This is a genomic window from Paenibacillus xinjiangensis, assembly GCF_059686975.1.
Window position 1 is genome coordinate 1 of the sequence record NZ_JCAALS010000030.1, and the last position, 57,671, is coordinate 57,671.

Consider the following 57,671-nt stretch of genomic DNA (forward strand, 5'->3'; position numbering starts at 1 on the left):
CCAGCCTATGAGGAGATCTTTAATCCCCTGTTCTCCGTAACGTCGCTTAAAGTGCTGAAGCGTTGTTTAGAGGGCGATGTTGAGGATTTTACTGAAACGATTCAGGCATGCGTTGGTAAATCCCATTCGAGACGTTGGGCTGACGAGAAAGCAAGGCGACTGCGTGAGATGTTGTTACAGTGGAGGGTGCAGTCTAGAAGCCAATCTCAGACCGTAGTCTTAAACGGCATGGTAACTTTGTTGCTTTCGTTCATGGAGCAATTAAGTGATCTTGAGAAACAGATGAATGAACTTGCATCTGATTTACCTGAGGTAGAATTGTTGAAAAGCATACCTGGCATCGGGGATAAACTAGCTGCTGCGATTGTCGCGGAGGTCGGAAACGTACGACAATTTGAAGGCGCTAAACAGCTTGTGGCCTATGCCGGATTAGACCCTGGGATCTTTAGCTCGGGGAAGTTTACTGCCACAAGTTCACGAATTACAAAGCGGGGTTCAAAGAGACTCCGCCGATCGTTGTATTTAGCTGTGCAATGTGGGATCCGTGGTAGTACAAACCAGAAAATGAGAGATTATTACGACAAGAAAAGAAAAGAGGGCAAGCCATATAAGGTGGTCGTGATCGCTTGCGCCAACAAGCTTCTCCATCACGTGTACGCCATCCTTAGTAAAGGCCAGCCCTACAAAAATTAACCATATATTCCCATAACCTTCACGCCAATGAAGGTTATTTGTCGTGCCTAGAAATTAGTATACCAATTTACCTGTTGCAGTCCAATACTAAAAGCTTGACAAGTATTAGCTGGTTTTTCTTTATTAGGTAATGAAGTTCTGCTCTTGCAGCTATTTGTTCCTTATCCTCTCGAGTGTATCCTATCTGTGGAGAAATAAAGCAATTATTACCTTACCGAAAGAACATTTGGCGTTAACGAGACTAAAGTAGCTATGTATAGCTGCCTAGGTACGAGTCTTGGACAGTCGTTATCGATTATTCGTGCAGTTCACAGTGAGCTTAGTAATTTTGGGCAGCGTCTTCGATATATTGGGAGGTAAAATGGATAAAGATACGTTGAGAAGAAAAATTAAGAACTATGCCGATAACAAATTCACAGAGAATCAAATTCTAACACAATTTCATAAGCTCCCCTCCACGCAATCCGCTGAATTAAGAGAGAAGTATGCTTTACGCTTCGTTAGGGATCATTCCTACTACCAGGTATATAAAATGGATACGGAGCCTAGTACTCAATTATGGAATGCCTGCCTAACACAGTCCCGCGTATTAAGTATTGCTGAACTACAGAACGATTTTCCGCTTTCAGATAAACTGTTCTTCTTTTGGGATTATCCGATCTTCAATCACCCGATGTTCAGATTAGGCCGTGAGCATTTATTCGAAATATCATCTGAGCAGTTATTAAAACATTATATGAGATTTCCAAGTGATACTTATTTTTTCGATGAGAGTATAGAGAAGTCGTTAATCCTTGCACATGAATACTTTAACTATAATAAACAAAAATTTATATGGATTTAAATAAATGAAAAGATGCCGTTCCTAGGGATTTAGGCATCGTTTCAAAAATGTGCCCAAATTATAGTTGCAATTAGGAAACCAATCGCATATACTCTGTTTATAAAGTAATTGGTCAATCAATAACAACACAACAATGAAGGAAAGGAGCTGGATAGAACCCTATGGCTAAAGAAACGACCGTCTCAGTTAATCGTCGTAGTGATATTATATCAGCCGCAATCGAAGTATTCGCAGAGATTGGTTATTACCGGGCTACAACCGCGCAAGTAGCGGAACGTGCCGCCATCTCGCAACCGTATGTGTATCGTTTCTTTACGAAGGAATCGCTGCTTGTTGCTTCATTGGAGCTATCATGGCAGCGCGTGGTGCAGGCTTTTCAACGTGTCATCGATGCTGTTGCACCAGAGGAGTTGGAGCTGGGATTGATTCGAGCTTACGAGGCGATAATTATTTCTCATCGCAGTGAAATTCTGCTTCAAATGCAGGCACAGACTATTCAAGAGGAATCGATTCGCGAAGCGATGCGTAGAGGGCTTGGCGAGGTCAAACAATTGGTGGAGAATGCCTTTATTCAGGCAGAGCTCGAGAATGCGTCGCAGCGAACATCGGACTTCCTGGCAAGAGGAATGCTGTGTAATGTATCTATGGCAATGGGTATGCCGGAACTGATGATAAAGAGATAGAATTTTTTTTAAGGATTAGTAATTGATTAATCAATAACAAAACCAAGGGAGATGGATAATATGAAAAAAGCAATCGTATTGGGAGCAACAGGTGGAGTAGGCAACCCTTTGACAGCGGAATTAGTGAGAAGAGGAATTGAGACGGTGGCATTCGGTCGATCCATGAAGAAGCTGGAGAGCCTTGCGCAAGAGATTAATAAGCCTAACCTGCTCAAGCTGGTGACGGGAGATGCGTTCAATCCAGAGGATGTGGCAAAGGCGGCCGAAGGAGCAGATGTCATCTTCCACAGTGCCAATATTCCATATCATGAGATGGAGTCACGTCTGCTGCCGCTCGGAGAATCTGTTATGCAGGCTGCCGAGCGTCTTGGAGCAAAGGTTGTCGTTGTAGACGGCATCTACCCCTATGGGAGAAGAACGATGGACAAAGCGACAGAGGAGCATCCGAAGCAGCCTCACACACGCAAGGGAAAAACAAGGCTTGCTTATGAACAGCTCCTGTTCAGCTCACGTTGGAGCCAAGCAGCCCCGCTCATCGTAAGGCTGCCGGATTATTATGGACCTTCCGCTCAGGCCTCCTATCTCTCCGTCACCATGGAAGCGATCGCTGCAGGCAAGCCGACTGCCTTCGTCGGCAATATGACTGTACCACGTGAATACGTCTATCTGCCTGATGCAGCTCGTATGATTGTGGACATCGCCGAACGAGATGATGCTTATAGACAGAATTGGCATATTCCAGGTCCTGGTCTTCTGTCAGGCCGTGAGCTGGTACACATCGCACAGCAAGCGAGCGGGAAGCGTAAGGCTGTCATGCCACTCGGACGTATCGGTCTGTCGCTTATTGGGCTGTTCAATCCGGTAATGAAAGAGGTAGTCGAGATGCTCTATCTTACGGAGGAGCCCTTCGTGCTGAGCGGAGAGAAGTACGAGCGCAAGATTGGCCCCATCTCATGGACACCTCAGGAAGAAGCAATTGCAGCGACGATTCAGAGCTTAATGGCACGCAACGGGAACGGAACGTCAAACTGACCCTTTTTTTGAGGGGAAGTAATTGATCAATCAATAATTATTATGAGGAGAGATTAAACCATGAATAGTAGAAGACCAAATAGCACTATCAATGGAAGGAATAGCAGCACGCGCTGGTGGGCGCTTATATTCCTAGCGCTTGCTCAGTTCTTAGTTGTGCTGGATGCATCCATTATTAACATCGCTCTGCCGACGCTTGGGGAAGAGCTGCAGCTGAATACGAGCACATTAAGCTGGATCATTACGGCTTATGTTCTACCTTTCGGGGGGCTGCTCCTATTAGGGGGGCGGTTGGCCGATCGGTATGGACATCGACGAATATTTCTTGTTGGTGTTGCGGGATTTGTCCTCACCTCTGCAGCAGCAGGCTTAGCCAGCTCAGGAGCGTGGCTGCTAACTGCACGCGCCATACAAGGATCCTCGGCTGCACTTCTGGCTCCCGCAGCGCTGTCATTGCTAACTAAGCTGTTCACGGATCCTCGGGATCGAGCCAAGGCGCTTGGCATCTGGGGAGCAGTAGCTGGCTTAGGCAGTGCAGCCGGTGTTCTGCTTGGAGGTATTCTGACTTCGACCTTGGGCTGGTCCTCTGTATTCTTCGTCAACCTTCCAGTAGGCATACTCGTAATCGCCGTTATACCGGCTCTAGTCGCTAAAGATTCACATATTGAGCGTTCCAGCATCGACTTGCCAGGAGCGCTGACGGTTACAAGTGGTATGACGATGCTGGTAGCAGTGTTCTCAGAAGGAGAACGACTCGGCTTGACACTAACCGTTATTCTCAGCCTTATTGCCCTTGGATTGCTTACTACATTCGTTATGATCGAGAGACGCACTTCTGCCCCTCTCGTATCGTTCAGCATTTTCCGCAATGCCTCCGTTCTTGGCGGGAATCTGGCTTTGTTGCTTATTGGTGGAGCTACAACGGGCTTATTCTTCGCCCTCTCGGTATATATGCAGCAGGTGCTGCAGTACGACGCCTTAACTGCTGGACTTACACAGCTGCCGCTTGCCGCAGCTCTAGTCCTTAGTGCAGGAGCAATTCCCTCTATAATCAGGAAGGTCAACAAGATGGTCACTAGCTTATTCTCTCATTCTCTTCGCGGTAGGACTTATCTGGCTTGCGTTAGCTCCTAGTGACGCTTCCTTTGTCATCCATCTACTAGGTCCATCTCTTGTCATTGGTGCAGGCCTTGGCGGGGCATTCGTCGCAGGAACAGAAATGGCAGTCCATGGCGTTGCTGACAGCGATGCGGGGCTAGCCAGCGGCTTAGTCAACACAAGCCAACAAATCGGGGGAGCCGTGGGACTATCCATTCTAGCAAGCATAGCGGCGACTAGAACGAGTGGATTGCAGTCAACCGGCAGCAGCCAATTACAGGCACTAACAGGTGGATTCGCTTGGGTATTCTTAGGGGCAGCAGTATTCGCACTCCTAGCCGCATTCCTTGTCATACGAGTAGGCCGCCAGCATGGTACTAGAGTAGAAGGGAGGATGGCACTGTGACAAAAACCAAGAAAGCAATAACAGGTGTCTGGCAGATGCGGCTTCAGAAGCCAGTGGACATTAATATGGCTGATCATATGCATATGAACCATTCGAATGCTGCGCATCCATCCAGCCATTCTTCTTCATCGAACTTGGTTTACTGCGAAGACCTCACAGCAGGGGATAGCCGTGCTCCAATTCGTTCCTTCGACCTGACGGCAGCGCGCACCACATTGAGCTTAGCTAATGGTGAGACTGTCGATGCGTGGACATTCAATGGTCTATCACCGGGTCCTGAGCTCCGTGTTGCAGAAGGTGACCAAGTTGTCGTCACTCTTCAAAATAAGGATATTGAAGAAGGGGTAACGCTCCATTGGCTTGGCGTTGTCGTTCCTTGTTCACAGGACGGAACAGCTGGCGTTACTCAGGATGCTGTCAAGCCAGGGGAAACGTATACGTATGCTTTTATCGCAACAGTGCCTGGGACGTATTGGTATCATTCCCATCAGATGAGCTCGATTCAAGCAGAGAAAGGGCTCCTAGGTCAGCTGATCATCGAGCCCCGTACATCCTTGTACCCTATTGATCAAGATGTAACGGGTCTTCTGCAAAAGCTGGTTTCAACATTCACAGTCAATGGCAAGAGCAATGGGCTGGCAGTTCCATCGAGCCCAGGAGAGTACGTACGATTAAGGCTTACGAATGCGGCTAACGATACGATGGAGATGCGGGTCGAGGGAGCGCCATTCCAGATTATCGCTATGGATGGGAACGATATACACGAACCAGGACTGCTTGATGATGGTGTAGGTTTCTATATCGGGGCTGGACAGCGGTATGACCTTCTCATTCAGCAGCCGGAACAAGGCAAGGTAATCGTTAGAAGCATAGACGAAGATAATCTCAAGATTATATTAGGAAGTGGAGCAGAACCGGTTCAAACAGCAACAGAGGAGATATTCTCTTTTGTCGAGTATGGCACTCCACTGCCTGATGATCACGTAGAGCAGATCGACCAATCATTCGAGGTGAAGCTTGGACAGAATATATTCGTCAAAACGATTAATGGTCAATCCTTCCACGAAATTCCCCCTATGAATGTGAAGGAGGGCGAGCATATCAAGATTACAGTCAGCAATGAAGGAGGAGGCGATCATCCTTTTCATATCCACGGGCATACGTTCCGGGTGCTAAGCAAGAATGGGGAGCTGCTAAGAGGGAGTCCGATCTATCTAGATACCGTTCTTGCGCAGGAGAATGAATCCTATGAGCTGTATCTAATAGCAGATAATCCGGGGCTGTGGATGGCACATTGTCACAACTTGATGCACGCATCGATGGGGATGAGCATGATGCTTAACTACGAAGGCGTAACAACCTCCTACCGAGTAGGGACGAAGTCCGGCAATCTTCCAGATTTGTAATAACGGCTAAGTGGAGTAGTATCCTATAACGAGTAGAAGATCAGAGCAGAGTGGAGTGGAGCGTAGCGTAGCAGCTATACCCTAGCTCCGAAAGCCTGCAATAAGCGGAAAAACAACGTTACCAGCACGATAAACGATCCCTTCTTCATCAATAAGCCGGAAAACAGCCGAAATGACATTTTTCCAATGCTATAATAGCTAGAGGTATCGTTATTCACTAGAAGGAGCTTTTTCATATGCTGAAATATAATATTTGCTTCATGAAGCGGGAGGATGACATTCTGCTCCTGAATCGGGAATACCCGAGCTGGATGGGCTGCTGGAACGGCATTGGCGGCAAGCTGGAGGAGCAGGAGTCTCCTAGGGCATCCATGCTAAGAGAAATAGAAGAGGAAACCGAGATAGCTGAATATAAGCTGACCTTCAAAGGAATGATCACTTGGACCTCAGATGGGGAATCGTATGGAGGCATGTATACCTATCTTGCACATACGACTAATCTAGCTTACACTACTCCAATAAAGACTAGGGAAGGCATTCTTGATTGGAAAAAAATCGACTGGGTGCTGGACAGCCGCAATCAAGGAATAGCGGCGAATATCCCTTTTACGCTGCCAATTCTATTGAATGATGACAGGTGCTATGAGCATCACTGCATGTATGTGGATGGGGCATTACAGCAAGTTATATCTCTACCTATAGATCCTATTCTCGAGGTGGATAGCCAGGCTAGAGAACTATATTTCGCCGAGAGGCTGAAGCAGGCTGTGGCAAACACTAAGTAATCTCATTGTCTCTAGAGCAACAAGAGTCTATGTAACATAATGAGGTGGAGAGTGAAGGTGCGATGAGTTATAACCATATAGAGATTCGTACGGAGCGGTTAATACTGAAATCCGTGGACGTAACGAAGGCCGAACAGGTACTGGACTATTTTACACGAAATCAAGCGTTTCTAGAGCCATGGGAGCCTGTAAGAACACCGGAATATTACACTCTGGATAAGCAAAAGGAAATGCTGGTCAATGATTTTGCCAGTATGGAGCAGGAGCAGCTGTTCAAAGTATGGCTCTATAAGGCTGATGAACCGGATACGATTATCGGATCGATTACGCTTAGTACGATATCAAGAGGAGTGTTCCAATCTTGTCATCTGGGCTACCGGAGCGATGAGCAGCTGGGCAAGAATGGCTATATGACAGAAGGCCTCAAGGCAGTCATTCGTTATGCTTTTCAGGAGCTGAAGCTCCATCGTATTGAAGCGAACATTATGCCGCATAATGCAGCCTCTCTGAGAGTTGTGGAGAAGCTGGGATTCAATAGAGAAGGCTATGCTCAGAAATATTTGAAAATAAACGGCAAATGGGAGGACCATGTCTATACGGCTCTCATTAATGATGAACTGGAATAAAGCAGTTCTTCTCTACAACTAAGGAGGAAGCGACAGTGACATTGAAATGGGATGGACATACCCATACGAAATTCTGTTATCACGGAAGCAGCGCAGAGGAGGAGCAATATATTGACCGGGCAATTGAGCTAGGCTTCAAGCGGTACACGATCAGCGAGCACCCGCCGGTACCGGCAGGCTGGATCGATGATGCACCTGTTCTGGACAGTCTGGCGATGCCTGAGGAGGAGCTGCCGCTCTATATCGCCTACGCGAAGCAGATGAAGGAGAAATATGAAGGCCGAATTGAAGTAACTGTCGGTCTTGAGCTGGACTATTTGCAGGGACGGCTGGACTTCACAGAGCGGCTTGTAGAGACTTGGCAGCATGATCTGGAGGATGTTGTCTATTCCGTTCACTATCTTCCGGGGATAGGCGGCATGCGCTGCATCGACTACTCGCCTGAGGATTTTCAGAAGCATTTGCTCGCCTATTACGGCACAATGGAGAAGGTCGTGGACGAGTATTATGATCATGTGGAAGCCGCTATCGCTTGGGCTTCGCGTCTGCCGATGCGCAAACGGCTAGGACATATTAATCTGATTGAGAAGTTTACAACAGCGCTGCCGCCCATTGATCAGAACCAGATTAAACGCCGTCTTGAAGCGATCATCCCGTTGCTAGTTAAATCGGGTGTCGGAATCGATGTAAATACGGCGGGGCTGCGGGTCGCAACCTGCGGCAAGCCCTATGTGCCGGAATGGTTCCTTGAGGAATGCCTGAAGCAGGGCGTCGAATGTGTCTATGGCTCGGATTCCCATAAGCCGGAGCAGGTAGGCTTCGGTTGGGAATGGTTCGAGAGCCAAGTGAAAAAGGGCTAGGTGTATCGGTAGTCGTGAAGAACTTTGTGTGGATGAAGCTGCTGCTGTTGCGGTAGGGGTAGTGTTTCTAATCTATAGGGGGATTGTCAGTTGGAAGAGCAAGCCTCAAGGCAGCGGGGGAGCCCGCTGCCTTGAGGCTTGGCTTCGGTAAGACGGTATGCTACACGCTTATGCTTTACGCTTATGCTACACTCTTATGCTGTCGCAGCCCAACCCCCATGCGATCTCGGGCACAATAGGCGTTATTGGAGCGGGTTCCATGAGCTATGTGTGTGGGTCAGCAGAACCTTGTGACAGCATTAGTAAGCGAGCTTGAGCAGCTCTCTGCTGCTGACGAAGGTTTCTGTGTTGAACAGCATCAGCACATCTTGGATGCCAGTCGCGGCCATATAATCGCTGATGCTTCCGTTGTAGTAACGGAGGTCGATGACGTGGATTTCCGGCACATGCAGCGCCAGGAATGGAAGCACGCTATGCGCATAGGAATCTTTAATCACTAGCAGCTTCGGCAGATCCACATCCTCCGGAGCGAGCTGGCTCGTAATGGTCATTAAGGCATGAACGCCGCCAAGGAAATACGAGTATTTATCTTTTTTCTCTAAAAAGCTTGAATCGTACAGACCCGGAAGGGTCTCATCACTATCCGCGATGTACATCTCCGACTCTACCGCTTCTTTAGGCACATACGCTTGTACAGAATCTGGCGTAATCCCGTAGAACTGGCTCTTCGTATGGTAGCTTCCTAGGAAGGACTTCGTAACCGTCTTCACATCGAATGCCGACTCTGGCTTCGGCTCCCAGCCCAGCTGCTCGGCATAAGCCTTGTATGCCAAGTAGGCGCCATAGGTCGTCCAATGGTGATCAGTACGATAGTATATCGGTTCAGCATCATAAGCGGCGGCAGGACGAAGGAAGTCGAACCCGTCCAGCACATTCATACTGCCCGTTGCCTTCAATTCATCCGTAATGCTGCCGTTAACCTTGGCTTGAGGGTAAGCTGTGGCTAACCATGGCAGCTTATTCGGGTACATGCCGATGGATGTTGGTGCCAGCATGAAGGTCATATTCGCTTCAGAATGATTGTCTGCGAATGTATGCACAGCATTCATTAGCTTATCTACCAGCTCGTAATCCGGCATTTTAAATTTTTCGAATAAATAGCCGTCTTTTCCTTTGTATATCCCGTTATTCTCCTGCTGCAGCCGCAATTGCTCTACGCTAGATTTCACAGAAACCCATTCGTTCCGAAAGGGAAAATGATCGGTTACGAAGCTCTCGGTATCCTCAGCGAATTCCTTGGAGAAGAGGCTGTCTAGTGTGAGATGCGGCGTACGCTGCAGAGAGCGGTTCTCCATATCGGAGAACGTCTGCTTAGGCAGAAGGAAGAACAGGAGGGACATGATGAACAGGATGGTGACGAAGCCAATGACATAGAGATGGTCGGCGCCTTTTCTCATCAATAGTATGCTCCTCATCGGTGTTAGAAACGAAAGTATAGGAATGGATTAAAGCTAGCATCAACCAAATACGCAACGGACAGCAGGAACAGAATCGCATGCCAGCCGAGCTTGAGATAAGGATTGACGCTGGATAGTTGTTCCCGCCTAGGCATAGACGCGATGACTAATATAACAAGCAGTATGGCATTGGTATAGATGTAATACATAGCGGCTGAATCCCATAGCGGCTGCCCATTAAGACCCGTCATAGCAAGGAAGTAGCCCCCGATTGCGGACAGATCCTCGAAGGCGAAGAATACCCATCCGATCAAGATCAAGAGTAAAGCGTAAGTATGGCGCACCCAGCGCGGCATCCGTTGCAGCAGCTTGAGAAGAACCCATTTCTCAACAATAAGCACGATACCGAAGTACAAGCCCCACAGCAGGAAGTTCCAGCTCGCCCCATGCCATATCCCTGTAAGCAGCCATACGATCATGATGTTCCGCAGCTGCAGGCCTTGTCCACGGCGATTACCGCCTAGTGGAATATAGAGATAGTCTCGGAACCAGGTGCTTAATGAGATATGCCAGCGACGCCAGAAATCAGTAATGCTCTGCGCGGTGTAAGGCTTGTTGAAGTTCTCATTGAACCGGAAGCCGAACATCAGACCAAGACCGATAGCCATATCGGAATAGCCGCTGAAATCGAAGTAGATCTGGAAGGCAAAAGCGATAATGCCGATCCAGGCCGTTAAGGCTGTTAAGGAATCCGGACTGGAGACGGATATGGTCGTCCATAGCAGGCCGATATTGTTAGCGAGCAGCACTTTCTTGGCTAGACCGATTGTAAACCGCCTTACGCCTTCAGCGAACATCTCGATATTGACGGTCCGATGCTTCAACTGCTCAGCAACTGTAGAATAATGAACGATAGGTCCGGCTACCAGCTGCGGGAACAAGGCGACGAATGTGCCGAAATCCAGCCAGTTGCGCTGTGCCTTGGCGGTCCCTCTATACACGTCAATAATGTAGGACATCGATTGGAACGTGTAGAACGAGATGCCGATTGGCAGTGGCAGATCTGTAAGCGGGATGTCGGTACCCAGCAGAGCATTCACATTGCCAATAAGGAAATCTGCATATTTAAAGTAAGACAATAAACTTAGATTAACGACAATGGATAAGGCTACGATCCATTTGCGCTGAACAGAGCTAAGCTTCGGCCTCTCAAGGAGCAGACCGAAGCAGTAGTCCGTCACGGTGGACAGCAGCATGATCACGATATAGACAGGCTCACCCCATGCGTAGAAGATAAGGCTCGTAGTGAATAAGACGAGATTCTTAATCCGCCAAGGGGAGCTGTAATACAGCACCAGCACAGCTGGCAAGAACAGGAATAGGAAGAGCAGGCTGCTGAATACCATAAGATTTAAGCTTTAACGAAGAAGGTCTCGAAGGCTTTCTCGAGTTCATCTGCAGCTTCTGAGATAATGAACAAGACATAATTGCCTTTGGTCACAAGCTTATAGTTCTTGGCATTCTCGTATTGATCAGGCAGATAGGTTTCGAATTGTTTCTGCACATCGGCCGCGCGCTGCTTCACGGCAGTCTCGACGGTAGGGATATCTTTGGCATCTTTTACTTTGAGAAGAGCGATTTCATTCGTCTTCACATTCATCATCGGAACCTTGATCGTGAATTGGTCGAGCAGTGCAGGATCTAGATGGTAAGTGTCGTTCACGGCGCTGCTCTCAAGCTCGATCTGAGCAGGCTGCTCGATGTCAGCAAGAATTTGATCTACCATTTCTTTCGTCGTCTGGGCAGGCTCATAGGCTTCTTCTTGATTGACGTTGCCGATATTTGCATTCGTATTCGTATTGTTTCCATTAGTAGTGGAGCATGCAGTCAACATTAAGCCGATAGCGAGTACGAGCATCATGAGTCCAAATCTTGTTTTCATTTCTGTTAATCTCCTTGTTGTGTTGGTTTTGGCTTGCTTACCTGTAGACGACACGTATGATCGTATTGTTGCAGCTTATAATTGGAATATAACGGCATTAATTATTCGTCTTTACGTTCATTTCTTGGTGAGATTTCATACGGAAGCTGTGCCGATTGCTGCTGTCTCGCGGCTGCTCCTTCTGGCAGAGGCTAGAGTGGCATTAATCTCACCGCCTAGAATAATAATGTTGGAGCTCATGTACAGCCATATTAAGAGGACGATGATCCCTCCAAGGCTGCCATAGGTTTTCGAATAGTTACCGAAGTTGTTCATATAGAATTGGAAGGCAAGTGAAATGATAATCCAGCCTAGCGTAGTGAATAGAGCTCCCGGGAGGACAGCGCTAATGCGGAGCTTCTGATTCGGAGCAACCCAGTAGAGCAGTGTGAACATAATAATCATGGCGGAGAAGGGGATCACATATTTCACAACACTCCATATCCATTCAAAGCTCGAAGAATAGCCCGTCCATTGAAAGAGATATTCACCAATGATTTGTCCGAAAATAACCATTAGCATCGAGGAGAGAATAACGACGGCAAGGAGAAGGGTTGCAAGGAGCGAGATGCCGCGAACCTTCCAGAATGGACGGTTCTCCGTGCTATCGTAGGCTTTGTTAAGGCCCTTCATAATGGCATTAATGCCGTTGGAGGCTGACCATATCGTTGCGATCATCCCGAAGGATAGCAGTGTTCCGCTGCTGCTATCGACGACCTCGGTCAAGATCGTGGACAAGGCTTCACCTGTATCCGTCGGAAGAATCCGGATGAGCTCGTCTACGAGACTGTCGCCGGATAACTCTACGAGCCCGAGTATGCTGACTATAAAGATCAGAAAGGGAAAGAAAGCAAGAATCAAATAATAGGTAAGCTGTGCACCAAGCGCAGGCACATCGTCCTCGCGAAAGCGGCTGTATAGGCATTTCATGAATTGAGTCGTTTGTTGTACACGAGTCATGCGCGTCACCATCCTTTTATAGATCATTAAACCAGAATGAAGGACAGTTAAACGCAGGAAGAGCTGATAGAGAGCTGGAAGCTCGATCTAAATCTAGAAATTCTCTTGATTGACTTAACAGGTAGACCTCTTTATGATGTAGCGAAAAGAAAGGTCAAGCATGCAACCCATTTCATAAATATTCCGTTCCTAAAAATAATAGCCTAACATTCATAGATTATGATTATGGTTCAGGAGGCAAGCTTAACGATGCCCAGCAAAAAAGAAAAAATAGAAGCACCCAAAATCCCGGTTTATATGGAACCGCTGGTTCTAGAAGATTATGAATTAGAAGATGAACGAGTTATACAGGATTGCCGAATAGAAGATTGTGAGATGAATAACCACACAGCCTTTAGAGCCTGCTTCGATAGAGTCGTATTCAACAATGTGATGGTGCGGGGGACGAGTCTTCGTAAAGCAGAGTTCACGGATGTTGTATTCGATAATTGCGATTTGTCTAATATTGATCTGGGAGAATCGATATTGCATCGTGTATCCTTCCGGAACTGCAAGCTTCTCGGTATCGATCTGTCGGAGGCTACACTGCGTAATGTCACGTTCGAGCAATGCTATGCCGATTATGCCGTTCTGAGATTTGCCGATATAAAGAATGTGAGACTTCAGAAGAGCTCATTCGCGAGTGCGGATTTTTTCAAAATGACATTGTCCCATACGTATTTGTATGACATTAATCTCGATCAGGCGCAGTTCTCGCAGACTAGGCTTGCAGGTATTGATCTAAGCCGCTGTGCGTTCGATGCGCTCGGGGCATCGCTCGAGGATCTGCAGGGCTGTATCATCTCCCCCGATCAGGCGGCCACTTTCGCATCGTTATTTGGCTTGGTTGTTACTCGAGATTAACGGAAAAGATAAGGTTCACAGCAACGGAGGTATTGCAGATGGACAATACATGCAGAGTTCTTATTGTGGATGACGAGATATTGGTTAGACAAGGCATTAAGCATCATTTCAACTGGGAGCAAGAAGGGTTCCGCATTGTAGGAGAAGCATCTAACGGCAAGGAAGCGCTTGAGCTTATCGAGCAGCTTAATCCTCATATTGTCATAACGGACATCGTAATGCCTGTCATGGATGGGGAAGAGCTGGCGCGAATCGTCAAGGCGCATTATCCGGAGATCGAGGTCATCATCTTGAGCAGCTTCGGTCAATTCGACTATGTACGGTCTACCTTCCAGAGTGGAGTGGCTGATTATATACTTAAGCCGCAGCTGGAATCGGAAGAGCTGCTGCGGATATTACGGCAGACGGTGAGAAAGATTCCATCGCTGCAGCTGGCTGAAGCAAGCGGCGAATACAATCTGCCAGTGGAGCAGATTATCGACAAGCTTGTATCCGGCTTCGACGCTGAATATGAGGCTGCTGCCGTAAGCGCGGTGCTGCCCTATAGCGGATTCAGCTTGCTCGGAGCTGATCTCAAGCTGGTCACACGCAAGGATAGCTCCTTAATCGCTCGTATTAAGGCGAAGATAGCCGGTGAGCTGGACTATGGCTTGGACAATAAAGCGTATGTACCAGTCATTCCGGAGGAATCAAGCCGGATTGTATTCCTAGTGAATGCTGATAAATATGAGGTTGGACGTCAGCTATCCAAGATAGGCAGGACACTGGCAGCATGGTCTGCCGAGCATATACCGGATATTGGCTGGACAGTGGGTAAAGTGTTCAGCGATTTCCATCAGGTAGGTACGGTCTATCGGGATAACCTGATGAAGCTGAACGAATACCGGTTTTATTTTCCCGATCAGAATCTGATTATCCATAGTGAGCTTCCGGTTCCGACTGGCGGGGACGTTGTATTCGACATGGCGAAGTTCACGGAGGATATGAAAAAGAATCAGTTCGAGGCTGCATTCCAGAGTATCCGTGACTATATTGCGGCAGTATCAGGCAATTATAAAGCAGATGTGTTCGGCTTCAAATCCTTCCTGGGCAATATCATCTTCAATATGACGGTGACTCTGGGGCAGAAGGGCTATGATGTGAAGGACCTTGATGAGGCCAAATATGGCTACTTCAAGTCCATCGATGAAGCACGGCATCTGGGGGAAGCGGCGCAGCTGCTGGATTCCTTCATCGCAGAGGCCAGCGAACGGATCGAGAGCAAGCTTCAGGCAGGTAATCCTAATATGCAGATGCTGCTGGATTACGTGCGCGATCATTATGCCGATCCGATTAGCCTAACGGAGGTAGCGAAGCATTTTCACTTCAATCCGTCTTACCTATCTAGTTACTTCACGGCTCATAACAAGGAAGGGTTCAGCGAATATCTGAATAAGATCAGAGTGGAAAAAGCAGCGGAGCTTCTGCGCACTGATGCAGCCTCCATCTCGGAGATCAGCAGTATGGTCGGTTATTCCGATCACAGCTACTTCACGAAGGTATTCAAGAAGTTAACGGGTGTATCGCCGAGCCATTACAAAAAACAACAGCTGAACGATAAGAGGATATAAGATGAAAAATAAGCTTTTCAAAAAAAACCTGTTCATGCAGATTTTCATTGTCATGGTTATTAGCATTATCGCAGTATCTCTAAGCACCTCGATGGTTACGATTCAAATGTCCGAGAGGCTGTTCATGAATACGTTCAGCATTACGAATTCCAAGGTCATCAATCAGATCAAGACGAACTTCGAGTCCTTCAACAATGCGATTGTTACGGCTACAAGCAATGTCATACAGAGCGGGACCATTAAGCGGTTTCTGACCAATGAGGATGCAGGTACAACATCTGTTGCAGCCTCCAAATCCGTCTACAATGCGATTCAGCAGGTGAACCGGATTCGAGCGAATGTGGGCACCTATGAGCTGTCCATTACGATTACAGGAGAGAATGGCCGGAGCCATACGACGGACACGACCTACTGGCCGATCTCCATTGGGGGACTTCGTGAGCATCGAATCACGGAGAATACAATGGCAGAGCCCAAGCGGCTGATGTATCAATATGTTAGCGGAAGTGAAGCCGATACCGGTACGTCATTAGACGAACCGGTTATTGTCGCATCCAAAGCGCTGCTGGAACCAACAAGCGGCTACATCTATGGAGCGCTCTATGTGGCCATTAAGGAACGAGAATTCAAACGCTTCTATACGAACTTCACGAGTGAGGGCAATGATGTCGTTATCGTGAATAAGAGCGGTGTGATCGTATCCAGCAATGATGAGGAGCTGATCGGCGAAGATGGTCAAGACCTATTAGGGTATGCCATGGAGATCGAGAGCACAGGTACTCATTATATGGATGTCAATGTCATGGGCAAGGATTATGTCCTGCTTGCCGAGTATTTGCCGACCTACGACTACTATCTCGTTAACCTGATTGATAAGAAGCTTGCGATTGCGCAGATGATTGATGTGCGGACAGTCGTCTTGATCAGTGGCGTTATCGTTGTTATTGCGCTGCTTATCCTATTCCTAATAACCAGGAGGCTTACAAGATCCTTGACCCTTCTCGTTAGACAGATGTCACGGGTGACCCGGAATAACCTGAACAATTATATTTCGATTACGGGCTCCTACGAGGTGAAAGAATTAGGACAGGCTTACAACATTATGCTCGATGAGCTGAATGATTATATTAAGAAGCTTGTACAGACGCAGAAGGAGCAGCGGAATGCCGAGCTTGCGGCACTGCAGATGCAGATCAATCCTCACTTCCTATACAATACACTGGCTTCGATCAAAATTCTTGTGCAGCAGGGCAGCAAGGAGAAGGCAGCGGAGACGATTAATTCGCTTATTTCCTTACTGCAGAATACAGTCAGCAATGTGAGTGAGACGATTACGATTGAGCAAGAGCTCGTCAACTTGAAGAACTACGTCTTCATTAATCACGTTCGTTATGGTGAGCAGATTAGAGTCAGCTATTTGGTCGCTCCAGATTGCATGGACTTCCAGGTTCCGAAGCTTATTATTCAGCCGTTTATTGAGAATGCCTTCTTCCATGCTTTCAATGAGCAGGGCGAGGGTTACATCTATGTGCTCGTGTCGCAGCAGGATGGCTCACTTATTTGTGAGGTCGTCGATAATGGAATCGGCATAGCGGGGTTGTCTGAAGGTGAGAATCGATTGCCTAGTACTACAGGCTCACGTCAATTATTTTCCGGCATAGGCGTAAGGAACGTTCATGATCGTATTGGACTACTGTACGGAGAGGAATATGGGATCACCATTACAAGCAAGCCTGGGGAAGGTACACGGGTCAAAATCCGTCTGCCACTGCTTAAGTAGCGAAAAATAATACCAAAACCTAAATTTAGTTATAGTCGAATAAGCCCGAAATTCGAGGTAACAATAAAATGACCAATGAACACAAATATATTGCTAACGACCCATTTTAACCAGGTGCTAAAATGATATTGTTAGCCGGCAAACGCTTTCAAAAAATAGTTTTCAGTCAGATGCAAAGGGGTTGGAAGCATTGAAAAAATTATTAGCAGTTCTGTTGACAAGCATGGTGCTGTTGTCAGCATGCTCCAGCAATACAGACAACGGAGCGAACACAGGCGGCAATACCGCTGAAGGTACGAAAGAAATTACGGTATGGGCATGGGACAAAGTGTTCAATATCGGTGCAATGGAACGCGCAAGTGAAGCTTACAAAGCGAAGCATGCTGATTCCGAGCTTAAAGTTAACGTTGTAGAAAACGCTCAAGCCGACATTATTCAAAAGCTGAATGCAGCTTTGAATTCCGGTACAACTAAAAGCTTGCCTACGATCGTTCTGATCGAGGATTACCGTGCACAAAGCTTCTTGCAAGCTTACCCGGATGCTTTCTTCGAAATGACAGATTTCATCAACCCTTCGGACTTCGCTGATTACAAAATCGGGCCGACAAGCGTTGGTGATAAACAATATGGCGTACCATTCGACTCTGGCGTAGCAGGTTTGTACGTTAGAACGGATTACCTAGAAGAAGCTGGTTACAAGGTAGCTGATCTGCAAAACATCGACTGGGCTAAATTCATCGAAGTTGGTAAAGCAGTGAAAGAAAAAACTGGTAAATCCATGCTGACTCAAGATCCTAACGACCTTGGATTGATTCGTATGATGATCCAATCTGCTGGTTCTTGGTACCTGAATGAAGATGGAACTACACCTAACCTAGCTGGTAATGAAGCACTTAAAGAAGCATTCGAGACTTACAAACAAATCATGGATGCTGACATTGTAAAAGTAACTTCCGACTGGAGCCAATTCGTCGGTGCAATGAACAGCGGAGATGTAGCTTCCGTACCTACTGGTAACTGGATTACAGCTTCGATCAAAGCTGAAGCTTCTCAATCAGGCCAATGGGCTGTCATTCCTTTCCCGAAATTGACTAACCCAGATGCAACAAACGCTTCTAACCTTGGCGGCAGCTCATGGTATGTCATGAACGTTGACGGTAAAGAAGCAGCAGCTGAGTTCCTGAAAGAAACATTCGGTTCTGATGCTGATCTGTATCAAACACTTGTAACAGATATCGGTGCAATCGGGACGCTGAAAGCAGCTTCGACTGGTACAGCTTACTCCGCAGCTGATGAGTTCTTCGGTGGACAAACTGTAGTAGCTGACTTCGCGAAATGGACTTCAGAAATTCCGAAAGTTAACTACGGTATGCACACTTATGCAATCGAAGATATTCTGGTTGTTGAAATGCAGAACTTCATGAACGGCAAAGCACTAGACACTGCACTGAACGATGCTCAAGCACAAGCAGACACACAAGTGAAATAACATAATCTAACAAAACGGCAATCGAATGAAGCCAGGGCAACCGCCTGTTCCTCATCATACTACACGAGGACGGGAAACAGGAGGAGCCCTTGGTTTTGTTTCCGTCAAGAAAGGGGTTAGGCGAACGTGAAAACGGCGAAGCCTGGCGTTAATATGCGAGCAAGGACAAACCTTACGGGTTGGCTGTTCATTGCTGTGCCTGTCATTTTTATCGCTCTGTTCTATTTCTATCCAATGATTCAAGCGCTGCTCCTGTCGTTCAAATCAGGTACAGGAATGAGGTTATCATGGGTTGGAATTGATAACTACGTAAGACTATTCAGTGACAAGACCTTTATCGTTGCAGTGAAAAATACATTTATATTCCTAATCATTCAAGTTCCAATTATGATTGTTCTTGCTTTATTTATTTCGGTATTGCTCAATGACAGCAAGTTGAAATTCAGAGGCTTTTTCCGTACAGCGGTGTTCCTGCCAGCTGTTACTTCACTAGTTGCTTATTCCGTCATCTTCAAGTATTTGTTCGCGACAGATGGTCTGGTTAACCAGCTTTTATTGAAAATACATCTAATTGGAGATCCCATTCAATGGATTACTGATCCGTTCTGGGCCAAAGTTACTATTATTATCGCAATCACATGGCGCTGGACAGGTTACAACATGATTTTCTATCTGTCAGCCCTTCAAAATATCGATAATTCGATCTATGAAGCAGCAAGAATCGATGGCGCTTCATCCGTAAGACAATTCTTCGGCATTACTGTGCCACTGCTTAAACCGATCATTCTCTTTACTTCTATTACATCTACAATTGGTACCTTGCAGTTGTTCGATGAGGTCGTTAACATCACGAAGGGTGGTCCTGGTAATGCGACGACGTCGATATCCCAGTACATCTACAACTTGTCCTTCAAGTATTCCGCAGACTTTGGTTATGCAGCTACCGTATCCTATTCGATCGTAATTATGATCATTATCTTGTCATTTATTCAGTTCAAGGCGGCAGGTGAAAAGAATGGCTAAGCTAAAACGTACCTTTATTTACATCTTCCTGGGCATCATTGCTTTCGTCTCGATCTTCCCGTTCCTATGGATGATCGTGAGTGCTACGAATACATCAGCTGATGTTACAAAAGGAAGAATACTTCCAGGCAGCCAGTTATTTGAGAACGTTAAAAATTTGTTTGCAACTGTAGATATCGTTCCGGCTTTGCTTAACTCTGCTAAAATTTCCATTACAACAACAATTCTGGCTATGCTTATCGCTTCTTTTGCCGGATATGGCTTCGAGATTTACAGATCCAAAGCGAAGGATGCTGTCTTCTCGATTCTTCTATTATCAATGATGCTTCCGTTCGCAGCGATCATGGTACCGTTGTATCAAATGTTCGCAGGTATTTCGAGTGTCATCCCATTCTTCGGACTTGATACTTTGTCGGCAGTTGTGCTGCCAACGTTCACTACCGCGTTCCTTATTTTCTTCTTCCGTCAGAACACGAAGATGTTCCCAAGAGAGCTGTTGGAAGCTGGGCGTATCGACGGATTGAATGAAATCAGCCTGTTCTTCCGGATTTTCATGCCAACAATGAAAACAACATATGCAGCAGCTGGTATCATTACGTTCATGTCAAGCTGGAACAACTACCTCTGGCCGCTGATCGTCTTGCAGTCTCCGGAGAAGAAAACAATTCCGATGCTAATTTCTAATTTAGGTTCGAGCTACTCGCCAGATTATGGTATTATTATGACGGCAATTGTTATCTCGACAATTCCTACTGCGCTTGTGTTCTTCCTCATGCAGAAGCATTTCGTTGCAGGGATGACTGGTTCGGTAAAATAATAATTTCAATGATAACCAACAGGGCGCATGGGATGCCCTGTTAACAGGGGAGAGAGTGCAATGAAAGCGACGACACCAAGCTTGAGTTGGCTTACTGATGTAAGTGTATTTGCCGTTAACCGGCTGCCAGCTCATTCAGACCATCGGTATTATGAAACAATTGGAGAAGCTGAGGCAGCGGCTCCGATGGCACTTCGTCATGATCTTAATGGCAGCTGGAAATTCAGCTATGCTGTTAATCCTGACGGACGCCCTGAGCAATTCTATTCGCTTGATTATAATTGCAGCAGCTGGGGAAGCATTGATGTGCCTGGGCATATTCAATTGCAAGGACATGGCAAGCCGCAATATGTGAACACGATGTATCCATGGGATGGACATAACTATATTCGTCCACCAGCGATTCCTGAGGATCACAATCCGGTTGGCAGCTACGTGAAGCATTTCACAGTTCCTGCTAACATGAAGGACAAGCCGGTCTACATTTCATTCCAAGGTGTAGAATCAGCTTTCTATGTGTGGCTCAATGGACAATTCGTTGGGTACGGTGAAGACAGCTTCACACCCTCCGAATTCGATCTGACGCCGTTCCTTACAGAGGGCGATAATAAGCTGGCGGTTGAAGTTTACCAACGCAGCACGGGCAGCTGGCTGGAGGATCAAGATTTCTGGCGTTTCTCAGGTATTTTCCGTGATGTCTACTTATATACAGTACCGGACGTTCACGTTCGGGATTTATTCGTTCATGCAGACCTTGATGCTGCTTATAAGAAAGGTACGCTTCGTGCGGAGCTTAAGCTTGAAGGCAGTCCAGCAGGCAGCATTGCTGCTGAACTGAAGGATGCATCCGGCAAGCTGATTGCTTCTGTGAAAGAATCTTCTATCGGCGAGACTGTTACTCTAACTGCAGATGCAGGCGAGGTTACACCGTGGAGTGCGGAGAAGCCTTATCTATACGTCTTGTACATCAGCGTCTTCGATCATGCGGGCAAGCTGGTTGAGGTTGTGACTCAGAAGGTCGGCTTCCGCAAGTTCGAGATGATTGATAAAGTGATGCACTTGAACGGCAAGCGGATCGTCTTCAAGGGCGTTAACCGTCATGAATTCAACCCACGCCGCGGCCGTGCTATTACGAAGGAAGATATGCTGTGGGATATTAAGACCCTGAAGCGCAACAACATGAATGCGGTACGGACTTCCCACTATCCGAACCAGACGCTGTGGTACGAGCTTTGTGATGAGTATGGTGTCTACGTTATCGATGAGATGAACTTGGAAACTCATGGCTCTTGGCAAAAGATGGGGGCTGTTGAGCCTTCATGGAACGTACCTGCGAACAAATCAGAATGGCAGGATATCGTTATGGATCGTGCGATCTCGATGGTACAGCGCGATAAGAACCATCCTTCGATCCTCATCTGGTCTGTTGGTAACGAAGCTTACGCTGGTGAAGTATTGCTGAATGTATCGAACTATTTCCGTGAGACGGATTCCAGCAGACTCGTTCATTACGAAGGGGTATTCCACAACCGTGACTATGACGCGACGAGCGACATGGAGAGCCGGATGTATGCGAAGCCTGCGGATATCGAGGAATATTTGAACGCTAATCCACAGAAGCCATATATCAGCTGTGAATATATGCATGCTATGGGCAACTCCGTTGGCGGCATGCACAAATATACCGAGCTTGAGCAGAAGTACCCGATGTACCAAGGTGGTTTCATCTGGGATTACATCGACCAAGTAATCGTGAAGAAAGACCGCTATGGCAAGGAATTCCTCGCATTCGGCGGAGACTTCGACGACCGTGCTACCGACTACAACTTCTGTACCAATGGTATTGTATATGCGGATCGCAGAGAATCACCGAAAATGCAGGAAGTGAAATTCCTGTACCAGAACATCAAGCTGGAAGCGGATCGTGCGGGTGTTAAGATCGTGAACGAGAACCTGTTCGAAGGAACAGACGCTTACAATCTGGAATATACGCTTCATTATGAAGGCAAGGAAATATTCCGTGGTGTGTCTGCTGTAGATGTGGCTCCACAGACTAGCGCATATGTTGAGCTTGCACTGCCTGAGCAGGCAGCTGCTGGCGAGTACAGCTTGAATGTCGCGCTTACGCTGAAGGAGAGCACTCTGTGGGCAGAGGCTGGCTACGAAGTTTCCTTCGGTCAGCACGTATTTGTTATTGAAGCGGCAGCAGCAGTATTGCCGGCAGGCTCATTCCGAGTGGTTGAGGGCGATGTGAATATCGGGGTTCATGGCCACGATTACAGCATTATGTTCTCGAAGCAAGCGGGCAGCTTGATCTCTGTTAATTATGCAGGCCGTGAGATGATTGCCTATCCACCGGCTCCGCTCTTCTGGCGTGCAACGACAGATAATGACAAAGGCTTCGCACAAGGCTTCGAATCAGCTGGCTGGTTCGCTTCAAGCCTGACTCGCAAATGCGTTGGCGTAGAACTGACAGAGGCGGAAGGAACGGTAACCGTTACTTTCACTTACAAGCTCAGCATCAGCGATGCAGTAACGGTTACAGTCGCATACACGGTGTATGGCGATGGCAGCCTGAAGGTCAACTCACGTTACCAAGGCGCAGCAGGTCTTCCGAAGCTTCCGATCTTCGCGGTATCCTTCAAGGTTTCTGCGGACTACAATCATCTCGATTGGTACGCAATGGGGCCGGAAGAGAACTATATCGACCGTGCCTTTGGCGCGAGACTTGGTCTGTTCCAGAACGATGCAGCGGATAACGTATCTGATTATGTTGTACCTCAAGAGTCCGGCAACCGGACAGGGGTACGCCGTGTGAGCATTACGAACGATAATGGACACGGTATTCGGATTACATCTCCGGCATCGCAGCCAGTTGAAGCTAACATCTCACCATATACAGCGTTTGAGCTGGAGAGTGCATACCACCATTATGAATTGCCGAATGTTCACTACACAGTAGTAACCATTGCAGGCAAACAAATGGGTGTCGGCGGCGACGACAGCTGGGGCGCTCCGGTGCGTAACGAATATATCATCCATGCGGATCAGGATTTGGCATTCGAATTCGACATCCATCGCATATAGAAGTTTTCAGGGCTGGGCAGTGTCATCGTAAGATGACATTACCCAGCTTTTTTGTGTTGACTGGGCCAAACCCTGGCGAATGAAACCTGGCGAATGAAACCTGGCGAACGAACCCCTGGCGAACGAAACCCGGTGAACGAAACCCTGACGAACGAAATCCTGGCGAACGAAACCCGGGAAATAGCGAAATCAGTTTCGCTGATGGTGAACCCCGTTTCGCTAATGCGCCGCATGGGCTCCCTGCACGAGACAATAGAGTAACCAGTTACTTAACTGGCGCAGCTGCTTGCGCTAATAAGGTAACTGACTTCGCTAACTTCGCTCCGACACGCCAACCCGCCGCCAATAGCGAAATTAGTTTCGCTGATGGTGAACCCCGTTTCGCTAATGCGCCGCATGGGCTCGCTGCTCGAGACAACAGCGCATCCAGTTACTTAACTGGCGCAGCTGCTTGCGCTAATAAGGTAATTGTTTTCACTGCCCACGCTCCTTCACGCCAACCCGCCGCCAATAGCGAAATTAGTTTCGCTGATGGTGAACCCTATTTCGCTAATGCGCCGCATGGGCTCGCTGCACAAGACAATAGAGTAACCAGTTACTTAATTGGCGCAGCTGTTTTCGCTAATAAGGTAACTATTTTCGCTACCCTCGCTCCGATACGCCAACCCGCCGCCAATAGCGAAATTAGTTTCGCTGATGGTGAACCCCCCTTCGCTAATGCGCCGCATGGGCTCCCTGCACGAGACAATAGAGTAACCAGTTACTTAATTGGCGCAACTGCTTTCGCTAATAAGGTAACTATTTTCGCTACCCTCGCTCCGCCACGCCAAACCGCCGCCAGTAGCGAAATGAGTTTCGCTGATGGTGAACCCCGTTTCGCTAATGCGCCGCATATGCTCCCTGGGTGAGAAAATAGAGTAACCATTTACTTAACTGGCGCAGCTGCTTGCGCTAATAAGGTAACTGCTTTCGCTACCCTCGCTCCGCCACGCCAACCCGCCGCCAATAGCGAAATTAGTTTCGCTATAAGTGAACCCCGTTTCGCTAATGCGCCGCATATGCTCGCTGCACCTAGCAATCCTATTGGCCTCGCATCCAATCCTCTCTTAACAACTTGAATATAGTAATAGAGAAACGGTTTAGGAGAGTGATCATGTTGGGAAGAAAAGGTGGCAGGTTAGAAAATCAGGTGTATTCGAACAGGGTGGTAAGGTCAGAATTCGATAGTCACTGGTCAACGACCATATCGAAGTCAGGCTACGTGATCTATACGGCGACTGCATCACGTGCAAAGGTAGTTGTACTGCTGACTAATGGACAGCAGAAGCTCATCCTCTTCAACAAAGGCGGACAAGTTTTCGTTGGCGGTGGGGGAACCAGCCACTACAGCAAGCCTCATTTTGTTAAACATCTATAATTCGTCTTTAGTAAAGGAGCTGTGCTTCAGGTCTAAGACCTGTTAGCATAGCTTTCTTACATGCAAAACAAACAGGGTAAATCTGGGGGAGTTGGGCATGCTAAGGAACAACTATACGAATTGGGGAAGTAGACGACATGGCTATTATGGAACAGGATAATTGCGATTTCTCACCACTGAAGGAGCAATTGAAAATAGAGATGGAGAAGATCAATCAATCCATTGCGATAATGACTACGAAGCTGGACAATGACGATTATTGCTTGCTGGATGATTTCGAATTCGTAAAGGACAGAATCATGGAGACGGAGTCGCTTGCTGCAGCCTATTATTTGAAATGCCATCTCTCATCCTATACGAATAAGTACTCCGAGCTGTCGATGTCCGTCCACCATCTGGCGCGGCGTCGGCATGGAGCACTCTTAATCGTGCAGCGTGCAGATCCCATTCTCCATTTGATCACACAAGGTGTTCGAATCGATGCCGAATTGTCACATTCCTTGTTGGAAACTATATTCGTTCCCGGCGGGCCCCTCCATGATGGTGCCGTATTCGTGCAATCGGATAAAATCATATCAGCAGGCAACGTACTCCCTCTCGCTGGAGTTGAGACAGGTGAGCGGAAGCTCGGCACCCGGCATCGCGCTGCAATTGGACTTACCGAGCAATGCGACGCACTTGTACTAGTCGTGTCGGAGGAGACAGGACAATCTTCCTTCAGCATAGATGGCAAGCTGTACCCCTTCTCAGCGAATTAATGAAGCTATCCATATGGACGCTGGAGAACAAATAGAAAGAGCGAATACCGCTGGATCCTATCCAATGGTATTCGCTCTGTTTTATTTGATGAATGTATTCTTACTATCGCCGCTTAATATCCCATACTTCTTCTTGAACCGCTCCAAAATCTTAACCCAGCTGGTCCCAAGAATAGCGAGGAAGAACACATTGGCGAGCGCATGAGCCAAGTCGAAGTAGAAGCTCTGAGCATAAGCAACGAGGATAACGGGCCAGCTTATAGCATCGGGCATACTGATGAGATACCAGATGTTCATAATCCAGCCGAATAGGAAGCCCCATAGGAAGCCGAAGGTACATAGTCCAATTCTTGTGCGGAAGAGCCAGGTATGACGAAGCCAGCCAGCCGTGACACCAATCATGCCCCAGCAGAACATTTGCCAAGGCGTCCAAGGCCCTTGCCCGAGAAAAATATTAGATACCAACGCCGCAATCGCGCCGATAATGAATCCTGTCTCGCCACCGAACACGATCGCAGCAATGATGATGACGAAGGAGGTCGGCTGCATGCTCGGAATGGGGGCAAAAGCAACCCGGCCCATCGAGGCTATTGCAGCCAGCACGGCGATGAGAATAAGCTCGCGTGCCCCAATATTGCGGCGCTCGAACCTGATGAAGAATGGGAGCATGGCGGCTATGACGAGCACGAAGCTCATGAGCAGGTACTGTCCACTGTTTAAGGCAGCAGATAAAGCTAGCGCTGCAATGAATACAGCAATCGTGACTAAGAGCCAAACACGGGATTTGGCCATCTTGCCATCACATCCTCACACGTAATAGCGTCTGGCATCCACTCGCGGACAACCCGATTGATTGATGTCGTATAGAAGTAGTTGTCCTGGAAAAAGAAAGCAGGTGCGCCTTCCGAAGTAATCATGCCGTCGAACAGAATGGCGCAGCGCGTCGCATATTGTGCCGCGAACTCCACATCATGCGTGACCATTACGATCGTCGTTCCAGCACGCTGAAGCTCTAACAGCAAGCCTGCCATGCGCTGCTTCGCTATCGGATCGAGGCCCTTGGTCGGCTCGTCGATGCACAGCAGCTGAGGCTTAGGCAGCAGTACAAGCGCAAGCGCAACACGCTGCTGCTGTCCACCGCTTAGATCATGCGGGTGACTGTCTATCGTATCGCTAATCTGCAAAATATCGAGGAGCTGCTCAATCTCACGTTCAGCATCTGCGATGGAGGTGTAACGCGCCATATGCATCAGCTCTTCACGAACGGTGTCGTGGCTGAAGTAGAGCAGCGGATTTTGAGCCAAATAGCCGATTTTGAGTTTTTTGTCCTTAATAACCTTGCCTCTCATTGGCTTGAGCAGTCCCGCCAAGACTTGCAGCAGCGTCGACTTGCCAGCACCGTTCCCACCTAGAATAGCTAGAAATTCTCCCGCTCGCACTTGAAGCGAGAGATTATTCAATACCTCAGGGCTGTCCTTCTCATACTTGTATGTGATCTCACGACACGCTGCAAGGATATCTGCTGTCTCGTCTGAGCTATTGCTGCTAGGGGAAGATGATGCTGTTGCGGTCTTGAAGTCTAGTGTCTTGCTAAGCCACTGCTTACCTTCTCTAACTGTGAGTGGGACAGGCGTCTGAGCAGCGGAAGTTAGACGATCAGAGTGGACAGCGGCAGCCCAGTAGAGACGGGTGACAGCGGGCAGATAAGCCATGTCATCTTGCATGCCGCTCTGTCCGATCTGCTCTGCAACTGCACGAGCTTCACCCTCATATTTGATATGACCGCCCTCCAGCATAATAACCCGATCCGCGATAGGGATGACGTCCTCCAGCCTGTGTTCGCTCATAATAATCGTCATCGAGAACTCTTGATTCAAGCGATGTACAATTTGAATAAATTCTCGTGCTGCAACCGGATCTAGCTGCGAGCACGGCTCATCTAGCAGCAGTACCTTCGGCTGCAGGAGAAGCACGGAGGCTAGATTAATGAGCTGCTTCTGACCGCCTGATAATTCATGAACAGACTTATATAAGATAGGCTCCAGCCCGAAGAAATGGACCATTTCAGCCAGCCGCTTGCGCATAACCGGCATGCTGTAGCCGAGGTTCTCCATGGCAAAAGCTAGCTCATGCCAGACTGTATCCATGACAATCTGGCTCTCGGGGTTCTGGAAGACCATGCCGAGCTCTTCCGCGGCGAGGCGTGGGGCCAGCTCTGACAGGAGCTGGCTTTTGTACCGAATGCTGCCTGTGCGTGTGCCTTCCGGTGCCGTCTCCTGCTTAAGATGTCGGAGCAGCGTTGTTTTGCCGCAGCCCGATGCGCCGCAGAGGACGATGAACTCGCCTTCTTTTACCGTAAACGAGACATTAGACAGGGCCTGCTGCGGAGCATCCGGATATTGAAAGGAGAGTGCTTCTAGCTTTAAGATTTCCATGCCATTCTCTCCCTTGCTTCAAGAATAATAGGGGTGCTGACGAATAGACAAAAGCTTAAATAGATGATGCTGTCTCCTACAGAAAATCCTATCGGCTCGAGTGATGGATAGATCTGCAGGGAGCCGAAGCCGCCGAATGCCCAGCCTATGCAGCACAGCAGGGCAGTCAAGACAAGGAATGATAGAACGCCCCAGTCTCTGCGGCTCATCCGGTAGATGGTATAGGCGGTGCGCTTGGCCGTGCCGTACCCTCGGGCTTTCATCGAATCCGCCGTCTGCAAGGCTTCCTCCAAGGACCACATCAGCAGAACTCGGAGCAGGAGCAGGCCGTCCTTCATTCTTTTCCCATAGCTCCCGCTTGTGACATCGATTCCTCTTGTTTGTTGGATGATCGTAATCTGCTTCAAGCGTCGAATAAGGAGAGGCACGAAACGGATAGACATGAGTGTCAGAAGTGAAGTCTTCGGCGCAATGGCTGAGAATAGGTACATGAATTTATCCGGTGTAATAATGAATTGATAGGATAGGAACAGGAATAAGATCGATAGAATAGACAGCATCATCGTGACTCCGTACAGAATAGCTTCCAGCGTAATCGGCTGATCCATGAAGTAGAACAGAATATGCCAGCCCCGATGGGAAAAGAGCGGATTAAGAATAGCGATTAATCCACCTATCAAGAGATAGAAGGGCAGTATCCTCCATAGCTTGGTTCGCTGCTGCTGCCCATGCAGCATAATCAGGCTGAAGATAGCTGCGAGTAACGTGAGCAGGAATACAGGATGCAGGAGCAGCATGGCGAGGATGATCAGTCCGGCATAATAGGTGAAGCTGGCAGCGGGATGGAGGGAAGCGAAGCCGCCCCTCACTCGAACGAAGCTCCTAGATCTTTGCCTAGATCTTCCGTATACAGCCACTCTATTACATCGCCTGCTGCAAGCTTATACGCTCCCGCGCTTTTGTTAGGAAACTCCCCGTTAACGCGGTACATCCAGCCGCTCTCCGCGCCCTTGTCGAATTCATATAAATTATTAATGCCTTCAATATAAGCTGTCGCTCCACGACCGCTGAATTCCATCTGAATTTTGTTGCTTCTGGTTACCTGCTTGAGAATATCAAGCACCGTATCGTTCTTCTCAAGCTTGACGGTCTTCGTAGTCAGGATGGTTCCAGTATCCGCATCGCCTGTGATGGAGATCGTTACTGTGTTCGTGACAGGTACTGCAGTCGGTGCTTGTGTCTCCTTAACCGTTGGAGCCTCTGTCTGAACAGATGCAGGTATGGTGCTAGCTGGAGCTGGAGCTTTGGATGGCTTCGGTGTCTGAATAGTTTCAGCTTCCTTGGCGGGTTTCTCGGTAGTAGTAGGCGAAATTGAAGGCTCTGTATCTTGGCTGCTATCTGGTGAAGGGGTGCTGCTAGGTAAAGCGGCAGCAGCTTCTCCTTGCGGCAACGGTGACTGCTCCTGCGATTGAGTAATCTCCACAGCAGGACTGCTCTCTGGAACTGCAGTTGATTCAGAGGCAGGGGATGCACAGCTATTTAGACAGACAAGCAAGACTAGCAGCGTTGCCAGAGTGAACCAATGATGTTTCATAAGCCTCAGCATGAAGCGGTACCTCCTCGTACAAAGGGAAGGGAACGAAGAGCATATAGCCCTTCGTTCCTCTAATAACCCTTAAATATAAACTCATTATTCCTTCATTATTCTTGCGTGGCCAGCTGTGACAGCTTATCAGCTACAACAGCAGCCATTTCGCGTGTTACCGCAGCAGTTGGGCTGAAGTAACCATTCGATCCAACCATAATGCCAGCTGCGTTGACTGCTTTTACCGCAGATAGAGCACCTTTGGCAATACGATCCTGATCCTTGAAGGTAACCGTACTGCTGCTATCCTTCAGGTTGAAGGCCTTGGCAATCATAATCGCCATATCCTGACGAGTAACCGCTTGATCCGGTTTGAATGAAGCAGCGGATACTCCTTGGATAATGCCAAGCTCCTTCGCTCTCATGACACTGCCGTAATACCAACTGCCCGGCTTCACATCTTGGAATGTCTGTGCAGCAGATGTAGCAGGCTTCTCGTTAAGCAGGTTAAGAATTAAGGTAGCGAATTGCGCGCGAGTCATCTGCTGCTTAGGACCGAAGCGAAGCTCCGTACCACTTAGGCCGACCATTATTTTGGCATCGAATACGCGGTATACAGCTTCACGTGCCCACGCTGAGATGAGGCTGTCATCGACGAATTTCACTGCTTGAGTAGTAAGGTCATACAAGGCTGATGAGCCTTTCGTATAGTGATCGTAAGCAATTAGTGCCATTAATGATTGCTCAGTAGCCATTTCATTAGAAGCCTGGCCCGTTGTGTGGGCGAAGCCGCCATCGGTCTGACGGAAGCTGAGCAGGTTAGTGATCAGGCTGCCTTTTTCTTGGACGAAGCGATCTGTTAATGGATCTACTCCAATAGAAGCAAGAGCGATGATGACCTGTGCCACCGTCTCGCTATTCTCTTCGCCGAATGCAGTGTAACCGCCATTCTCAAGCTGTTGTCCCGCGAGCCATGTTACTGCTTGATCAATGGCGTTCTTCACGTCCGACTGTTCTTGGTAAGGAGCCAGAGCAGCAATAGCCATTGCGGTAAGGTCTAGATTATCCTCGCCTTTCTCTGTCAGCGGGAAGCCGCCAGTAGCGTTCTGTTGGCTAAGAATCCACTCAACTAGGCTGGTGCGTGACCACTTAGCGCTTGCAGGTACCGTATAGTTGGCGCTGTCTAGTGCCAGAAGCGCGAATATCGGACCGTTGGTGCCTTGATTAATCATATTGGTATGATTATAGATGCTTTCAATCAGATTATAACCAGCGAATGAGAGCGGATTGCCTCCCGCAGCTTTCACGGCTAGCGCGATGCGCTCATAATCCGTTACTTTGCGGTATTGACCGTTGTTTTCCTTAATATCCTGCTCTAATTGCTGCAAATAGCTTGCAGGTACAAATGCGTTAGCACGTGATAGGGCAAAAGCTTCCCAGTCGCTAATCGTGCCGCTGCCTGTAATTTGCTTCACTGCAGCTTGGATCTCTGCACTTACGTCAATTGTAGTCGTGCTCAGCTTGCTGCGATCAACGACAGCAAACTTCGTGAAGTGTGTAACCTTACCGGTAATAACGCCGGATTTCAGATCTAGTACCGCTGGAATCGGAATCCATTCACCTGTAGATTCATCCAGCCAGACGATCGATAGGTTCTCAGGCTTGTCGGTCTGAACTGGGATCTTGAACTGAACATAGACGGGACTGTTGAAGATGGTGCCTTTAGGCGTGAACTCGAACAGAGCAGAGACTATGCCTGGGCGTTTCTCGTCGAGCTCTTGTATGTTAATCGTGACGTTCTGCGAAACAGCTCCGGAAGGTACGATGAGCTGAACTTCGTCGATGCTGTCCTTCAGGATAGACTCGCTATTTGCTTTGACAGCTTGGTTCAGCGATACTTTGTGACCTTCCAACGCTTTAATGAGCTGAGCGATTTGATCTGCGCTCATGCTGTTTGCAGCGTTCAATATAGCGGTTGTTTGACCAGCCTTGCCAATTGGTGTTGTATTGTTCGGTTTAAGGGCTAGCTTATTGAGTTCCTTCTCGATATCTTCAGAGATGGAAGGGCTGCTTGTGCCGCCGCCTATAACGCCGCCATCAACTGGCACTTCAGCACCGAGGTCTTCACCTGAATTTGTTGTATATCTCCAAGCGACCACGTCCTTATCAGACAAAACATAACTGCCTGAGCTGACGTTCGGGAACGAGCCATTGACGGAATACATCCAACCGCTGAGTGGTCCACGGTCGAATTCTGCGAGACCATCAATAGCAGATACATAAGTGGAAGCGCCAGATCCGCTTGAGATAATTTTAGCTCCAAGCTCACGCTTCAGAATGCTGAACGCGGTATCTCCTTCAGTGATTTGAATCGTTTTCCTAGATAGAATCGTTCCTTTGACCGAGTCTCCAACTACAGATAGAGTAACCGTCTTCGCAACAGGAGGAGCAACGACTGCTTCTACTGTTAGGGAGCTTGTGCTGCGAACGAGCAGTGGGTTCGCACTATCTTGGTAATGAGTAACGACAGCCTCGTAAGAGCCAGCGTCAGCTAGACCATTAGAGAAAGTAGCAACACCGTCATCATTCGTGTTAATGGTAATGCCGTTAATCGTAACTTGAGCATTAGCCGCAGGAGTAACAAGTGATTCGTTGGTCTCCCAATCAATAATCGTCCATTTCTTAACTGATACAGAGAATGCTTCTCCTGCCTTCGGTTTAGCTGGGGAGAAGGATATAGAATCAATGAGTTGTATGTTTGCCCCACCGTAGTAGACAACAATTCGATCACTATCGGCAAGTCCGTAGTCGCCCATGCCGACAGAAGGAATAATCCATTCATTGCCACGCTGAACCGCGAACATCCAGCCTGAGTATTGCTCATATAAGCCAGCCTGAATGCCATTAACAGCGGAGATATAGGCATCGTTGACTAAGGTAAGATCAACGTTGTTAGCCTCGGCAAGCTTAACTACAGCATCTAGAGCAGTAGTGCTGGATATTTGACCCCCCGTAATGTGTGCATGTGGGCCTTCGATATCCACGGTAACATTGGAAGTTTTAAGTGCTTGCTCAACAGTAATGGAGCTCGTGCTCCGAACAACCAGCGGGTTCTTATTGTCTTGATAATGGGTTACGACAGCCTCGTAGGAGCCAGCGTCAGCAAGCCCATTAGAGAAAGTAGCAACACCGTCATCATTCGTGTTAACGGTAATGCCGTTAATTGTAACTTGAGCATTAGCCGCAGGAGTTACAAGTGATTCGTTAGTCTCCCAATTCGTAATCGTCCATTTATTAACTGATACGGTGAATGCTTCTCCAGCCTTCGGCTTGGCTGGTGAGAAAGCAATGGAATCAATAAGCTGCGTGTTTGCTCCACCGTAATAGACAACAATTCGGTCACTTTCGGCAAGTCCGAAATCGCCAATACCGTCAGAAGGAATGATCCATTCATTGCCGCGTTGAACCGCGAACATCCAGCCATCATATTGCTCGTATAGACCTGCTTGAATGCCATTAACAGCAGAGATATAGTTGTTGCCGACAACAGTAAGATCAACGTTCTTGTTTTCAGCAAGTTTAGTTACAGCATCTAGAGCAGTAGTGCCAGATATTTGACCACCTGCAATGTGTGCATGTGGGCCTTCAATATCTACAGTGACATTTTTAGAAAAATTATTGCTAAAGTCATAGAGACGGCTTCCGTCTTTAAGGAACAGTTGATAGGAGACAAGCGCCTCAAGGGCTTGCTCGGTTGCCATTGTATTAGATTTTGTATCAGTTGCTTTGTCTGCAAAGCCACCATCCGCTTGACGGAAGTTCAGCAGCTTCGATAAGGGATTGTTTCCATTTTTATCGAAATCAGAGCTTGTAGGATCTATACCGTTAGCGGTTAAGGCAATAATAACTTGTGAAACACTCTCACTGTTATCAGTCGCGTAATAATTATTATAGCCGCCATCGTCACGTTGATTATTTTGCAGCCATAGGATGGCCTTGTTAATTGCATCACTCTGCTGATCCTTATATGGTGCTAATGCGATAAGGCCCATTGCTGTCATATCGCTATCACTAGTAGAGCCGAAGCCGAAGCCACCATCCGCTTTTTGGGCATTCACGAGTTGGTTTACTAGCTTAGCTTTTGTCCATTCTGCATCGTCAGGAATAGAGTATTGGGCAGAGTCAAGCGCTATTAATCCGAAAATTACAGCGTTAGTTGATAAACCGTCTTTGAAATTATAAACGTTTTCAACTAAATTCTTAGAAGAGAAGTTTGTGGCATCATAGCCGAGCGCTCCAACAGCCATAACCGTTTTTTCAAAATCAACCGCTGAGGTCATTTCTGGTATTTGACTTGTTAATAGCTCCAAGTAGCTCACTGGAACTGCATAACCAGCTTGAGCAAGACCAATAGCTTGCCACTGGTTTGTAACACCTTTATTAAGAATATAATCAGCAGCACCAGTAACTGCATTGTTAACCAGTTCTATAGTTGGCTCCGTAGGTTGGACATTCTTACCTTTGGTTATGTTCAAATAATAAATGACAGGCTCTTTAGTACCTTCTTGTGCAATTACCCGTACAAGGCGAGGCTGGCTTTCGCTTAAGGTCAGTACCTTGTCAACAGTAGCATTGGCGCTACCTCTTTTGTTATTGACGTAGATGTTGTCTGCTTGACCATTGGCTTGTATAGTGACACTGTCTGCGTCAATTTTGATGTCATTGTAGATGTATTGCCTTTCAATTAAAGGTAATTGAATAGATTCAGAGCCAGCTGTGACTGTAAGGCTTGTCAGATCGGAAGTTAATCCGACATTCTCAGCACTAGGAGCTGCTGCATGAATACCAGCAATTTCAGTACTTGTTTCACCGAATGCGCCTCCATCGATTTGGACGGCAGTATACACTTTAATATAATCGATCTGATCTAGGTTAACAGGTAAGCCATCGGCATCCACTGCCCAGCTTATGTCGATAGGATCTCCTTTAGCAGGGGTTGCTTCGTATGGGTTGCCCATCACGTCGTAAGGAGCTGATCCACTCGCATGGCTGTCAGGATATCCGAATGAGTTGTTAAGAACACCTATATTTACTCCTGAGTACGAATAGCTTAGGTTTGTAAAGTCTAATGGTTTGAAGAGATAGTTATCAGGAATTGGATAATAGGCATGTCGGTGGCTCCCGTTAGTCTTAATCTGACCGGAGGCACCCAGATTATTCACCCAAGGAATGCTGACGCCGTTTGGCGTAGTGAACTCTGGTTCAGGGTTCGTATAAGTTGCTGTATAATCCCAAGTGGTTGTATCCTCATAATGCTCGGAACCAGCAATGTTATACCATTGTCCCGGCTTGCCAGTTCCGTCGTCCTTCGCTACAGCTATTGCACCAGGCTCAGAGAAGCCAGTAAAGGCATTGCCATATATATTGAAGTCAACGCCGTAGGGGTTTAACGGGCTGTTCTTAATGGGAGTATTCATCTTGAGAATGGTGTATCCGCCAAATGCACCTAAAGAGATTGCGGGTGAAGTGGAGTTCTTCCAATCGGCATTGAGATCACCCATACCACCATTACCAGTTTCATTGACGAACTGTCCAGGGGCGGGAAGCGCCTCATAAAAAGTGAATGGATTCGTATTGTCCGCAGCCGCTACCTGTCCCGTTGGGACAATGGCCGTGCTGACAGCCGACAAGAGTACAGCGAAGGATAAGACGATCGCTATAAATTTGCGTGATAAATAATGATTCTTCATGTTCGACCTGCTTTCTTCTTCATTATAGTGGACATACAAATAAAAGCCGCCTAATAGTAGGCGGCTTTATTGCATAGTTGTACCCTTACAGTTATGTATCTTGCGACTCACCGTATGACATGCATACGCGGACGCAACTATACTGCGTTTCATGTTCTCACCTCCCCGAAGAAATAGAAACTTCAGAAAAAGGCAGGTCTCCTGGCTCATGAGTCATCGCTTCTCTTGACCTTCCCGGCAGCATCAGCCCCAGTGGTTTCATTAAGAGTTGCTCTTCATTTACAGTGGCGGGACCGCGCCGGTGTTGCACCGGACTTCCCTTTTAAGTATCGCACTCGCTGACATACACGAATGCGGCACACCCCTTTCTGTTCACGATATTCAATTGTCAGCTACAATCATACTGCCAGACTATGGGTTTGTCTATGATATTGGTGGAAGTAATGACGTTAAATATATATTTTCAGCTAGCTTTAAAGGGGATTATGCGATTTAGAGGAATTTTATATATTAATGAAGCAAATTGAATGGGTAATAGAAGTTGCAAGTTATCTCCGATGTCTGTTGCCGCGCACCAAAATGCTGATGACAGCCACAAGAATGATGGAGCCGATAAGTGAAGGCACAAAGTAAAAGCCACCGATAACAGGGCCAAAGTTCCCAAACAGCTGGGTACCAATCCAAGCTCCGATAAAGCCAATGACAATATTGCCGATAATACCTCCGGGAATGTCCCTGCCGATAAGCAGTCCTGCGAGCCAACCGATGACTCCGCCGATGATTAATGACCATAACCAATCCATCGTTCATTCCTCCTTCACCATATTAACCTTATTCATAAAACAGACGGGTTATGATGAATGTAAAGATATATATACATATTGGAATCTCTTTGGACCAAATTATTAAAGGGAATAAGCTTAGTTATATAATTTCCAGTGGTTTTTCTTGAAAAGATTATACTTTATGCTTTTAAATAAAAGTCTAAAAGTTCAGCGAGTTTTAAGTTGTAATATCAATGATCAGCTAAGAAATGATAATTGATTGGCGATAAACTTCTAACTATTCATAAAAAAGGGAAAATTTGAAATCGTTTAGAGATTTAAGGTATATTATTGATATCCTTATATTTACTTATATAGCCATATTGAATACTTTTATTGTGGAGTTGATTTTTTTGTTTATAGCCTTAGTAAGACAACTTTCTACCGTGATTACTTTTGGTTTTGGCTCAATACTAATCGCATTATTTCCTTTGATACAAAGACATAGTCGAATATTTGCATGGTTAAGTTTAATAATAGGAGTAGCTATTTGGTTGTTGCTGATCGGGTCTTATTTGGAAATATAAATTAACTTTTGAAACGGAGTTGAATATTATGTTTGAAGCTTTAGTAGGACAACTCTCTACTGTAGTTACTCTTGGTATTGGTTCTATACTAATTGTATTGTTTCCCTTAATAAAGAAGGAAAGCATAAAATTTGCTTGGTTTAGTTTGATAATGGGAATAACTGTTTGGTTATTGTTAATTTGGTTTACATTTGGAAATGAGGTTGTGAGAGAACAGATATTTATACATGGTCTTCATTAACAAGACTTAAGAGCGGAATGTTAGTGCTTTTTTTTCTACAATACCGCAATCCTCCTTGCGGGAAATACCAGTACCTATTTCGTTGTAAATTAATTGGTATTTATGTATTATTGTGTAAGCTTGCCAGCTGACAGTAATAAGGAGGAGTTTTTCTTGAAGATTAAGAAAGTGTCTATCATACTTTGTCTAGTAGCCTCATTAGGTATTATGAATTCGCAAGCATATGCTTCAAATCAACAAACAGTTCAACATAGTGCTATTTCAAATATTGATTATGAAACTGCTTTGGGACATGAAAATAGAACAAAGAAAGAAATTGTAGATGAATTGACAGAACAAGGGTATTCTCTTGAGGATGCAACATTTTATGCTGAAATAGATATATTAGCTAATCAATTTGCAAAACGAGGAATTGATATTGAAGCAAGTAATATTCAAGAATATGATAATTTATATGTTAAGGCAAATAAAAGTGATGTTCGTAAGAAAGCTCTTGATGGAGACTTGAAAGCTATTAAGACACTCTACAATAGTACAAGTGCAATGAATTTTGGTAGTCAAGATGTAGAGATTGCTCAAAAAACTATTAAACCCAAAAACACTTCTGTAATAAATGAAAGTGCAAGTATTATAGGTTCATATGCCTATGAAATTAAATATCCTGATGGTAGCTCAGTGGAGTTCTATTCTAGTACTGTTGCGAACAGTGAAGAAAGTAACAAAGTAATAACTAACGATGATGATACAATGATTAGTGGGCCATGGTTTGATTCGTATGCATTTAGTGGTTCTGGTTCTGCGGTTAGTAACTTTTATGCCACTGCAGGAACCACCTATACATCCACGACACTTTGGTCATACTATGCAGGTGTAAGTACAGCAAAAGTTTCGGATGTTTTAAAGTGGAAGCATGCTGCAAATAGCTCTAGTATCACATTAGTTTCAGATGATGGTGCTCGATCATACGCAGGAGTAGTAAAGGTAATTGAATTAAATAAAACAAATACTCAAAATGATGTTATCGACGGTGATTATATACTCCAGGGTTACACTCAAGTTACATTTGAAGTAGAAGCGGCATTTTCTGCAACGTTTGGATTTTTAAGTGTTCAAAAGTCAGCGGGAGCAGGATGGATGCAATATGCTATTACAGAAGTAATATTATTTGATAAAACACTAGGAGCTATAGGTACTTATTCCTATGCTGGACAGTTCTTATAGGATTTAGTGTATTTTTCTGGAGTAGAGGAATTCTCTACTCCAGAAAACTCTCTTTATTGGGAAGTGACAAACTTGAGAAAACTTGTCTTTTGCTTATTATGCTTAACTCTTTTAAATTTCTCTCCGATAAAAAATGATGATTTTCAAATTGTAAAAACTGAGTACAACGAAAATTATTATACAGAAATTGGATTGGATATATATGAACTGAATATTTTAAAAAGAGATATTAATCGGGTTAAAGTAGGAATTATTGATTCTGGTTTTAATTCAGAGAATGCATACGTTAAATCCATTCTATTAAATAGCCAAGACTTTAGTTATTCGGATATTGGTCATGGAAATGTAGTGTCAGGTATAATTTCAGCATTTAAAAATAGTGATAATGAATACGAGGGTCTGATTCCTGGGATAATGATATATCAGTATGAATTGTCCAATCATATGGATATTGAATCTTTAACTAAGGCAATTATTACCCTAACCGAACAGAAAGTGGATGTTATTAATATTAGTTTATCAACAAATAAATTCGACAAAAAGCTCTTAAATGCAATTAAAAAAGCAATTGACACAGGAATAATTATTGTAGCTTCAGCTGGTAATTCTGGAACTGACTTAAAGGAATATCCTGCATCATTTGATCTTGAAGGTATAATATCGGTGGCTGCAGTAGATTCTTCATATAATATTTATAATAACAGTACAGTTAATTCTGAGGTAGACATTTATGCACCGGGTCAAAATATTGCTTCTTTTAATAAGGATAATCACATCAAAATCTATAATGGGACTTCTGTAGCAACACCAATTGTCACTTCGCTAGTTATACTTATGAAATCGCTATCTCCGAAACTTCAACCTGCTGAGGTTGAAGGTCTAATAAAACAAGGGTCATATAAGTACAAAGGTCTTTGGAAGAATAAGAATGTGAACATATCATTAGTTAATTATAATAAGACGCTAGCATTATCCAGTGATTACGTAGGAGGAAGACGTGAAGATACATAATTTAATTTTCAAACCTATGGTAGCTTTATTATTGATTTTATCTATAGTTGGCTGTGAAAAAAATGAATTAATGCTCGCGGACTCAAGTCAAAATATATTAGAAAGTAATTTAGAAAAAATACTGACTAAAGAAACAACTGATAATTTTGGGAGTGATCTAGGTCATCTCGAAATAGTTGATATTTACGTTGAAGATAACTCATATTTTATATTATATGCCTTTGAAAAACTTAAACAAAAATATATATCGGTTATGTACGTAGAAAAAACTGGAGAAAATGACTATACTTTTGGTCTAATAAAGGGTACTAGTATCAATAAAATAAGCGACGTCATTTCGGTATATAACATCAATGGTGAAACGATAGAAAGATTAAACAGACCATTTCATATAGTTATTGGTAATGTGAATGATGTTGCTGTTGATACTATTTATTTTACATATCCAGATAATAAGATTACAGGTTTAAAAATCAAAGAAGACCAAAAGTACTTTATGGAGTTAAGAATAGGGAACAATAAGTCACAAAACTCAATCATTGCTGTATCAAAGAGTGGTGAAAAACTATACGAAAATTAAATTATTTATCGTTGGATATTGATCAAGATGTATTAATTCATACTAATGCCATATAGGGCCGATTAATTTCCGTGTAAATTGCAGTTTTGTTATACATAAGTGACGTTTTATAAACTTGGATACGTATAAAGGGAGCATTGAATCTATACGTATGTGGAGAATAATCCTTTATCAGTGACCCAAGTGGTAGCTATAAAATTGAGAAGTGCCGACTTCCTTTCCCTTGGGGATATTATCATTGGAAGGGCTGATGGTTTTCATTTTTTATGACTCCACCCAAGTGCCAAATGAAGCAGTTAGCTTTGTCCAATCGAAGTTTACCCTTATTAGCACTTTATGGATTTTGATGTTATGAATAAATTTTAAAAAAAGAATATGGTAAAATGAGAAGATAATTTACTTATAACAACATTTTTAAACACAAAAACAGCGTGATTGCTTCTAAGCAATCACACTGTTTTTATATAGCTAAGCCCGTCTACGACTACCACGAAGCAGCAGGCTGACGATGGCGATTAGAATGATAGCTCCGATCAGAGCAGGAATGAAATAGAACCCTCCAATAACCGGCCCCATGTTGCCAATAATTAGTCCACCTAACCAAGCCCCGATGAACCCGGCAATAATGTTACCTATAATACCTCCAGGAATGTCGCGACCGATGAGCAGTCCTGCCAGCCATCCGATAATACCCCCAATAATTAATGACCATAACCATTCCATATTATTCACGTCCTTTAGTTTTTTTGGTGAAGCAAAAAACAGCTTCGAAAGCATGCGCTTAAGTCTTTCAGCGTGAGACTGCTAAGCCTATTCGCTGTCTCTCACTTAACCTATACATAACCTGAATGGTTCCATCTGAATCATGCCATGTACTAGAAAATCCTGCCTGTCCTAGTGCTTTTATTCTCTCTACATCTACATATCCAAGTAACAATATGGAAAAATATATGCTTTTATGTAACTTTTACTCCATAATCACTGTCTAGTATGGAGAGGTGACAGTAGGATGGAGAGCAGTAACCGTAATTCTCTTATCGTTAATATAATGGCATCAGCAGCCTTGCTAGGCATTATCGTTCTTCTATTGAGCCAGCAGGTGCCGGGTGATGAGAGCAGCGTTAATGTCCCAACGGCAACATTGCAGCCAAGTAACGACGACATTACTATCCAGCCGAGTAACCTGCATGGTCTATTGAAAGAAGTATTGCCTTTCGACACTCAGCAGGTAGAGCAGATAACCGTGCAGGTACAAGGAATTGATCAGGCAATTACGGTACCAGCTGAGCGGCACAATGTGATTTTGAACAATCTGAACCTGCTTGATCTAACGAATGCAGAAGCGGAATACATACCTAAGCCGCTCACGCCTATCTCGATCAGATTTCATGTGGCGGACCAGGTCTATGCACTTTCTTATGATCTCAACGAGAATGAATATATAATGAATGGGCAAGGGTTCTATGCGAATGACCAGGTCATGCTGCTTATGTATGGGCTGCTTCAGCCAGATTCGAAGCTAGCTGAGCTTGATGAGATGTTCGAGCAGGCGAGAATAGGGATCGAACAGCATTCAGGCGAGGTGGATAAAAGCTTCCAGTATGCAGAGAACCTTTTACAACTATCGGCTATGGACTATGAGGCTTGGGACAAGCTTTTGCCTAATTTGAGCAGTCTTAAATCTACTAATATTGGACAATATTATAATGAAGCCCTTCAATCTGTTCATAGAGTTGTAGAGTATGAGAATGGCATTATAGCGATTAGTCACAGTCTCGTGTTCACCAAACCCGGATTTGAGACATCCAGTGGCATCACTGTCGGGCAAACAGAGCAGCAGGTGCTGGAGAGCCTCGGAGAACCGAACCTGAAGACGCCTTCCCAATGGAGCTATAGAGCAGGCGGTCACTTGAGATTCCATCTTTATATGGAGCACAATAAGGTGGAATATATCGTATTAACGAAGCCCTAATAGAAGAGGAGATTGTTGTACATGCGAATAAGAACGAAGCCTAAGCAATTAGCGATTATGTTTACCTTTGCCATCTGGTCGTGGGCACTGGCTGCTTGCGATAACAATGAACCGACGCAAGTAGGGACGAACGAAGCTTCACTTCCTGCCTCTGAGACCTCGGGTTACACGGTGCTTGCCGAGAAGCTGCAGGCTCCGTGGGCCATTGCTTTTGAAGGTGAGCGGGTATATATCTCGGAACGTGCGGGGAACATTGTGAAGATTGAGGGATCGGATATGACGAGAGAGCCCGTGCAACTGAGCACAAATGTTCTAGCTGAAGGAGAGGGCGGACTTCTCGGATTCGTACTGGCTCCTGATTATGCGAAGTCGAAGCAAGCATATGCTTACCATACTTATGAAGACAATGGCGCGGTGCTCAACCGTGTAGTGAAACTGGAGAAAACAAGCAGCGGATGGTCGGAGCAAGCGACATTAATCGATCAAATACCAGGCTCCTTCAATCATAATGGCGGCAGAATAGCGATAGGGCCGGATGGCCTGCTGTATGTGACAACGGGTGACTCTGCCGAGGAGAATCTCTCACAGGACAAGGATAGCCTCGCTGGGAAAATACTACGAATGAACTTGGACGGAACGATCCCTGCCGATAATCCTTTTGCGAATTCGTATGTCTACTCGTACGGTCATCGCAACCCACAGGGCATCGCATGGACGAAGGATGGCGTATTGTACAGCTCCGAGCACGGACCATCGGGGAGCCCCGGCGGCCATGATGAGATTAATCGGATAGAAGCGGGCGGCAATTATGGCTGGCCTGCCATCATCGGGGATGAGAAGGGCGAAGGCATGTATACTCCCGTCTACCATACGGGCGAAGAGGCAATTGCTCCTTCAGGCGTAGTGATGGATGGAGATGGGCATCTGCTCGTGGCGGCGCTTCGGGGGCAGGCACTATTCAGCTTCGATACGCAAGAGAATACGATGAAGAAGCTGCTAGATGATGTTGGAAGGGTTCGTGATGTTGCCCTGCATAACGGAGGAATCTATGTGATTACGAACAATACCGATGGTAGGGGTACTCCAATAGAGTCAGACGATCGACTGCTGCTGCTTAAAAGTGGCGATTGACAGGAAACCATTTGGTTTCCTGTCATAAATACGAAATCAAATGGTTTCCTAATAGATTGAAATCCCAAAAGCATAAATGGAGGAATTATAATGGTTAACAATAGCAGCAGTGCTCTACCTGATATTCGTCAGACGCTGGAGCTGAATGCTCCGATTCATATAGTATGGGATGCAGTCTCCACAGCAGAGGGGATTTCGACATGGTTTATGCCTAATAACTTCAAGGCGGAGCTTGGCTATGAATTCATTCTGGAAGCTGGGCCATTCGGTAATTCACCTTGTAAAGTAACGGAGCTCAATCCGCCGAATCGCCTTTCCTTCAATTGGGGCAAGGATTGGACCTTAACATTTGAGCTTAGAGAGCTGAATGGGGCAACGGAGATCACGCTCATTCATGGCGGCTGGGATGCTGATAAGGTGGCAGAGTTCGGAGAGATGCATGCGCTTGTTCGCGGCAGAATGTCTCAAGGCTGGGGTCAAATTCAGAAATCACTAGGTGCTTATGTCGAAGGCAAGTAGGGACATGGCTAAGCCGAAGCATGATGTGTTTCAGGCGATTGCCGACCCCACTAGGCGCAGCCTGTTGAAGCTGTTGGTTGATGAGGAAATGCCAGTCAACGCGATTAGTGGACATTTTCCGATGAGCCGTACGGCCGTGTCTAAGCATCTTCGTGTGTTGGCTGAAGCGGGGCTTGTGAAAGAGCGCAAGGTTGGCCGTGAGACGAGGTACCGACTAGAGCCCGAGCCTCTCATGGAGCTGAAGCAGTGGCTGTCCTATTATGAGCGTTACTGGGAAAATAAACTGGGTGCGCTTAAACGTTATGTGGAAGGTGACGGCACAGCTGGCGATGCGTTCGCGAAGTCTCTAGAGGCTGTCCCTGAGCGTAAACTGGAAGAATAGAAGAATGGAAGAGGAAGCGCCTGCGGGCGCTTTTTTCGTATGTAAATGATTATCGAAGATGCAGCTATAATCGGACCAGCATCTACTACGTTTGCCATGAAAAACAAAATAAGGCCCTGCGGATCCGTTAACTTCTAGCAGATAGCTCGCCGTGGCGCACAATTCGCCGCATTTTGAGTAAATAAGACCCTGCGGGTCCGTTAAAGTCCACCGAGAGCAGCTCCGAGGGCGTAATAAGGCCCTGCGGATCCGTTAACTACCAGCAGATAGCTCGCCGTGGCGCACAATTCGCCGCATTTTGAGTAAATAAGACCCTGCGGGTCCGTTAAAGTCCACCGAGAGCAGCTCCACGGGCGTAATAAGGCCCTGTGGGTCCGTTAAACTTCCAGCATATAGCTCCAAATGGCGATCCCCAAGCCACTTAACGTGTTTGCTGCTGATTATGTTTGTACTATGGCAAACTCAGCGTAATTGTACGTAACCAGTAGTTACCCTTGATTCACCCCACACAGCGGTTATAATGATAAGCGGGACTTATATTGAAAAAATTCGCGGTAGACTGGCAATTCATAATGGGGCTGGCATACAATAGACGGATAGTTACACGAGTGCGAATGATGGAATTGCCGAACAATTCCTAAGCATAATCTTAGGAGTCAAGAATTGCCGAACAATTCCTAAGCATAATCTTACGAAGTCAGGAATTGCTTCGCAATTCCTTTTAGGGAGTGAATAATAGTGCGGAAAATTATGTTTACCGGCGGTGGATCGGCAGGGCATGTGACGGTGAATCTGGCGTTGATTCCTCATTTTTTGCAGGAGGGCTGGTCGGTTGAATACATAGGCTCGGAGGCGGGGATTGAGCGTCAATTGATCACGCCGCTTCCAGAGGTGAAATACTTCGGCATAGCGACGGGCAAGCTGCGGCGTTATTTGGACTGGCAGAATGTGAAGGACCCTTTCAAGGTCGTGAAGGGAGCTTTTCAAGCTTATCGCCTGATTAAGAAGCAGAAGCCAGACGTCCTCTTTTCCAAAGGAGGCTTCGTATCGGTGCCGGTGGTGCTCGGAGCATGGCTGAACAAAGTGCCGGTGCTGATCCATGAATCAGATCTGACACCAGGGCTCGCGAACAAAATCTCGATTCCTTTCTCCACTGGCGTATGCACGACATTCCCAGAGACAGAGCAGCATTTGCCTTCAGGCAAAGCCCGCTATGTGGGTGCGGTCATACGAGAGCAATTGAAGCAGGGCAGTGCGCAGCGGGGAAGGGCATTCAGCGGATTCACGGCGAGCAAGCCTGTATTGCTCATTATGGGTGGAAGCCTTGGCGCTCGCAAAATCAATCAGACGGTAAGGGCTTCTCTTAGCAAGCTTACGGAGCGCTTCCAAGTCATTCATCTATGCGGCAAAGGGCAGGTCGATCCGCTGCTTGAATCCTCCCAATACAAGCAATATGAATACGTGAACGAAGAGCTGCCTGATCTGCTGGCGATGGCGGATATGATCATTTCGCGGGCAGGCTCGAACTCGATATTTGAATTCCTGTATCTGCATAAGCCGATGCTGCTCATCCCGCTCACAAAGGAGCAGAGCCGCGGCGATCAGCTGCTCAATGCCCGTTCATTCGAGGCAGCAGGCTACTGCGAGGTGCTGTACGAGGAGCAGATGACACCAGAAACATTAGCAAGCGGTGTCGCTTCGATGTTCGATAACAAAGAAAAGTACATCGGCAATATGAAGAAAAACAAAGAGAAGGATACACTCGATCTCTTGTTCAAGCTGATCAAGGAAACGGCGAAAAAACGTTAATCCTATACGGGGGCAAGGGCAGCAGGCCAATAGAGCCTGCTGCTCTTTTTCAACTGCTCATCATCATTATTTGCTAACTATTATGGTTGACCCCTTAGGAGAGTTACGATAGAATCCCCTCAGGAGTGAAAAAATAGAGAGATTCCAATCATCAAAGAGAGAGAGCCAAGCTACTATGAAAATCAAAACAGAATTAAATGAGCGGCTGCAGAGCAAATCTGCCAAGTCTGTTCGGGCGGCAGTGTTATCGCTAACTCTAGGTGCCTTTGCACTCGGAATGACGGAGTTCGTCATTATGGGCTTGCTCACGAATGTAGCGTCTGACCTTGGCGTATCGATATCGAGCGCAGGTCAGCTTATCACAGGCTATGCTCTGGGAGTGGCGATTGGCGGACCGATTATGACCGTGCTAACCCTTCGCATGGCGAGAAAAGAGCTGCTGTGCGCATTGCTTATTATTTTTATAGCGGGGAATGCTCTTGCGGCAGTGGCACCTAACTACACGGTATTGATGCTTGCTCGAATTATTACATCTCTAGCGCACGGCACCTTCTTCGGAGTCGGCTCCGTTATTGCAGCAGGCTTAGCCAGCCCTGACAAGCGTGCAGGAGCGATCTCGATGATGTATACAGGACTCACTGTAGCCAATATCCTTGGTGTTCCGCTGGGTACACTGATTGGTCAGCAATTCGGCTGGCATTCGACATTCGCAGTGGTAGCTGTGCTGGGCGTAGCTGCATTCGCTGGAATTGCGCTGTTCGTGCCGAAGATTCCACTTAACCGGCAGGCAACCATCGGCAAGGAGCTTCGCATCTTCCGTAATCCGCGGATATGGCTCGCTCTGACTATGACGGTATTCGGCTTCGGTGGTGTGTTCACAGCCTTCACTTACATAGCTCCGATCCTTCAGGACATTACAGGCTTCGAGGAGCAATACGTAACCGTCATTCTCATCCTGTTCGGAATCGGCGTTACGATCGGCAACTTAATAGGGGGCAAGCTGGCAGATTGGAAGCTTATGCCTTCCCTTATGATCTGTCTGGCTATACTAGCTCTTATTCTGCTCATCTTCTTCTTCACGAATGATCATAAAGTGCTCGCTGTTATAACGATCTTCTTCTGGGGAATTGCATCCTTCACGATTGTGCCTGGTCTGCAGATGCGAATTATGGACCTGGCCAAGGATGCGCCAATGATGGCTTCCACATCGAATCAATCGGCCTTCAACCTCGGCAATGCTGGAGGGGCGATGCTTGGCGGGCTTGCAGTCGATGGCATTGGCATGCAGCATGTGCCTTGGATTGCCGCTATTGTTACCGTTGTAGGTCTTGCATTGACCATACTCAGCTACGGGATGGATCGACGCAGCAGCAGGGCCGCAACCATACGGTAAGGCTTCGAACAGCCGCTCCATGCTCAAGCGATTATTTGTACTTGAGGTTGGAGCGGTCTTTTTCGTATAATTGTTGGGTATGTGCAATAAACGATTCGATTTTCGACGGAAACGATGATATGATGGCATACAAGGAAAGCTTATCGGCTAACGGTCCGCATCTATGCGTGCTATACATGGTAGTAATCATGCACTCGAACAGCCGTGACAGCTTGCGGTCTTCTTCGCGTGTGTATAATTCGTAGGAGGGAATACAGATGGAATATATCAGTACACGAGGCAATGTAGGCAAAATAGGCTTTATCGATGCATTTCTGATGGGCTTGGCGGATGATGGGGGACTTCTCGTTCCTAATGAAATTCCGGTTATTTCGGCAGCAACGCTGAAGGAATGGCAGGAGCTCAGCTATCAGGAGCTGGTACTCGCAATCTTCTCCTATTATACGAACGGAGAAATTCCGGAGGAAGACTTGAAGAAGCTGGTCTACGATAGCTACTCGACCTTCCGTGATCCCGAAGTAACACCGGTTCGCAAGCTTAACGACAGCCTGTACTTGCTTGAGCTGTTCCATGGTCCTACCTTCGCCTTCAAAGACATTGCGCTGCAGTTCATGGGCCAACTATATACGTACGTATCGAAGAAACAAAATAAAACCATTCATATCCTTGGAGCAACCTCCGGCGATACAGGCGCATCTGCTATTGAGGGTGTTCGTGGCAAAGAGGGCATCAAGATCTGTATCCTTCATCCTAATGGCAAGGTGAGCAAGGTGCAGGAGCTGCAAATGACGACCGTACAGGACGATAACGTACTGAACCTGTCGGTAGAAGGCAACTTCGATGATTGCCAGCGCATTATCAAAGATCTGTTCGCTGATCTGGACTTCAAGGCAGCTAATCATCTATGTGCGATTAACTCGATTAACTTCGTGCGTATTCTTGCACAAACGGTCTATTACTTCTATTCCTACTTCCAAGTCGTTAAGCAGACGGGCGTGGATAAGGTGAACTTCAGCGTGCCGACTGGCAACTTCGGTGACATCTTCGCTGGGTATTTGGCAAAACGTATGGGTCTGCCGGTTAACAAGCTTATTCTGGCAACGAATGAGAACAACATTCTAGAGCGCTTCATCCAAGAAGGCGTGTATATGCCAGGTGAGTTCCGCAGCACGTACAGCCCATCGATGGACATTCAAGTAGCGAGCAACTTCGAGCGTTACCTGTATTATGTGCTTGGTGAAGACGCTGCTCAAATCCGTACGTTAATGGATGCTTTCAAAACAGAGGGTGAAATTGTCATCTCAGAGGAAGCTCTTCGCAGCGTACAGGCTGAGTTCGGAGCACATGGAGTAGAAGGGCAAGAGTGCCTCGATACCATCTCCAAATATAAAGGCGAGACAGATTATTTGCTCGATCCTCACTCGGCGTGCGGCGTTGCTGCAGCTGATAAAGTGAGCGGCGAGCAGGAAATCACGATCTCACTAGCGACTGCGCATCCAGCTAAGTTCGACGAGGCGATTCGCCTAGTCGGCATCGAGCAGGAATTCCCGCAGCAGATTTCATCGCTGTTCAATAAACCGCAGCGTCAGACGCAGGTTGATGGCTCAGCAGAGGAAATTGTTCGTGAGCTCGTTCAATTCTACAACGCGTAATTAGAGGTGAATAGTAAAGGGTTGAAGGGCTGAGAAGCCCTTCAACCCTTTTTATTTTACCCATGGCTTCGTTCATTCTCCAGCAGCAGCCCCTTCATCGGTTGGCCCCCGCGATAGTCCGTGAACATTCCACTCATTCCGACGACTCGATGGCAGGGAATCGCGATAAGGACAGGGTTCGCACCAATTGCTGCACTCACTGCACGAACAGCGTTAGGACGGCTTGCACGCTCCGCTATTGTCGTGTAGGACACTGTATCCCCATAGGGTACCTCGGCCAGGGCCTCCCATACAGCTAATTGAAAAGGTGTTCCGTGGAGGTACAGCGGGAGGGAGAAGGTAATGGCTGTCCCCTGTAAGATGGCTGCTAGCTGCTGGGCATAGGGCTCCAGTGCTTCGTCATTGCGCACCGGTGTGAGCTCTGGGAGACGTGCCGCTCCCCACTGCTTAAGATCATTGAACGACTCCTCGGGCGAGCCGACATAGCATAGTCCAAGGTCTGTGGCAGCGAGGTGCAGCTTCCAATCGTTATATTCGAATGGACTCCAATAGAGGGTTGACGGTTGACCTTCATTCATCGTTAAGACACTCTCCTTAAAGGCTTAATAGTGGAGCTTGTGAGCAACGGTATCAGCTTATCTGGCAGCTTCATATACCGACACTCTCATCCATCAGCTTGCGTAATTTGATCTCTGTATTCGAATCTTCTACCGGCGTATACACACTGCATCTTAGTTCATTGCCGCCTTGTACTTGCAGCGAGCTTAAGTCGAACAGCATTTTGCCCGCTCTTGCATGGCGGAATTCGACTACGACCTCAGGTGCCGAGCTAACCTCGCTCTGCATCCATAGATCATGGAATTCAGGATGGCTGCTCTCCATTTGCTTAATAAATGCAGTGTACCACTCATCTGCCAAGTATTGTCCGTAGTAGACACGGAAGATGGCTAGATACCCTCGCACAAAATGCTCCCAATTGACAGCTAGGCTCCTCAGTTCTTTTTTCGTAAACAATAATTGAATGAGGTTCCTCTCTTCTGCAGGTATGAGATTGAAATTAATGAACACATGAGCGGAAGCGTCATTCCAGCCTACGATATTGCAGCGGTTATCAGAGATGATCGTCGGACAGTAGCGCAGCTCCTGTAGAATCCTTCGGAGAGAAGGGGTGATGAGCTCCTCTGGCTGACTGCGCTGCACACTGGGCTGTGCTCCTGTCTCTAGTGCCAAGTCGTACAGGTATTTGCGTTCATCCGTATTCAGCAGCAGAGCGGCGGATATCGCATCAAGGACAGAGGGGGAAGCCTTGATCGCTCGCCCTTGCTCTAACCACGTATACCAAGTTGTACTGACTCCTGCGAGCTGGGCGACTTCTTCCCGTCTTAGTCCCGGCGTACGTCTTCTTGTCCCTTCCGGCAATCCAACCATTCGCGGATGCACCTTGGAGCGATGGGACCTCAGGAATTCAGACAATGCTTCTAGTCTTGTTGCGGGCTTCATGGATGCTGCCCCCTTATAATCGTTATGTAGTACTCATTATACTAGGATAACCAGAAACTTGTAATAGGATAATTAACGGTTACAATAGGTACAACAATGATCTCTATGGCTAGCTATAGTTGCGCATGCTATATGGGAATGAGGGGGATGCTAGGATGAATAAAGTGGTTATTACGGGAATGGGAGTCATTTCTCCACTAGGGAATGACGTTGGGACGTTATGGAAGAACATGCTGGCGGGAAAATCAGGCATTACGACCATTGATCGATTCGATATATCTGAACAAAAGACTAAGATCGCCGGTCTTGTACGAGACTTCGATGCGGAAGAGAGATGGGGGCGGAAGGAAGCGCGGAAGCTGGACCGCTTCAGCCAGTATGCCCTTGCAGCAGCAGAGCAAGCGGTGGAGCATGCGGGCCTCTCAATGGATGCTATTAATAAAGAACGCGTCGGTGTCTATGTAGGCTCGGGAATCGGCGGGCTTGAGACGCTCGTAGATAATGTTAATCTGCTGAAGGAGCGTGGGCCAGGAAGAGTCAGCCCAACGCTTGTTCCGATGATGATCTCTAATATTGCAGCAGCGCAGATCAGCATACGGTTCGGCTTCATGGGGCCAACGCTGTCTCCAGTTACGGCTTGCTCCATCGGCAATACAGCGATTGGCGAGGCTTGCAGAGCGATCCGCTTAGGTGAAGCGGATGTCATTATCGCCGGCGGCTCCGAAGCAGCCGTTACTCCGCTTGCGCTTGCCAGCTTCGGCAATGCAACGGCTCTTTCTCGGAGCACAGATCCTAGCGTGGCGAGCCGTCCTTTTGATAAGAATCGAGATGGCTTCGTCATGAGTGAAGGGGCGGGCATTGTCGTTCTTGAATCGTTGGAGCATGCGCTTCGGAGAGGAGCGCAGCCGCTTGCCGAAGTGATTGGCTATGGCGCAAGCTCAGATGCGTATCATGTGGTTGCTCCGCATCCGGAGGGGACAGGCGCTTATCTGGCAATGAAATCTGCCCTTGCCTCGGCGGGTGTAAGTACGACTGAGGTTGATGTAATCAGTGCTCATGCGACAAGTACGCCAGCTGGCGATCTAGGGGAGACAATGGCTATTAAGCGATTGTTCGGCGAGCACGCCTCTCATGTGCCAATCACGGCTAACAAGTCGATGCTGGGCCATATGCTTGGAGCAGCAGGCGGAGTGGAAGCCATTGCTCTAGCGCTTGGCTTGAATGAAGGCGTCATTCCGGCTACGATTAACTTGAATGATCCAGACCCCGCATGCGATCTGGATTATGTGCCACATGAGTCGCGGCGGGTGCCACTTACGATTGGATTGTCTAATTCCTTCGGCTTCGGGGGTCATAATGCAGCAATCGTGTTGAAGCGATATGAGGATTAATGGGATTAATCGAGGCTAAGGAGCTGGTTGAAGTTGTTGAAGTACAAAGATAATATCGTCGTCGTAACAGGCGCGGGACAGGGAATTGGTGCTGCTGTAGCCCGAGCCTATGCGTCGCAAGGGGCGATAGTTATTGCTGCCGATCGAAATGGGGCTGCGGCTGAAGCGACTGCTCTTGCTATTAATGAAGGTGAAGGTGATCAGAGGGGATTCGCAGTAACGATTGATTTGAGTCAGCCGCATGAAATCGAAGCGATGTTCGAAGATATTCGAGACAAGCACGGCAGAGTAGATGTGCTCATTAACAATGCAGGGCTGTCCTTCTGGAAGTCCCCCTACGATATAACGCTGGAAGAATGGGATTATGTGCTGAATTCCAATCTCCGGGGAACCTTCCTATGCTCCAGAGAAGCGGCGAAGGTGATGCGTGAGCATGGAGGCGGGGCTATCGTTAATTTATCGTCCACTAGAGCGATGATGTCAGAGCCTAATTCCGAAGCTTATGCGGCTTCTAAGGGTGGGATTGCTTCTCTCACTCATGCGCTTGCGGTATCCTTTGGTCCCGACCGGATCAAGGTGAACGCAATCAGCCCAGGCTGGATTGAGAACGGCGATTATGAAGCGCTTCGTCCAGAGGATCACCAGCAGCATCCTTCCATGCGCGTCGGACGTACGGAGGATATTGTGCGCGCCTGCTTCTATCTGACTGATCCTGCGAATGATTTCGTTAACGGCACGAATCTAGTCGTTGATGGGGGCATGACGAGGAAGATGATCTACGAGGAATAGCTAGGTAACTAATGACAGCGTTCGCCAATGGCGAACGCTGTTTCTTTGTTGAGTGGCGGAAGCAGCTGCGCGCTGAGCGTAGCGCATCGGATTTCCTTATTGGTGAACGTAGTTTCGCTAATGCGAGGTAGGAGGAGGGAGAACGGCTGGTTAGCGTAACAAAGTTCCTAATTAGCGAAATCAGGTTCATGAGTAGCGAAGCTGGTTACTGTAACGCCGTATCTCGGGCCGAGAGTGGAGAAAATAGCGCAACTGGATTCACCAATAGCGAAGTTAGTTTCGCTAATGCGAGTAGTAATGCGCGAGGTAGTAGTGCGAATGGTGATGCGCGAGGTAGTAGTGCGAGGTAGGCGGAAGGGGGAGTGGGGAAACCGAGATAGCGCACCGGATTTCCTTATTGGTGAACGTAGTTTCGCTAATGGGAGGTGGGGAGAGGAGAAACGGCTGGATAGCGAAACGAAGTTCCTAATTGGCGAAAGTAGGTTCACGAGTAGCGAAGCAGGTTACTGTAACGCCGTATCTCGGGTCGAAAGTGGAGGAAATAGCGCAACTGGATTCACCAATAGCGAAGTTAGTTTCGCTAATGCGAGTAGAGTATTGTGCGAGGTAGTAGTGCGAGTAGTGATGTGCGAGGTAGTAGTGCGAGGTAAGCAGGAGGGGGAGTGGGGAAACCGAGATAGCGCACCGGATTTCCTTATTAGTGAACGTAGTTTCGCTAATGGGAGGTGGGGAGAGGAGAAACGGCTGGATAGCGAAACGAAGTTCCTAATTAGCGAAAGCAGGTTCACGAGTAGCGAAGTTGGTTACTGTAACGCCGTATCTCGGGCCGAAAGTGGAGAAAATAGCGCAACTGGATTCACCAATAGCGAAGTTAGTTTCGCTAATGTGAGTAGTAATGCGCGAGGTAGTAGTGCGAGTAGTATGGTGCGAGTAGTAGTGCGAGGTAGGCGGAAGGGGGAGTTGGGAAACCGAGATAGCGCACCGGATTTCCTTATTGGTGAACGTAGTTTCGCTAATGAGAGGCGGGGAGAGGAGAAACGGCTGGATAGCGAAACGAAGTTCCTAATTAGCGAAAGCAGGTTCACGAGTAGCGAAACTGGTTACTGTAACGCCGTATCTAGAACCCAGAGTGGAGGAAATAGCGCAACTGGATTCACCAATAGCGAAGTTAGTTTCGCTAATGCGAGTAGTAATGCGCGAGGTAGTAGTGCGAATGGTGATGTGCGAGGTAGTAGTGCGAGGTAGGCGGAAGGGGGAGTGGGGAAACCGAGCGTAGCGCACTACGTTAGATAATACGTCAGGTTTCGAGCGGAATCCACTCTAGTACAGTTAAAAAGTAACATAAAACTAACGCATAAATTGCATTATCAGCATGAATCATGTCGTAATCGGCCCATTTTGTTAAAACATTTATATTTTATGTCAAATAAGTTGACATATTTTTCAGGCGCATGCTAGTATACGAACAAGAAGATTAATTAACTAGTTAATTAAATTTAACCAAACGTTTAACGAGTCGGTTAAATCCATCAATCCATTCATTAATCCATTAATCCATCAATTCATCAATTTATCTATTCATCTATTAATCCATTCCATCCATTTATTCAATCCAAGAAATAAAGGGCCTTTCATAACAACGATAAAGAGTGGTGATCCTGATATGTCTTACATTCAAGTGGAACACGTATTCAAGCGATTCGTTCGTCGAGGACAATCAACAGTTGCTCTGCAAGATATTAATTTGGAGCTGGAGCAAGGCACCTTCGTTAGTCTTATTGGTCCTAGCGGCTGCGGGAAATCTACGCTGCTTCGTGTCATTGGCGGATTAACAGAAGCCGATGAAGGCGATGTGTTCGTAGGCGGCCAGACTCCGATGCAGGCTCAATCGGACAAGCAGTTCGGATTCGTGCCGCAGGCACCGGCGCTTTTTCCATGGAGAACCGTTCTTGAGAACATGAACTTGCCCTTCGAGGTGAATAAGAAAGCTGGCGCTATCCGCGCAGAGGATCGGGAAGACCCGGTAGAGCTGCTGAAGTCCGTAGGACTCGGTGATTTCGTCAACGCCTATGCGAAGGAGTTATCCGGCGGTATGCAGCAGCGTGTTGGAATCGCAAGGGCATTCGGCTCAGGCGCACCAATCCTGCTCATGGATGAGCCATTCTCGGCTCTGGATGAGATTACGCGGGAGCTGATAAGCTATCAGCTGCTGGACATATGGGAGGCCCATAAGAAGACTGTCGTATTCGTCACCCATAGCCTACGGGAAGCTGTACTGCTCTCGGATAAAGTAGTCGTCATGTCGAGTCGTCCAGGCAAGATTTCACAGGTTATCGATATTGATCTGCCTCGTCCCCGCAGCGCTGAGGTGGAGGATACAGATGAGTTTCACCATTATGTCAGCCTAATACGCGGACAGCTTCGTGAAAGGTGGGGATGAGTGGATGAGCCAGAGCTTAATGAAGAGTGAAGCGGCAGTTAAAACAGGAGGTGGAGCCATGTCGGCCCCTAATGCGAATGGCACTACGCGCCAGCAAGGCAGAAGCCAGACAGAGCCCACAGGTATGCAGCGGTTTAAGCTATGGTTCGCCGAATCGTTGTTCATGCCTCCATTTCTAGCCTTCCTATGTTTATTCGGTTTGTGGGAGCTGGGCGTAAGGCTGCTGGGTGTTCAGGACATTATGCTGCCCGCGCCTTCTTCCGTTCTACAGGAGCTATTCGGTTCCTTCTTCTTCTATTTGCCTCATGCATGGGTTACTTTGTACGAGGCGCTGATCGGCTTCATGCTCGGTACCTTTATCGCTTTCGTTGGGGGCATATTGATGTCCCACTCAAGACTGCTGGAGAGAACGCTGCTACCTATCGCAGTGCTTGCTAACGTTACACCTATTATGGCGATTGCTCCTCTATTCATCATATGGTTCGGCTTCGGCGCACTGCCGAAGATCCTCATCTCAGCAATTATTACGTTTTTCCCGATGCTCGTTAACTCGATTGTGGGCTTCCGCTCCATTGACCAGAACAACTACGAATACATGCGATCCCTCCACGCGAGCAAAAGCGAAATATTCTTGAAGCTCCGTCTGCCGAACAGCCTTCCTTATCTATTCTCTGCTGCGAGAACATGCGTCAGTCTCAGTGTCGTTGGCGCGGTCGTCGGAGAGTGGAGCGGCTCAACGCAAGGGCTAGGCAATCTAGTTATGATGGCAAGCAATTATATGCAAATGCAGCGCATGTTCGCCGCTATCTTCATGCTAGCCATTATGGGTATTGCGCTCGTTAGCTTAGTTAGATTCCTAGAGCGCAAAGTGCTGTCATGGCATGTATCCGAGCAAAAACAAAGCTAACGAAACCTCATCATCGTCCAGGCATACGTTTATTCCGTTGTTTTTCCAAAAAAAACATATAGATGAGTGGAGGGCTTTAGGATGGAGAGAACAACAAAAAGGTCAAAGTGGGTAATGTCATTGCTGCTTGCATGTGTCGTGGTGATGGCAGGCTGCTCGAGTGGCAATAACTCAGTTCCAGCTAACACAGCAACAAATGCTCCGGCTGCAGAAGGTACGGAGAAGGGCTCAGAGGATTGGACGGCACGCAAGGCAGAGAATGAAAAAGCGGGTAAGATCACTTATATCACGGGCTATTATTACGCGGCTTCTCCGCCAGACATTCAAGCGGTTATGGCAGATGAGCTTGGCTACTTCAAGGAGCTGGGTCTTGATGTTGAGATACAGCCGGGTCTTGATTCAGAGGGGATGAAGTTTCTAGCGGTTGGACAAGCTCAGCTAGCGAGTGCTGGCACGCCGAGTCTCGTGATTCAGTCGGTTGCTAACGGTGCGCCAATCAAAGGAGTAGCAACCTTCGCAGCTTCGGGATCGAGTGCCATTATGGTGATGGATGACTCGGCCATTAAGGAGCCGGCAGATTTGGAAGGCAAAACATTAGGGTATCACGGTGCGCTTCCTGCCAACTATGCCGCTATGTTCGAGAAAACAGGAGTCGATCCGATGAAGGTGAAGGGTGTTTCTGTCGGCTACGATCCTACGGTTCTGAGCAGTGGCAAGGTTGATGCCCTGACAGTATACAAATCCAATGAGCCTTATATTATGGAGCAAATGGGCTTCAAGGTTCGTCTCATTGATCCAGGCCAGTATGGTGCGGAAACCTCCTTCGGTGTCATTGCTGCGAACAGTGATTTTGCTCAAAAGCATCCGACAGCTGTGGAGGATTTCCTCCGTGCAATATCCAAGGCTCATGAATATGCCCTTGCTAATCCTGATGAAGCATTGAAGGTGCTTGAGAAGCGTTCGGAGTCTACATATGATCTGAAGGCAGAGACGAACCGCTGGGCAATTGAGAGCAAAATCATTGAGGAAGCACGCCACAACGGTCGCGGCATCGCATGGCAGACTAGTGATCAGTGGCAGCGTGAGATCAACATGCTGTTCGCTTCGAAGATCATTAAAGAGGCTGTTAATGTGAATGATGTCATGGACAACCTGTTTATTGATTCTATCTATGACGGCGAAGCGCTAATCTGGCCTGAAGCCAGCTAATAGGGAAATACTTATTCTAGAGGCAACGCGCAACTTGATTCTATAACAAGCACAATCTAACCTATACCATTGGAGTGAAGCGACTATGACTACTACTACTATCGATTACAATAACGTTGATTTTGGCGTATTTCTGCCGATTACGAACGGCGGCTGGATTCTCTCAGAGACATCACCTCGCCTGGATGGGAGCTATGCGCTGAACCGCAGTGCCGCAATGATTGCTGAGGAGACCGGACTTGATTTCATTATGTCGATGGCGAAATGGAAGGGCTACGGCGGCAGCACGAATCACTGGGGCGTATCGCTGGAGTCAATGACGATGATGGCTGGGCTTGCGGAGGCGACATCTCGGGTGAAAATCTACGCGACAGTGCATACGCTGCTATTCAACCCTGCGGTCGCTGCCAAAATGTTCTCAACACTCGATCAGATCAGTAATGGACGCGTTGGGATGAACGTGGTGTCGGGCTCCTTCGCGGGAGAGTTCGCACAGATGGGCATGTGGCCGGAGCATCTGGATCATGATCAACGCTATGATCTGGCAAAGGAATGGATACAGACGGTTAAGAAGCTGTGGAGCGAGGAATCGGTTACTCACAAGGGTGAATATTTCGAGCTGACGGACTGTGTATCGGAGCCTAAGCCGATTCAGCAGCCGCGTCCTGAGATTATATGTGCGGGCCAA

At 47.1% G+C, this 57,671-nt stretch carries 49 protein-coding genes and 1 riboswitch (1 of these 50 running past the window's edge); of the genes, 36 read left to right on the forward strand and 13 right to left on the reverse strand.

Annotated elements, in window-relative coordinates:
• From AC6ESP_RS24105 to AC6ESP_RS24155, 11 genes are all read left to right on the forward strand, one after another.
• A partial coding sequence (locus AC6ESP_RS24105) for an IS110 family RNA-guided transposase (RefSeq protein WP_497099279.1) occupies positions 1-693 on the forward strand: 693 nt, incomplete at its 5' end.
• 361 nt (positions 694-1,054) lie between these two features.
• Positions 1,055-1,537, forward strand: a complete 483-nt coding sequence (locus AC6ESP_RS24110) for a hypothetical protein (RefSeq protein ID WP_497099280.1) — start codon at positions 1,055-1,057, stop codon at positions 1,535-1,537.
• A gap of 161 nt (positions 1,538-1,698) precedes the next feature.
• Positions 1,699-2,220: a TetR/AcrR family transcriptional regulator gene (locus AC6ESP_RS24115; RefSeq protein WP_497099281.1), complete on the forward strand. Its 522-nt coding sequence runs from the start codon at positions 1,699-1,701 to the stop codon at positions 2,218-2,220.
• Between the two features lie 60 nt (positions 2,221-2,280).
• On the forward strand, positions 2,281-3,252 hold the full coding sequence (locus AC6ESP_RS24120) for an SDR family NAD(P)-dependent oxidoreductase (RefSeq protein WP_497099282.1): 972 nt from the start codon (positions 2,281-2,283) through the stop codon (positions 3,250-3,252).
• A 60-nt stretch (positions 3,253-3,312) separates the two neighbouring features.
• Positions 3,313-4,386 (forward strand): MFS transporter, encoded by a 1,074-nt coding sequence (locus AC6ESP_RS24125; protein ID WP_497099283.1) that lies wholly within the window; start codon positions 3,313-3,315, stop codon positions 4,384-4,386.
• Positions 4,364-4,756 carry a hypothetical protein gene (locus AC6ESP_RS24130; protein ID WP_497099342.1) on the forward strand — a complete coding sequence of 131 codons (393 nt, stop codon included), beginning with the start codon at positions 4,364-4,366 and terminating at the stop codon, positions 4,754-4,756. Before AC6ESP_RS24125 ends, AC6ESP_RS24130 begins: the two co-directional genes overlap by 23 nt.
• Positions 4,753-6,162, forward strand: a complete 1,410-nt coding sequence (locus AC6ESP_RS24135; protein ID WP_497099284.1) for a multicopper oxidase family protein — start codon at positions 4,753-4,755, stop codon at positions 6,160-6,162. The genes AC6ESP_RS24130 and AC6ESP_RS24135 overlap by 4 nt, the downstream gene beginning before the upstream one ends.
• 236 nt (positions 6,163-6,398) lie before the next feature.
• Positions 6,399-6,947 (forward strand): NUDIX hydrolase, encoded by a 549-nt coding sequence (locus tag AC6ESP_RS24140; protein ID WP_497099285.1) that lies wholly within the window; start codon positions 6,399-6,401, stop codon positions 6,945-6,947.
• A gap of 62 nt (positions 6,948-7,009) precedes the next feature.
• Positions 7,010-7,573, forward strand: a complete 564-nt coding sequence (locus AC6ESP_RS24145; protein ID WP_497099286.1) for a GNAT family N-acetyltransferase — start codon at positions 7,010-7,012, stop codon at positions 7,571-7,573.
• A gap of 35 nt (positions 7,574-7,608) precedes the next feature.
• A complete protein-coding gene (hisJ, locus tag AC6ESP_RS24150; protein ID WP_497099287.1) occupies positions 7,609-8,433 on the forward strand; it encodes a histidinol-phosphatase HisJ in 825 nt (274 codons plus the stop codon).
• A 28-nt stretch (positions 8,434-8,461) separates the two neighbouring features.
• The gene (locus AC6ESP_RS24155) at positions 8,462-8,584 is read left to right on the forward strand and encodes a hypothetical protein (protein WP_497099288.1); all 123 of its coding nucleotides are present in this window, start codon (positions 8,462-8,464) and stop codon (positions 8,582-8,584) included.
• A gap of 148 nt (positions 8,585-8,732) precedes the next feature.
• On the opposite strand, the gene AC6ESP_RS24160 is transcribed toward AC6ESP_RS24155, so the two are convergent.
• From AC6ESP_RS24160 to AC6ESP_RS24175, 4 genes are all read right to left on the reverse strand, one after another.
• Positions 8,733-9,890, reverse strand: a complete 1,158-nt coding sequence (locus AC6ESP_RS24160) for a DHHW family protein (protein WP_497099289.1) — start codon at positions 9,888-9,890, stop codon at positions 8,733-8,735.
• A gap of 23 nt (positions 9,891-9,913) precedes the next feature.
• On the reverse strand, positions 9,914-11,296 hold the full coding sequence (locus tag AC6ESP_RS24165; RefSeq protein ID WP_497099290.1) for an MBOAT family O-acyltransferase: 1,383 nt from the start codon (positions 11,294-11,296) through the stop codon (positions 9,914-9,916).
• A gap of 5 nt (positions 11,297-11,301) precedes the next feature.
• Entirely contained in the window at positions 11,302-11,832 is a 531-nt protein-coding gene (locus tag AC6ESP_RS24170; RefSeq protein ID WP_497099291.1) for a DUF4358 domain-containing protein, read from the reverse strand.
• Between the two features lie 135 nt (positions 11,833-11,967).
• Positions 11,968-12,831: a YihY/virulence factor BrkB family protein gene (locus AC6ESP_RS24175; RefSeq protein WP_497099292.1), complete on the reverse strand. Its 864-nt coding sequence runs from the start codon at positions 12,829-12,831 to the stop codon at positions 11,968-11,970.
• A 249-nt stretch (positions 12,832-13,080) separates the two neighbouring features.
• On the opposite strand from AC6ESP_RS24175, the gene AC6ESP_RS24180 reads away from it, so the two are divergent.
• From AC6ESP_RS24180 to cdaS, 9 genes are all read left to right on the forward strand, one after another.
• Positions 13,081-13,734 (forward strand): pentapeptide repeat-containing protein, encoded by a 654-nt coding sequence (locus tag AC6ESP_RS24180; protein ID WP_497099293.1) that lies wholly within the window; start codon positions 13,081-13,083, stop codon positions 13,732-13,734.
• Between the two features lie 38 nt (positions 13,735-13,772).
• The gene (locus AC6ESP_RS24185; RefSeq protein WP_497099294.1) at positions 13,773-15,344 is read left to right on the forward strand and encodes a response regulator transcription factor; all 1,572 of its coding nucleotides are present in this window, start codon (positions 13,773-13,775) and stop codon (positions 15,342-15,344) included.
• A 1-nt stretch (position 15,345) separates the two neighbouring features.
• Positions 15,346-17,124, forward strand: coding sequence for a sensor histidine kinase (locus AC6ESP_RS24190; protein ID WP_497099295.1), 1,779 nt, complete (start codon positions 15,346-15,348; stop codon positions 17,122-17,124).
• A gap of 223 nt (positions 17,125-17,347) precedes the next feature.
• A complete protein-coding gene (locus AC6ESP_RS24195) occupies positions 17,348-18,613 on the forward strand; it encodes an ABC transporter substrate-binding protein (RefSeq protein ID WP_497099343.1) in 1,266 nt (421 codons plus the stop codon).
• Positions 18,614-18,766: 153 nt separating this feature from the next.
• A complete protein-coding gene (locus tag AC6ESP_RS24200) occupies positions 18,767-19,636 on the forward strand; it encodes a carbohydrate ABC transporter permease (RefSeq protein WP_497099344.1) in 870 nt (289 codons plus the stop codon).
• Positions 19,629-20,453 carry a carbohydrate ABC transporter permease gene (locus tag AC6ESP_RS24205; RefSeq protein ID WP_497099296.1) on the forward strand — a complete coding sequence of 275 codons (825 nt, stop codon included), beginning with the start codon at positions 19,629-19,631 and terminating at the stop codon, positions 20,451-20,453. Before AC6ESP_RS24200 ends, AC6ESP_RS24205 begins: the two co-directional genes overlap by 8 nt.
• 60 nt (positions 20,454-20,513) lie before the next feature.
• Positions 20,514-23,540: a beta-galactosidase, LacZ type gene (gene lacZ / locus AC6ESP_RS24210; protein WP_497099297.1), complete on the forward strand. Its 3,027-nt coding sequence runs from the start codon at positions 20,514-20,516 to the stop codon at positions 23,538-23,540.
• Positions 23,541-24,693: 1,153 nt separating this feature from the next.
• The gene (locus tag AC6ESP_RS24215) at positions 24,694-24,957 is read left to right on the forward strand and encodes a hypothetical protein (protein WP_497099298.1); all 264 of its coding nucleotides are present in this window, start codon (positions 24,694-24,696) and stop codon (positions 24,955-24,957) included.
• A 137-nt stretch (positions 24,958-25,094) separates the two neighbouring features.
• A complete protein-coding gene (gene cdaS, locus AC6ESP_RS24220) occupies positions 25,095-25,715 on the forward strand; it encodes a sporulation-specific diadenylate cyclase CdaS (protein ID WP_497099299.1) in 621 nt (206 codons plus the stop codon).
• An 81-nt stretch (positions 25,716-25,796) separates the two neighbouring features.
• Here cdaS and AC6ESP_RS24225 read toward each other — a convergent pair whose 3' ends face one another.
• From AC6ESP_RS24225 to AC6ESP_RS24250, 6 genes are all read right to left on the reverse strand, one after another.
• Entirely contained in the window at positions 25,797-26,507 is a 711-nt protein-coding gene (locus tag AC6ESP_RS24225; RefSeq protein WP_497099300.1) for an ECF transporter S component, read from the reverse strand.
• Positions 26,480-28,150, reverse strand: coding sequence for an ABC transporter ATP-binding protein (locus AC6ESP_RS24230; protein WP_497099301.1), 1,671 nt, complete (start codon positions 28,148-28,150; stop codon positions 26,480-26,482). The genes AC6ESP_RS24225 and AC6ESP_RS24230 overlap by 28 nt, the downstream gene beginning before the upstream one ends.
• Positions 28,138-29,019: an energy-coupling factor transporter transmembrane component T gene (locus AC6ESP_RS24235; protein WP_497099302.1), complete on the reverse strand. Its 882-nt coding sequence runs from the start codon at positions 29,017-29,019 to the stop codon at positions 28,138-28,140. Before AC6ESP_RS24235 ends, AC6ESP_RS24230 begins: the two co-directional genes overlap by 13 nt.
• Positions 29,016-29,756 carry a DUF4430 domain-containing protein gene (locus tag AC6ESP_RS24240; RefSeq protein WP_497099303.1) on the reverse strand — a complete coding sequence of 247 codons (741 nt, stop codon included), beginning with the start codon at positions 29,754-29,756 and terminating at the stop codon, positions 29,016-29,018. The genes AC6ESP_RS24235 and AC6ESP_RS24240 overlap by 4 nt, the downstream gene beginning before the upstream one ends.
• A 95-nt stretch (positions 29,757-29,851) precedes the next feature.
• The gene (locus AC6ESP_RS24245) at positions 29,852-35,485 is read right to left on the reverse strand and encodes an S-layer homology domain-containing protein (RefSeq protein ID WP_497099304.1); all 5,634 of its coding nucleotides are present in this window, start codon (positions 35,483-35,485) and stop codon (positions 29,852-29,854) included.
• A gap of 174 nt (positions 35,486-35,659) precedes the next feature.
• Positions 35,660-35,866, reverse strand: a riboswitch (cobalamin riboswitch).
• Positions 35,867-36,033: 167 nt separating this feature from the next.
• Positions 36,034-36,288, reverse strand: coding sequence for a GlsB/YeaQ/YmgE family stress response membrane protein (locus AC6ESP_RS24250; RefSeq protein ID WP_497099305.1), 255 nt, complete (start codon positions 36,286-36,288; stop codon positions 36,034-36,036).
• A 942-nt stretch (positions 36,289-37,230) separates the two neighbouring features.
• On the opposite strand from AC6ESP_RS24250, the gene AC6ESP_RS24255 reads away from it, so the two are divergent.
• The 3 genes from AC6ESP_RS24255 to AC6ESP_RS24265 all read left to right on the forward strand — a co-directional run bounded on the left by AC6ESP_RS24255 (position 37,231) and on the right by AC6ESP_RS24265 (position 39,889).
• Complete coding sequence (locus AC6ESP_RS24255) at positions 37,231-38,298, forward strand: hypothetical protein (RefSeq protein ID WP_497099306.1); 1,068 nt, start codon at positions 37,231-37,233, stop codon at positions 38,296-38,298.
• A gap of 72 nt (positions 38,299-38,370) precedes the next feature.
• Complete coding sequence (locus AC6ESP_RS24260) at positions 38,371-39,309, forward strand: S8 family peptidase (protein ID WP_497099307.1); 939 nt, start codon at positions 38,371-38,373, stop codon at positions 39,307-39,309.
• Positions 39,296-39,889 carry a hypothetical protein gene (locus tag AC6ESP_RS24265; protein WP_497099308.1) on the forward strand — a complete coding sequence of 198 codons (594 nt, stop codon included), beginning with the start codon at positions 39,296-39,298 and terminating at the stop codon, positions 39,887-39,889. The genes AC6ESP_RS24260 and AC6ESP_RS24265 overlap by 14 nt, the downstream gene beginning before the upstream one ends.
• 468 nt (positions 39,890-40,357) lie before the next feature.
• On the opposite strand, the gene AC6ESP_RS24270 is transcribed toward AC6ESP_RS24265, so the two are convergent.
• Positions 40,358-40,612, reverse strand: a complete 255-nt coding sequence (locus tag AC6ESP_RS24270; protein ID WP_497099309.1) for a GlsB/YeaQ/YmgE family stress response membrane protein — start codon at positions 40,610-40,612, stop codon at positions 40,358-40,360.
• 286 nt (positions 40,613-40,898) lie between these two features.
• Between AC6ESP_RS24270 and AC6ESP_RS24275 the strand changes: the two genes are divergently transcribed.
• The 7 genes from AC6ESP_RS24275 (at position 40,899) to thrC (ending at position 48,747) form a co-directional block, all read left to right on the forward strand.
• Entirely contained in the window at positions 40,899-41,861 is a 963-nt protein-coding gene (locus AC6ESP_RS24275) for a hypothetical protein (RefSeq protein ID WP_497099310.1), read from the forward strand.
• 21 nt (positions 41,862-41,882) lie between these two features.
• Complete coding sequence (locus AC6ESP_RS24280; RefSeq protein WP_497099311.1) at positions 41,883-42,992, forward strand: PQQ-dependent sugar dehydrogenase; 1,110 nt, start codon at positions 41,883-41,885, stop codon at positions 42,990-42,992.
• A gap of 90 nt (positions 42,993-43,082) precedes the next feature.
• On the forward strand, positions 43,083-43,511 hold the full coding sequence (locus AC6ESP_RS24285; protein WP_497099312.1) for an SRPBCC family protein: 429 nt from the start codon (positions 43,083-43,085) through the stop codon (positions 43,509-43,511).
• Between the two features lie 4 nt (positions 43,512-43,515).
• Positions 43,516-43,893, forward strand: a complete 378-nt coding sequence (locus AC6ESP_RS24290; protein WP_497099313.1) for an ArsR/SmtB family transcription factor — start codon at positions 43,516-43,518, stop codon at positions 43,891-43,893.
• A gap of 735 nt (positions 43,894-44,628) precedes the next feature.
• A complete protein-coding gene (murG, locus tag AC6ESP_RS24295) occupies positions 44,629-45,702 on the forward strand; it encodes an undecaprenyldiphospho-muramoylpentapeptide beta-N-acetylglucosaminyltransferase (RefSeq protein WP_497099345.1) in 1,074 nt (357 codons plus the stop codon).
• 175 nt (positions 45,703-45,877) lie between these two features.
• Positions 45,878-47,095 carry an MFS transporter gene (locus tag AC6ESP_RS24300; RefSeq protein ID WP_497099314.1) on the forward strand — a complete coding sequence of 406 codons (1,218 nt, stop codon included), beginning with the start codon at positions 45,878-45,880 and terminating at the stop codon, positions 47,093-47,095.
• A 257-nt stretch (positions 47,096-47,352) separates the two neighbouring features.
• A complete protein-coding gene (gene thrC / locus AC6ESP_RS24305) occupies positions 47,353-48,747 on the forward strand; it encodes a threonine synthase (RefSeq protein ID WP_497099315.1) in 1,395 nt (464 codons plus the stop codon).
• A gap of 56 nt (positions 48,748-48,803) precedes the next feature.
• Here thrC and AC6ESP_RS24310 read toward each other — a convergent pair whose 3' ends face one another.
• Positions 48,804-49,325 carry a methylated-DNA--[protein]-cysteine S-methyltransferase gene (locus AC6ESP_RS24310; protein WP_497099316.1) on the reverse strand — a complete coding sequence of 174 codons (522 nt, stop codon included), beginning with the start codon at positions 49,323-49,325 and terminating at the stop codon, positions 48,804-48,806.
• 70 nt (positions 49,326-49,395) lie between these two features.
• Positions 49,396-50,247 carry a helix-turn-helix transcriptional regulator gene (locus AC6ESP_RS24315; RefSeq protein ID WP_497099317.1) on the reverse strand — a complete coding sequence of 284 codons (852 nt, stop codon included), beginning with the start codon at positions 50,245-50,247 and terminating at the stop codon, positions 49,396-49,398.
• A gap of 155 nt (positions 50,248-50,402) precedes the next feature.
• Here AC6ESP_RS24315 and fabF point away from each other — a divergent pair, with 155 nt between their 5' ends.
• From fabF to AC6ESP_RS24345, 6 genes are all read left to right on the forward strand, one after another.
• Positions 50,403-51,638, forward strand: coding sequence for a beta-ketoacyl-ACP synthase II (gene fabF / locus AC6ESP_RS24320; protein WP_497099318.1), 1,236 nt, complete (start codon positions 50,403-50,405; stop codon positions 51,636-51,638).
• Between the two features lie 36 nt (positions 51,639-51,674).
• On the forward strand, positions 51,675-52,427 hold the full coding sequence (locus tag AC6ESP_RS24325) for an SDR family NAD(P)-dependent oxidoreductase (protein WP_497099346.1): 753 nt from the start codon (positions 51,675-51,677) through the stop codon (positions 52,425-52,427).
• Positions 52,428-54,090: 1,663 nt separating this feature from the next.
• Positions 54,091-54,867 carry an ABC transporter ATP-binding protein gene (locus AC6ESP_RS24330; RefSeq protein ID WP_497099319.1) on the forward strand — a complete coding sequence of 259 codons (777 nt, stop codon included), beginning with the start codon at positions 54,091-54,093 and terminating at the stop codon, positions 54,865-54,867.
• Positions 54,868-54,871: 4 nt separating this feature from the next.
• A complete protein-coding gene (locus tag AC6ESP_RS24335) occupies positions 54,872-55,774 on the forward strand; it encodes an ABC transporter permease (RefSeq protein WP_497099320.1) in 903 nt (300 codons plus the stop codon).
• 81 nt (positions 55,775-55,855) lie between these two features.
• Entirely contained in the window at positions 55,856-56,983 is a 1,128-nt protein-coding gene (locus tag AC6ESP_RS24340; protein ID WP_497099321.1) for an ABC transporter substrate-binding protein, read from the forward strand.
• Positions 56,984-57,068: 85 nt separating this feature from the next.
• Positions 57,069-57,671 carry the 5' portion of an LLM class flavin-dependent oxidoreductase gene (locus AC6ESP_RS24345; protein ID WP_497099322.1) on the forward strand. 471 nt of this gene lie beyond the right edge of the window, so only the first 603 of its 1,074 coding nucleotides appear in the window; it begins with the start codon at positions 57,069-57,071; its stop codon lies beyond the right edge, outside the window.

What these genes read in the sequence shown, in the direction of transcription:
- AC6ESP_RS24330 (WP_497099319.1), top strand. Translation starts at nt 54,091, where the DNA reads ATGTCTTACATTCAAGTGGAACACGTATTCAAGCGATTCGTTCGTCGA.
- thrC (WP_497099315.1), top strand. Translation starts at nt 47,353, where the DNA reads ATGGAATATATCAGTACACGAGGCAATGTAGGCAAAATAGGCTTTATC.
- AC6ESP_RS24110 (WP_497099280.1), top strand. Translation starts at nt 1,055, where the DNA reads ATGGATAAAGATACGTTGAGAAGAAAAATTAAGAACTATGCCGATAAC.
- AC6ESP_RS24310 (WP_497099316.1), bottom strand. Translation starts at nt 49,325, where the DNA reads ATGAATGAAGGTCAACCGTCAACCCTCTATTGGAGTCCATTCGAATAT.
- AC6ESP_RS24280 (WP_497099311.1), top strand. Translation starts at nt 41,883, where the DNA reads ATGCGAATAAGAACGAAGCCTAAGCAATTAGCGATTATGTTTACCTTT.
- AC6ESP_RS24170 (WP_497099291.1), bottom strand. Translation starts at nt 11,832, where the DNA reads ATGAAAACAAGATTTGGACTCATGATGCTCGTACTCGCTATCGGCTTA.
- AC6ESP_RS24160 (WP_497099289.1), bottom strand. Translation starts at nt 9,890, where the DNA reads ATGAGAAAAGGCGCCGACCATCTCTATGTCATTGGCTTCGTCACCATC.
- AC6ESP_RS24185 (WP_497099294.1), top strand. Translation starts at nt 13,773, where the DNA reads ATGGACAATACATGCAGAGTTCTTATTGTGGATGACGAGATATTGGTT.
- AC6ESP_RS24205 (WP_497099296.1), top strand. Translation starts at nt 19,629, where the DNA reads ATGGCTAAGCTAAAACGTACCTTTATTTACATCTTCCTGGGCATCATT.
- AC6ESP_RS24250 (WP_497099305.1), bottom strand. Translation starts at nt 36,288, where the DNA reads ATGGATTGGTTATGGTCATTAATCATCGGCGGAGTCATCGGTTGGCTC.
- AC6ESP_RS24240 (WP_497099303.1), bottom strand. Translation starts at nt 29,756, where the DNA reads ATGCTGAGGCTTATGAAACATCATTGGTTCACTCTGGCAACGCTGCTA.
- AC6ESP_RS24190 (WP_497099295.1), top strand. Translation starts at nt 15,346, where the DNA reads ATGAAAAATAAGCTTTTCAAAAAAAACCTGTTCATGCAGATTTTCATT.
- AC6ESP_RS24225 (WP_497099300.1), bottom strand. Translation starts at nt 26,507, where the DNA reads ATGGCCAAATCCCGTGTTTGGCTCTTAGTCACGATTGCTGTATTCATT.
- lacZ (WP_497099297.1), top strand. Translation starts at nt 20,514, where the DNA reads ATGAAAGCGACGACACCAAGCTTGAGTTGGCTTACTGATGTAAGTGTA.
- AC6ESP_RS24340 (WP_497099321.1), top strand. Translation starts at nt 55,856, where the DNA reads ATGGAGAGAACAACAAAAAGGTCAAAGTGGGTAATGTCATTGCTGCTT.
- fabF (WP_497099318.1), top strand. Translation starts at nt 50,403, where the DNA reads ATGAATAAAGTGGTTATTACGGGAATGGGAGTCATTTCTCCACTAGGG.
- AC6ESP_RS24120 (WP_497099282.1), top strand. Translation starts at nt 2,281, where the DNA reads ATGAAAAAAGCAATCGTATTGGGAGCAACAGGTGGAGTAGGCAACCCT.
- AC6ESP_RS24230 (WP_497099301.1), bottom strand. Translation starts at nt 28,150, where the DNA reads ATGGAAATCTTAAAGCTAGAAGCACTCTCCTTTCAATATCCGGATGCT.
- AC6ESP_RS24180 (WP_497099293.1), top strand. Translation starts at nt 13,081, where the DNA reads ATGCCCAGCAAAAAAGAAAAAATAGAAGCACCCAAAATCCCGGTTTAT.
- AC6ESP_RS24285 (WP_497099312.1), top strand. Translation starts at nt 43,083, where the DNA reads ATGGTTAACAATAGCAGCAGTGCTCTACCTGATATTCGTCAGACGCTG.
- AC6ESP_RS24200 (WP_497099344.1), top strand. Translation starts at nt 18,767, where the DNA reads ATGCGAGCAAGGACAAACCTTACGGGTTGGCTGTTCATTGCTGTGCCT.
- AC6ESP_RS24270 (WP_497099309.1), bottom strand. Translation starts at nt 40,612, where the DNA reads ATGGAATGGTTATGGTCATTAATTATTGGGGGTATTATCGGATGGCTG.
- AC6ESP_RS24140 (WP_497099285.1), top strand. Translation starts at nt 6,399, where the DNA reads ATGCTGAAATATAATATTTGCTTCATGAAGCGGGAGGATGACATTCTG.
- AC6ESP_RS24335 (WP_497099320.1), top strand. Translation starts at nt 54,872, where the DNA reads ATGAGCCAGAGCTTAATGAAGAGTGAAGCGGCAGTTAAAACAGGAGGT.
- AC6ESP_RS24290 (WP_497099313.1), top strand. Translation starts at nt 43,516, where the DNA reads ATGGCTAAGCCGAAGCATGATGTGTTTCAGGCGATTGCCGACCCCACT.
- AC6ESP_RS24275 (WP_497099310.1), top strand. Translation starts at nt 40,899, where the DNA reads ATGGAGAGCAGTAACCGTAATTCTCTTATCGTTAATATAATGGCATCA.
- AC6ESP_RS24145 (WP_497099286.1), top strand. Translation starts at nt 7,010, where the DNA reads ATGAGTTATAACCATATAGAGATTCGTACGGAGCGGTTAATACTGAAA.
- AC6ESP_RS24125 (WP_497099283.1), top strand. Translation starts at nt 3,313, where the DNA reads ATGAATAGTAGAAGACCAAATAGCACTATCAATGGAAGGAATAGCAGC.
- AC6ESP_RS24195 (WP_497099343.1), top strand. Translation starts at nt 17,348, where the DNA reads ATGGTGCTGTTGTCAGCATGCTCCAGCAATACAGACAACGGAGCGAAC.
- AC6ESP_RS24245 (WP_497099304.1), bottom strand. Translation starts at nt 35,485, where the DNA reads ATGAAGAATCATTATTTATCACGCAAATTTATAGCGATCGTCTTATCC.
- AC6ESP_RS24300 (WP_497099314.1), top strand. Translation starts at nt 45,878, where the DNA reads ATGAAAATCAAAACAGAATTAAATGAGCGGCTGCAGAGCAAATCTGCC.
- AC6ESP_RS24315 (WP_497099317.1), bottom strand. Translation starts at nt 50,247, where the DNA reads ATGAAGCCCGCAACAAGACTAGAAGCATTGTCTGAATTCCTGAGGTCC.
- AC6ESP_RS24215 (WP_497099298.1), top strand. Translation starts at nt 24,694, where the DNA reads ATGTTGGGAAGAAAAGGTGGCAGGTTAGAAAATCAGGTGTATTCGAAC.
- AC6ESP_RS24115 (WP_497099281.1), top strand. Translation starts at nt 1,699, where the DNA reads ATGGCTAAAGAAACGACCGTCTCAGTTAATCGTCGTAGTGATATTATA.
- AC6ESP_RS24165 (WP_497099290.1), bottom strand. Translation starts at nt 11,296, where the DNA reads ATGGTATTCAGCAGCCTGCTCTTCCTATTCCTGTTCTTGCCAGCTGTG.
- AC6ESP_RS24175 (WP_497099292.1), bottom strand. Translation starts at nt 12,831, where the DNA reads ATGACTCGTGTACAACAAACGACTCAATTCATGAAATGCCTATACAGC.
- cdaS (WP_497099299.1), top strand. Translation starts at nt 25,095, where the DNA reads ATGGCTATTATGGAACAGGATAATTGCGATTTCTCACCACTGAAGGAG.